The sequence below is a fragment of the Pseudomonas sp. P9_2 genome, from assembly GCF_034008255.1.
GTDB lineage: Bacteria > Pseudomonadota > Gammaproteobacteria > Pseudomonadales > Pseudomonadaceae > Aquipseudomonas > Aquipseudomonas synxantha_A.
The window spans coordinates 230,686-285,285 of the sequence record NZ_CP125376.1; the positions used below are offsets into that span (position 1 = coordinate 230,686).

Consider the following 54,600-nt stretch of genomic DNA (forward strand, 5'->3'; position numbering starts at 1 on the left):
TGGCAGCGGTGGCATTGTCGGCAACCTGTTTGTTCTCATTGATGATGTCGTTGAGCTTCATGCGGCCTGCGGTCCAGGCGGGGGTCAGTTGCTCGTTGAACAGCCTCAGTGCCTCGGCCGGGTTGTTGCTCTGATGAGCCGCCAGGACCTGGGCGAGAATGGCGTTGTAGTTCTGGTGCAGTTTTTCGAAGGCATCGAATTCGGTGCGATCCTGGGTGATATTGATCGTGCCCGCGTAACTGGCCATGTGCTGCTCAAGCCGCGCTTCGAATGACTTGTAGTCCTGCTTGTCTTCCTCGGAAATGCCCTGGTTTTCGTGGATCCCGACCAGTTCCTGGGTTTGCAGGTAGCTGTCGACCCAGGCGCTGCGGATCATCGAACTGAAAAACACGCCGGGCACGGCGTCGTCGCGCACGGAGTTTTCGCTGGCTTCGATCTTGAGCAGGCGCGAATAGGAGAGCACCACCATCAGCAGCATGATGGCGATAATTACCGCAAAGCTCGCCAAAATCCTTTGGCGCAGGGTCCAGTTCTTCACAGTAATTCCTCGCAGGGGCATTCAAATGGAGGGGAGTATAGCTGAGCGGATGCTCGGGTTTATCAACGCTTTTGAGGGGGGATCCACAGAATGCGTAAGCGGGATGGGTAGCATCTTTGGCTACAGGGATCTAACTGAAGGGGCCCGGAGCAAATGTGGGAGGGGCGGTGCGACGGTTCGACTTGCTCCCGATGGCGGCCTCAGGGTTGGTTGGGATGTTGGATCAGACCGAGTACATATCCGTTATTTGGGTAACGGCTGATATTGGTTCCGCTTTTACAGCGGGTCACTTTGGAAAAGAGCCCCAAAGTAACCAAAGGGCTCTTGCCCCACCACTCGGCACCTCGCTTAGGCTCGGTGTGCCCGTAATCCGCCAGTGATTTGGGGGGCCGCCGCCACGCGCCATCCATGGCGCGGGGCGGCTAAACCGGCATCCCTGCCGGTTTACCCCCCAAATCCCTGTCGAATTCCGGCCAGCGTGGTTTAACGGGGCGCCTGAGATCAAAAGCAGATCAAGATCAAGGGCGACTCGCTTCGCATCGTGGTTAGCGGGGCAGAGCTGCGTTGAGCCGCACTTGCTTTTCCAACTCCAGCTTTAAGCCGGGTTCAAGTTTCAGTTGGCGGGCCAGTTCATCCAGGTAGGCTTTTTCCATGAAATTTTCCTCATCCACCAGCATGACGCTGGCGATGTACATTTCGGCGGCCATTTCCGGGGTGCTGGCGGCGCGGGCGACGTCGGTGGGGTCCAGGGGCTTGTTGAGTTCGGCGTGCAGCCAGTGTTGCAGTTCCTGGTCGTTGTCCAGCTTGGTGAATTCGCCTTCGATCAACGCGCGCTCGCGCTCATCCACATGGCCGTCTGCCTTTGCGGCGGCCACCAGTGCCTTGAGAATGCCCTGGCTGTGTTGTTCAACCTGGGCCGGAGGCAGGCGGTCGATGGTTTGTGGTTCGCCTTGGGGGGCGCTGGCTTGCTGGGCTTGCCAGTTGCCGTAGGCTTTATAGGCAATCACACCCAATGCGGCCAGGCCGCCGTAGGTCAGGGCCTTGCCGCCGAATTTGCGCGCTTTTTTGTTGCCCAGCAGCAAGCCCATGGCTCCGGCCGCCAGGGCGCCGCCGCCGGCACCGCCGAGCATGCTGCCCAGCCCGCTACCGCCGAGTAAACCGCCAAGGGCGCTTTTGTCGTTGGATTTGCGTTGGCCGCCAGCCTTGTTTTGCAACATATCCTGGCCAGACTTGAGCAACTGATCGAGCAATCCGCGGGTATTCATTCGTAGCCTCCAGACACTTGGGTTCATAGGATCAATAGGCCCCCAGCGTAAGACGAAGTGCCAAAAAGCCGCGATCTAGAGTGCTTCCAGATGTAACGCGGGTATGCCAACCAGGAAACGTCTTGTTGCATATGCAAGGCCATCATCCCGCCATCAATCAATTTGCCTTGTTCATCGAACCGCTTAAGCTATCCGGCGTCTGTTTATTGTCCGTTGCGTTTGGCCGAAGGCATGTCCGAACCGTTATTTCTGATCCGCTACGTGCCAGGAACGGCGCGGGATTTGCTCACGACAGGTTGTCTCTATGCACCGCAGGAATTTGCTCAAAGCATCCATGGCCATTGCGGCTTACACCGGTTTGTCGGCCAGCGGCCTGCTGGCCGCGCAGGCTTGGGCCGGGAACCGTGCCGCCGACGGCAAGGCCGTGGCGTTCGATTTCGAAACGCTCAAGGCGCAAGCCAAGCAACTGGCCACCCGTGGCTATCAAGACACTAAGCAGGTGCTGCCGCCAACCCTGGCCACCATGACCCCGCAGAATTTCAACGCCATTGGCTACGACGGTAACCATTCGTTGTGGAAAGAGTTGAACGGCCAACTGGACGTGCAGTTCTTCCATGTCGGCATGGGTTTCAAGACGCCGGTGCGCATGCACAGTGTCGACCCCAAGACCCGCGAGGCTCGCGAAGTGCATTTCCGCCCTTCGCTGTTCAACTATGAAAAAACCACGGTGGACACCCAGCAACTGACCGGCGACCTGGGTTTTTCCGGCTTCAAGCTGTTCAAGGCGCCGGAGCTGGACCGCCATGACGTGCTGTCGTTTCTCGGCGCCAGCTACTTTCGTGCGGTGGATTCCACCGGCCAATATGGCCTGTCGGCCCGTGGCCTGGCGATTGATACCTACGCGAAAAAACGCGAGGAATTCCCCGATTTCACGCAGTTCTGGTTCGAAACTCCGGACAAGAATGCCACCCGTTTTGTGGTCTATGCCCTGCTCGACTCGCCAAGCGCCACCGGCGCCTACCGCTTCGATATCGACTGCCAGGCCAATCAGGTGGTGATGGCAATCGACGCGCACATCAATGCACGCACCGCCATCGAACAATTGGGCATCGCACCCATGACCAGCATGTTCAGTTGCGGCACCCATGAACGGCGCATGTGCGACACCATCCACCCGCAAATCCACGACTCGGACCGCCTGGCCATGTGGCGCGGCAATGGCGAGTGGATCTGCCGCCCGTTGAACAACCCGGCCAAGCTGCAATTCAACGCGTTCGCCGACACCGACCCCAAAGGCTTCGGCCTGGTGCAGACCGACCATGAGTTCGCCAGCTACCAGGACACCGTCGACTGGTACAGCAAACGCCCAAGCCTGTGGGTTGAACCTACCACCGCGTGGGGTGAAGGCTCGATCGATCTGCTGGAGATCCCCACCACCGGCGAAACCCTGGACAATATCGTCGCCTTCTGGACACCGAAAAAGCCCGTGGCCGCGGGTGATTCGCTCAACTATGGCTACAAGTTGTACTGGAGCGCACTGCCACCGGTGAGCACGCCGTTGGCGCAGGTCGACGCGACCCGGTCAGGCATGGGTGGTTTTACCGAAGGCTGGGCACCCGGCGAGCATTACCCGAAGGTGTGGGCGCGGCGTTTCGCCGTAGACTTCAAAGGCGGCGGGCTGGATCGCCTGCCAGCGGGCACCGGCATCGAGCCGGTGGTGACCTGCTCCCATGGTGAGGTGAAGGATTTCAGCGTGCTGGTGCTGGATAACATCAAGGGCTATCGCATCCTGTTCGACTGGTACCCCACCAGCGACAGTGTGGAGCCAGTGGAGCTGCGCCTGTTTATTCGCACCCAAGACCGCACCCTGAGCGAAACCTGGCTGTATCAGTACTTCCCGCCCGCACCGGAGCAGCGCAAGTACACCTGAAATTAACCGACTGATCATTCCCACGTCGCAGCGTGGGAATGATCGCAGGTGGCTTAGAACCGCGATACGCTTTTCATCGCGCCAATCAGATACCGCATCGCCACCTGATCACTCTCGGTCAGCGCCCGGTACTGGGCCAGCAACTCCATTTCATCCGAACTCAACCTTCGACCCCGCAATGACATCCGGCGGCTCAGAAAAGACGCCATCGCACCCGCTACGCCATAGGATTTGGCCATGGACCACTACTCCTGATATCAGTCAAATACTCCTGGTGCCCATTTCCAAACTCCCCGAAGCACAACGCTTTCGTGGCCAAGCAGCCTGCCTCCCTGGGCTAGGAACCAGGCTCACCCTAAGCTTAGAAACTATCTCGTCGCACGTGGGATTTTTTTAGAGTATTCACTTAAAAAAATGACCTCGGTAATAAAACCCTACAGCGCTTGCTTACGCCGTGGTCGATACAGGACGCGAGTTCTGGCAACCGCAAGAAAAAACCCACCGTATCAGGGTGGGTTCGACCTAACTGCGCGCGGGATCAATCGCGCAGATCCGACTCATGAATCGGCTGGTCCCGATGGGTTGCCCGCTGGTACTGCGCCGGCCAGATAGCCTTGCGCCCGCCCAGGTCATCGTCGGCATGCAACGGCCAGTACGGGTCACGCAGCAGTTCACGGGCCAGGAAGATGATGTCGGCCTGGCAGGTGCGCAGGATGTGCTCGGCCTGGGCCGGTTCGGTAATCATGCCAACCGTGCCGGTGGCGATGCCCGACTCCTTGCGTACCCGTTCGGCGAAGCGCGTCTGGTAGCCAGGGCCGGTGGGGATCTCGGCATTGGCGGCGGTGCCGCCGGAGGACACATCGATCAGGTCAACACCCAAGTCTTTCAGGCGGCGCGCCAATTCCACGGTTTCATCCGGGTTCCAGCCGTCCTCCACCCAATCGGTGGCCGATACCCGCACAAACAGTGGCAACTCCTGAGGCCAGGCCGCACGTACGGCCTTGGTCACCTCCAGCACCAGGCGAATGCGGTTTTCGAACGAGCCACCGTAGTGGTCCTGACGCTGGTTGCTGATGGGCGAGAGAAACTGGTGCAGCAGGTAGCCATGGGCAGCATGGATTTCCACCACTTCAAAACCTGCGGTCAAGGCACGCTTGGCGGCAGCGACAAAGTCGGCGATTACTTGCTGGATCTGCCCTTCGTCCAATTGCTTGGGCTGGGCGTGATTGGGGTCGAAGGCAATCGGCGAAGGGCCCACCGGCACCCACCCGCCCTCCTCCGGCTTGACACTGCCATGTTTGCCGATCCAGGGACGATGGGTGCTGGCCTTGCGCCCGGCATGGGCCAGTTGAATACCCGCCACCGCGCCCTGGGCCGCGATAAAGCGCGTGATACGCCGCAGCGGCTCGATCTGGGCGTCGTTCCACAGGCCCAGGTCCTGGGCGGTGATACGCCCATCAGCCGTCACGGCGGTGGCTTCGGTGAAAATCAGCCCCGCGCCCCCCACGGCTCGGCTGCCGAGATGCACCAGGTGCCAATCATTGGCCAGGCCGTCGTCGCTGGAGTATTGGCACATCGGCGAGACCGCGATGCGGTTGAGCAGGGTCAATTGGCGCAGGGTATAGGGTTCGAGCAGCTGACTCATGGCGCACCTCTTCTGGGTTCTATGGGCACTGTTCAACAGTGTTTAGAGCCTAGTCGACAACCATCGATTGCACAGGGTTCAGAAAGGAAAGCGGGAGCCGATTGCCGGCTCCCGTTATGCAGCGCCTTACATTTCGACCTGGGTGCCCAGCTCGATCACACGGTTTACCGGCAGCTTGAAGAAGCGCAGGTTACCGTTGGCGTTCTTCAACATGAAGGCGAACAAGGTTTCGCGCCAGCGCGCCATGCCCTTGATGCGCGAGGCGATCACGGTCTCGCGGCTGAGGAAATAGGTGGTGCGCATCGGGCTGAAATCCAGATCATCCAGATGACACAGCTTCAGCGCTTCGGGCACGTCCGGCTCATCGGTGAACCCGAAATGCAGGATCACGCGAAAGAAGCCTTCGCCGTAGGAGTCCACCTCGAAACGCCGTGCGGCAGGCACCCGTGGAATGTCTTCGTAGACCACCGTCAGCAGCACCACCTGCTCATGCAGCACCTGGTTGTGCAGCAGGTTATGCAACAGCGCGTGGGGCACCGCATCCGGGCGCGCGGTCAGGAACACCGCCGTGCCCTGCACGCGATGAGGCGGCTGCACGCGGATGCTGCTGATAAAAATCGGCAATGGCAGCCCACCCTCGTCGAGGCGCTCGACCAGCAATTGCTTGCCGCGCTTCCAGGTGGTCATCAACACGAACAACACGATCCCCGCCAGTACCGGGAACGCGCCGCCCTGGATCACCTTGGGCACGTTGGCGGCGAAAAACAGACCGTCCACCAGCAAGCAGCAGAGCAACACCGGCACCGCCAGCACTGGTGGCCACTTCCACAGCAACAGCATGACCGCCGACACCAGGATGGTGGTCATCAGCATGGTGCCGGTCACCGCTACGCCGTAGGCCGACGCCAGGGCACCGGAAGATTCGAAGCCCAGCACCAGCAGGATCACGCCCACCATCAACGACCAGTTCACGGCGCCGATGTAGATCTGGCCTTGCTCGGCACTCGAAGTGTGCTGGATGTGCATACGCGGGATGTAACCCAACTGGATCGCCTGGCGGGTCAACGAGAACGCACCGGAAATGACTGCCTGGGACGCGATCACGGTCGCCAGGGTGGACAAGCCCACCAGCGGGATCAGCGCCCAGCTCGGTGCCAGCAGGTAAAACGGGTTGCGCGCGGCCTCCGGATCGCCCAGCAGCATCGCGCCCTGGCCGAAATAGTTGAGCACCAGCGCCGGCAGCACCAGGATGAACCAGGCACGTGCGATAGGCTTGCGCCCGAAGTGGCCCATGTCGGCGTACAACGCTTCGGCGCCGGTCAAGGCCAGCACCACCGCGCCAAGAATTGCCACGCCGATGCCGGGGTGAACCATAAAGAAGCGCACGCCCCATGCAGGGTTCAGCGCATTCAATACTTCAGGCTGCTGCAGAATGCCGTACACCCCGAGACCGCCCAACACCAGGAACCAGGTGACCATCACCGGGCCGAACAGCTTGCCGATACGATCGGTGCCGTGTTTCTGGATCAGAAACAGCGCCACCAGCACGATCAACGCAATGGGCACCACCCATTTTTCCAGGCCGTCGAACGCCAGTTCCAGGCCTTCAATGGCCGACAATACCGAAATCGCCGGGGTGATCATGCTGTCGCCATAAAAGAGCGCCGCGCCACACAGGCCGCACACCACCAGGAAACTGCGCAATTTAGCGCGCTCCCCGGCTGCCCGCCGCGCCAACGCCGTGAGCGCCATGATGCCGCCCTCGCCCTGGTTGTCGGCACGTAGCACGAACAACATGTACTTGATCGACACCACCCAGATCAGCGACCAGAAGATCAGCGCCAGGATCCCCAACACGCCGTCATGATTGACCTGCACCCCGTAACCGCCGTTGAACACCTCTTTAAGGGTGTAGAGCGGGCTGGTCCCGATATCGCCATAAACCACCCCGACTGCCGCCACCAGCATGCCAATCGGTTTGGCGTTTGAATGCTCGGCACCTGCTGCCTGACTACTTGCCTGACCCATCAACCACTCCTGCCCTTTGACCTGAGGTCTTTTATAAACAGCACGACTAAGCTGACCCTAGCATGCGCTGTTTTACTTCTCGAAACAGACGTTTTATTGACCCAAGGGCATTACCCGTGCGCAACGGCGCGAAGCATAGCGCAGCACTCGTCGCATTTCCCTGCATAAAGCTGGTCAAGTGCGCTGCCCGCCGATAGAATTGCGCACTTTTTGATCAGAGGCGCACCAAGCGTCCATCCGTTGCCTTGTCGTGCACGACCGGCAGCGTCATTCAATACCGAGGTTAGACATGTCCACCACCATCGCAAAAGCCAACCCCAAGGTTGGCTTTGTTTCCCTGGGTTGCCCGAAGGCTCTGGTCGACTCCGAGCGCATCCTCACGCAATTGCGGATGGAAGGCTATGACGTCGTGTCCACGTACCAGGACGCCGATGTGGTGGTGGTCAACACCTGCGGCTTTATTGATTCGGCCAAGGCCGAGTCTTTGGAAGTGATCGGCGAAGCCATCAAGGAAAACGGCAAGGTCATCGTCACCGGCTGCATGGGTGTGGAAGAAGGCAATATCCGCAACGTGCACCCAAGCGTGCTGGCTGTGACCGGCCCGCAGCAGTACGAGCAGGTGGTCAACGCCGTGCATGACGTGGTGCCGCCACGCCAGGATCACAACCCGCTGATCGATCTGGTGCCGCCTCAAGGTATCAAGCTGACCCCACGCCACTACGCGTATCTGAAGATTTCCGAAGGCTGCAACCACAGCTGCAGCTTCTGCATCATCCCGTCGATGCGCGGCAAACTGGTAAGCCGCCCGGTGGGTGACGTGCTCGACGAGGCCCAGCGCCTGGTCAAATCCGGCGTCAAGGAGTTGCTGGTAATCTCCCAGGACACCAGCGCCTACGGCGTCGACGTGAAATACCGCACCGGTTTCTGGAACGGCGCGCCGGTGAAAACCCGCATGACCGAACTCTGCGAAGCCCTCAGCAGCCTGGGCGTGTGGGTGCGCCTGCACTACGTTTACCCGTACCCGCACGTGGACGAGCTGATCCCGTTGATGGCCGCCGGCAAGATCCTGCCGTACCTGGACATCCCGTTCCAGCACGCCAGCCCCAAAGTGCTCAAGGCAATGAAACGCCCGGCGTTCGAAGACAAGACCCTGGCGCGTATCAAGAACTGGCGCGAGATCTGCCCGGAGCTGATCATCCGTTCCACTTTCATCGTCGGCTTCCCCGGCGAGACCGAAGAAGACTTCCAGTACCTGCTCGACTGGCTGACCGAAGCGCAGCTGGACCGCGTCGGCTGCTTCCAGTACTCGCCGGTGGAAGGCGCTCCGGCCAACCTGCTGGACCTGGCCGTGGTGCCGGACGACGTCAAGCAAGATCGTTGGGAGCGCTTCATGGCGCACCAACAGGCGATCAGCTCTGCACGCCTGCAACTGCGCATCGGCAAGGAAATCGAAGTGCTGATCGACGAAGTTGACGAGCAAGGCGCCGTTGGCCGCTGCTTTTTCGATGCACCGGAAATCGACGGCAACGTGTTTATTGACGATGCCAGCGGCTTGAAGCCGGGCGACAAGGTCTGGTGCACCGTGACCGACGCCGACGAGTACGACTTGTGGGCTGAAAAGCGCGACTGAAGCGTGTTTGCGTAATATTTTGAAAAAGCCCCGCCTCTGACAAGATGCGGGGCTTTTTTAGGTCTATCGTTTTGCTCATCAGCGCCAATAACGCCAAGAGGCAGCGGTCATGCGACAGCATTCGGTCATCCATACGCCTAAATCCAGCGACTACCCGCGCCTGGCGCAGATCTGGGAAGCCTCGGTACGCGCCACCCACGACTTCCTGCCGGACAGCTATATCGACCTGTTGAAAAACCTGGTGCTGACCCGCTACCTGGATGCGGTGATGCTGATCTGCACCAAGGACTCGCGCCAGCGCATCACCGGGTTCGCCGGGGTGGTGGCCGGCAAGGTGGAAATGCTGTTTATCGACCCGCAACACCGTGGCCAGGGCCTGGGCCGGCAATTGCTGGGCTATGCCATCGAACACCTGAACGCCGAGGAACTGGACGTCAACGAGCAGAACCCCCAGGCGCTGGGCTTTTACCTCAAGCAGGGCTTCGAGGTGATCGGACGCACGGAGCATGATGGCCTTGGGCAGCCTTACCCGTTGCTGCATATGCGTTTGCGCCAGCTGCAACAACAGGCGCGCCAGGGCTAAATGAAATGGGCTCGGGATTAACCGGCGCCAGGCAGGTACAATAGCCGCCCCCTTTTGTTACGGCCCTTGTCATGACTGACCCCATACGCCTCTCCAAACGCCTTATCGAACTGGTCGGTTGCTCCCGTCGGGAGGCTGAGCTGTTTATCGAAGGCGGCTGGGTCTCGGTGGACGGCGAAGTGATCGACGAGCCGCAGTTCAAGGTCACAACCGAAAAAGTCGAGCTGGACCCAGAGGCCAAAGCCACCCCGCCAGAGCCGGTGACCATTCTGTTGCACGCGCCGGCAGGTATGGACGCTGAAACCGCCATGGCCACGATCAGCGCCGAAACCTTGTCTGAAGAACACCGCTTCAGCAAGCGCCCGCTCAAGGGGCATTTCCTGCGCCTGACCGCCAGCGCCGACTTGCAAGCCAAGGCCAGCGGCTTGCTGGTGTTCACCCAGGACTGGAAGATTCTGCGCAAGTTGACCGCCGATGCCGCCAAGATCGAGCAGGAATACGTAGTAGAAGTCGAAGGCGACATGGTTGCCCACGGCCTCAACCGCCTGAACCACGGCCTGACCTACAAAGGTAAGGAACTGCCCGCCGTGAAAGCCAGCTGGCAGAACGAAAACCGCCTGCGCTTTGCGATGAAAAACCCGCAACCCGGCGTGATCGCACTGTTCTGCGAAGCCGTTGGCCTGAAAGTCATCGCCATCCGCCGCATCCGCATCGGCGGTGTGTCCATTGGCAAGGTGCCAGTGGGCCAATGGCGCTACCTGTCCGGCAAAGAGAAGTTCTAAGCCGTTCCCCTTTTCCCGACACCGCCTGATTGGGCGGCGTCATCAGTTCAATAGCAGGATTGCTCACCATGATTCACAACGACGTACTGCGCAGCGTGCGCTACATGCTCGACATCAGCGACAACAAGATGGTCGAGATCATCAAGCTCGGCGGCATGGACGTGACCAAGGAAGACCTGCTGACCTACCTCAAGAAAGATGAGGAAGAAGGCTTCGTGTTCTGCCCGGATGAAGTCATGGCTCACTTCCTCGATGGCTTGGTCATCTTCAAGCGCGGCAAGGACGAAAGCCGTCCACCGCAGCCGATCGAAACGCCGGTGACCAACAACATCATCCTGAAAAAGCTGCGCGTGGCCTTCGAACTCAAGGAAGACGACATGCATGCCATCCTCAAGGCAGCGGAGTTCCCGGTGTCCAAGCCAGAGCTGAGCGCGCTGTTCCGCAAGTTCGGCCATACCAACTACCGCACCTGTGGTGATCAGTTGCTGCGTAACTTCCTCAAGGGCCTGACCTTGCGGGTCCGTGCCTAAGCCATGAGTTACCAGGTCTCGCCCGTCGGTTTCGTACGCTCCTGCTTCAAGGAGAAGTTCGCCATCCCGCGCCAACCGCAACTGGCACCGGCTGCCCGTGGCGTACTGGAGTTGGTGGCGCCGTTCGACCAGGGCGAGGCGGTGCAGGGGCTGGAACAGGTCAGCCATGTGTGGTTGCTGTTCCTGTTTCATCAGGCCCTTGAAGACAAGCCACGCCTGAAAGTGCGCCCGCCACGCCTGGGCGGCAATACGTCCATGGGCGTGTTTGCCACCCGTGCAACCCATCGACCCAACGGCATTGGCCAATCGGTGGTCAAGCTGGACAAGGTGGAACCGGGGCGACTGTGGATTTCCGGGATCGACTTGCTCGATGGCACGCCGGTGCTGGATATCAAGCCATATGTGCCCTATGCCGACATTGTCGACAGCGCTACCAACAGCATCGCCAGCAGCGCGCCGCAACTGATTGCGGTGCAGTGGCTGAAGACGGCGCTGCAACAGGCGCAAGGCCACGCTCAACGCCTCGGCGAGCCGTTGGTGGAACTGATTGAGCAGTGTTTGGCGCAGGATCCGCGGCCGGCGTATCAGGTTCCTACGTCGGAACGGGAATACGGTGCGCAATTCTGGGATGTGGATGTGCGCTGGCACTACCCGGAACCCGGGATGATTTGTGTGCTGGAAGTGGTTGCGGCGCAGTAAATCGCATAAACGAAAAAGCCCGCGCTGCCTTCACAGGCAACGCGGGCTTTTCTTTGCAAACGCATTCAACTGTAGGAGCGAGCTTGCTCGCGAAAAAACTACAAGCACCGCGTTAATTCAGGCTGCCAGCGTTATCGTTGACGTTCTTCGCGAGCAAGCTCGCTCCTACAAGTGACCCGAAGTTACTTCTCGACGAACGCACGCTCGATCAGGTAATCACCCGGCTCACGCATCCGCGGCGAAACCTTCAGGCCGAAGCTGTTCAGCACTTCGCTGGTCTCATCCAACATGCTTGGGCTGCCGCACAGCATGGCGCGGTCGTCTTCGGGGTTGATCGGTGGCAGGCCGATGTCGCTGAACAGCTTGCCACTGCGCATCAGGTCGGTCAGGCGGCCTTCGTTTTCGAACGGCTCGCGGGTCACGGTCGGGTAGTAGATCAACTTGTCACGCAGGGCCTCGCCGAAGAATTCGTTCTGCGGCAGGTGCTCGGTGATGAATTCGCGATAGGCGACTTCGTTGACGTAACGTACGCCGTGGCACAGGATCACTTTTTCGAAACGCTCATAGGTCTCCGGATCCTGGATCACGCTCATAAATGGGGCGAGGCCAGTGCCGGTGCTGAGCAGGTACAGGTGTTTGCCCGGCTTCAAATCGTCAAGCACCAGGGTGCCCGTCGGTTTTTTGCTGATGATGATCTCGTCGCCTTCCTTCAAGTGCTGCAATTGGGAAGTCAGCGGGCCATCCGGCACCTTGATGCTGAAGAATTCCAGATGCTCTTCCCAGTTCGGGCTGGCAATCGAGTAAGCGCGCATGAGCGGGCGGCCGTTGGGCTGTTGCAGGCCGATCATCACGAACTGACCGTTCTCGAAGCGCAGGCCCGGATCGCGGGTGCACTTGAAGCTGAACAGAGTGTCGTTCCAGTGATGAACACTGAGGACACGCTCGTGGTTCATGTTGCTCATGTACGGGGGACTCCTGGAAATGGGTCTGCGCCAAAGGTAAGGATGCGCAATTGCACAGCATTCTAATGGCGGCGACAATATCTGTTAACTGGATTATTAAGATAAGGGTTATCGGTTATATCGATATGCGATTTACTCTCCGTCAACTTCAAGTTTTCGTCGCCGTCGCCCAGCAGGAAAGCGTCTCTCGCGCTGCTGGCCTTCTGGCCTTATCTCAATCCGCCGCCAGCACGTCGATCACCGAGCTGGAGCGTCAATCCAGCTGCCAATTGTTCGACCGCGCCGGCAAACGCCTGAGTCTCAACGCCCTCGGTCACCAGCTATTGCCCCAGGCGGTTGCACTGCTGGACCAGGCCAAAGAGATCGAGGACCTGCTCAACGGCAAGTCCGGCTTCGGCTCCCTGGCGGTCGGCGCCACGCTGACCATCGGCAATTACCTGGCGACGCTGCTGATTGGCAGCTTTATGCAGCAGCATCCCGAAAGCCAGGTGAAACTCCATGTGCAGAACACTGCACATATCGTGCATCAGGTAGCGCACTACGAAATTGACCTGGGTCTAATTGAGGGCGACTGCAGCCACCCGGATATCGAGGTGCAGACGTGGGTAGAAGATGAGCTGGTGGTGTTCTGTGCGCCGCAGCATCATTTGGCCAAGCGTGGCGTGGCCACCATGGACGAATTGACCCACGAAGCGTGGATCCTGCGCGAACAAGGCTCGGGCACGCGCCTGACGTTTGACCAGGCCATGCGCCATCATCGCAGCGCGCTGAATATCCGTCTGGAACTGGAACACACCGAGGCGATCAAGCGGGCAGTGGAGTCGGGGTTGGGGATCGGCTGCATTTCGCGGCTGGCGCTGCGCGACGCCTTCCGCCGCGGCAGCCTGGTACCGGTGGAAACCCCGGACCTGGACCTAGCCCGGCAGTTCTACTTCATCTGGCATAAGCAGAAATACCAGACCTCGGCGATGCGCGAATTTCTCGAACTGTGCCGCGCTTTCACCGCCGGGGTGCAGCGCAGCGACGAGATCGTACTGCCGAGTATCGCCTGATCGTCAGATCAGGATCACCGCCCACACCAGAGTGATCATGGTCAGTGCCACAAATTGCGCGGCGCTGCCCATGTCCTTGGCGTTTTTCGACAGCGGGTGGCGGTCCAGGGAAATACGGTCAATGGCCGCTTCTACCGCAGAGTTGAGCAACTCGACAATCAACGCCAGCAGGCACACCGCAATCAGCAGTGCCCGCTCGACCCGGCTGACCTGCAGGAAAAAGCTCAAAGGGATCAGGATGACGTTCAACAACACCAACTGACGGAACGCCGCCTCGCCGGTGAAAGCTGCGCGCAGACCATCCAGGGAATAACCCCCTGCATTGAAGATACGTTTGATACCGGTTTGACCCTTGAAAGGCGACATAGATGTAGGCAACTGAACCAAAGAAGTGGGGAAGCTAGATCACGCAAAGTCAAAAAAGCGTGAAGTGGCTGTAACTTAATGTTGCGAGATTGACTCAAGTTGTTGCAAAAGCAACGCCGCCTGGGTCCGGGTACGCACCCCCAGCTTACGGAAAATCGCCGTGACATGGGCCTTGATGGTTGCTTCCGACACGCTCAATTCGTAGGCAATCTGCTTGTTCAGCAAACCTTCGCAGACCATGGTCAGCACCCGGAACTGCTGGGGGGTGAGACTGGCCAGGCCATCGCGGGCGGCCTTGGCTTCGTCGGACACGTTGATTTGTTCAAACGCCTGGGGCGGCCAGGACACATCGCCGTCCAATACCGCGCGCACGGCTTTCTGGATCTCTTCCATCGCGCTGGACTTGGGAATGAAGCCACTGGCGCCAAACTCCTTGGAGCGCACCACCACGTCGGCTTCTTCCTGGGCCGAGACCATCACCACGGGGATCTGCGGGTATTGCCCGCGCAGCAGCACCAGCCCGGAAAAGCCGTAGGCACCGGGCATGTTCAGGTCGAGCAGCACCAGGTCCCAGTCGGATTTTTCGGTGAGACGAGCTTCCAGTTCGGCGATGCTGGCCACTTCGACCAGGCGAACATCAGGGCCAAGCCCCAGGGTGACTGCCTGATGCAGAGCGCTGCGAAACAGCGGATGGTCATCGGCTATCAGGATTTCGTATGTGGCCATTGGTTAAATGATCCTGTTTTTTATGGCAGCCCTGATGGTTCAGGGCTCACCAATACACAAGGCGACGGCCTGGCAGCTATCGCCACAGGGCTTGCTCAACGTCAAAAGCACTTGAAACGACGTCAGGCATTCACGGTTGCGCCCCAATCGGCGCCCAGCATGACCAGCGTAGCCTGGAGGGTCAAGCACTACGCCCGCGGGCATTTTAGCGGGTTGCAGGTTTACGGTGCCATCATGCAAACGTCGTCTGGTTATACCGCCGGGATGTAGGGTGCAAGGCGAGTATGCACAACGTCCGTCGGGTCCAGCGGCATTTGGAACTTGGCAGCCAGGTAATGGGTGCTGAATACATCGAGATAGGCATCCAACACTTCGCTGGCGGCCACGTCTTCGGCCAACTCCAGACACAGTGCCGCCACCTCGGCGGTGCAGAAATGGTCATCACGCTTGGAACGCCGCAGTTTGTAGCGTGACAACTGCTCTGGCGCCAGGCTCAGTACCGGCAAGTGCTCCAAGTAGGGGCTTTTGCGAAACATCTTGCGCGCTTCGCTCCAGGTGCCGTCCAGCAAGATGAACAGCGGGCGCTTGCCCTCCTCCATGCGCACTTCACTGACCACCCGTTCTGGTGCCACGAATTCACCGGGGAAGACAATATATGGCTGCCACTGCGGATCGGCCAACAATCTGAGCAAATCGGGGTCGACTTCGGTGCGCGACCAGGCGAATGCAGTGGTGTCGTGTATGACATCAGCGATCAGCCAACCCGTGTTGCTGGGTTTCATCGGCTCAACGTCATGCATCAACAGGCACATGGCCGACTTGGCTTGTACCTGGGGCCGCCAGGCACATAAGCAGTACTCGGGAATTACCCGACAGCCGGAGCAACGCTCAGCTCGGGAACCACGATTAAGAAACGGCCTGACGGCACGCGCCAGACGCTGAGCACGCAAACGGGAAACGGCGTGGCTCATCGGGCACGCGGCGAAGAAAAGGGAATCGACACGGAAGAAACTCGTGAAAAACAGAAGTCCCGAAGTTTACCAGCGATACGCCTGGCTGTAGTGGCAAGGGCTCACCTATAATTGCGCGCCACTGAACGCACAGCGCAGTGGCTGGTCTATGCACCAGTAACCGAATCAGGAGAGTTTCATGCTGCGTTCCATGCTGCGCCTTGTTGCCCCATCCCTCGCCATAGCGTTGGTCTTGCCTATGGGCGCCCACGCGGCCTCGCTGCTGGAGGCTCAAATGAACAGGAAGCTGCAAAGCGTCGCGGCCGAAAGCAACAAGGACCTGCCCCGGGAAATTGATGAAAAGACCCTGGAAGTGGCCTACACCGTTGAAGGTATGCAGCTGATTGATCACCTCAGCGTTCAGCCTGATCGTGCCGAACAGATGCGTGCCAACCCCAAGGCTGTGTATTTCCAGCTCGGCCGCAGTGTCTGCACCAACCCGGGCTACCGCGAACTGATGGCAAAGGGTGCTGTAATGCGCTACGAAATCACCGAGAACAAGACCAACCGCCCCGTGGCTTCGGTCAAGTTCGTTGAAGCCGATTGCCCGGCTCCGACAAAGAAGAAAAAGTAACCACTGCTAAACCCTCGCGCGCGGCTGTCCAGCGGCGCGCAATCCTTCGATCCGTTTTCTGCCAACGACTGAACGCTCTGATGCGTAACCAATAAGCGGTTGCCAGCCAAGGGTTTTTCGGCCCATGATCAAGCCATCCCATACGCCCGCCCACAGCTATTTCAATGCTGTTCAGTAACACTTTCAGGGCATAAGCGGCCTGCCCTCCTGTGGCATGCAACGACACATGCAGTGTCGTGGCCCCGACGACGCTCTCGTCGACTATCCGGCCCTGTAAAGAAGGAGAAGTTGAATGCCTTATGAATCCAATGATCAGTTGCTTCGTCATTTTGAAGAAAACGGGACCGACCTCACGCAGCAGGTCGACGCGCAAATCCAGTTGATCGCCCCCAATAGCCCGAATATCCCCCTTTATCGCGACATGATCCTTACCGTTCTGCGCATGGCCCAGGACGACCGGGATCGCTGGAATGCCAAGATCACCCTGCGCGCCATTCGTGAATTGGACCATGCCTTTCGCGTACTCGAACAATTCAAGGACCGGCGCAAGGTGACGGTGTTCGGCTCGGCACGTACACCTGTGGAAAGCCTGCTGTATGCGCTGGCCCGAGAAGTGGGTGCAGCATTGGCGCGCTCCGACCTGATGGTGATCACCGGCGGTGGCGGCGGCATCATGGCGGCAGCCCACGAAGGCGCGGGCCTGGCGCACAGCCTGGGGTTCAATATCACGCTACCCTTTGAACAGCACGCCAACCCCACCATCGATGGCACTGAAAACCTGCTGTCATTCCACTTCTTCTTTACTCGCAAGCTGTTCTTCGTCAAGGAAGCCGACGCGCTGGTGTTGTGCCCAGGCGGTTTCGGCACCCTGGACGAGGCTTTGGAAGTACTGACCCTGATCCAGACTGGCAAGAGCCCGCTGGTGCCAGTCGTGCTGCTGGATGCGCCGGGCGGTGGGTTCTGGCAAGGCGCCCTGGACTTTATCCGCAGCCAGCTGGAAGCCAATCGCTATATCCTGCCCACCGACCTCAAGCTGATACGCCTGGTCTACAGCGCCGAAGAAGCAGTGGATGAAATCAACCAGTTCTATGCTAACTTCCACTCCACCCGTTGGTTGAAACGCGAGTTTGTGGTGCGCATGAACCATCCTCTCAGTGAGCGTGCTCTGGCCCATTTGCAGCAAGAGTTTGCCAGCCTGCGGCTCAGTGGCGAGTTTCAACAACTCGCCTATACAGGCGAAGACCATGACGAACCAAGGTTCAGTCACTTGACCCGCCTGGTGTTCAACTTCAATGGCCGCGACCAGGGGCGACTGCGTGAATTGGTGGATTACATCAACCTGCCGGAAAACTGGGCACAGGCCCAAGGCAAGACGCAGCAACGCGTGACATCACTGCCGGCGTAGTTTTTTGCAGGCGAAAAAAAAGGCCCACTATTTTCATAGTGGGCCTTTTCGTTTTGGGGCGTTCAGTCGTCCATATCGCGGCCGCTCAACAAGCGGCTGATCATGTCCATCGAAAACCCGCGATAGCTCAGAAAGCGCCCTTGCTTCGCACGCTCCCTGGCGTCAATCGGAAGGTGCCCCGCAAACTTGCGGCGCCAAGTGTCTTCCAACTGCGACTGCCAGTTGATACCGCACTCACGCAGGGCAAGGTCGATATCGGCACGTTGCAGACCACGCTGGCTCAGCTCTTCACGAATCCGCGCAGGGCCGTAACCGGAGCGCGCTCGATAGGACACAAAACTTTCAAGGTAACGGGCTTCCGACAACAGCCCTTCTTCTGTCAAACGGTCGAGGGCTGTTTCGATCATCTCAGGCTCTGCGCCGCGCTGACGCAATTTACGCGTCAGCTCGACTCGGCCATGCTCGCGGCGAGCGAGCAGGTCCATTGCAGTGCGCCGAACGGCGACGAGTGTATCCAGTACAACAGTCATCGTTTGCTTCAGATGTCAGTGTCGACTTCTTCCATCTCGTCAACCGGCTCGCGGTTAGCGGCAGCTTTCACGTCCGGCGCCGGGGTCAACAGCTTGTCGCGAATCTGCTTCTCAAGCGTGGCGGCGATATCCGGGTTGTCCGCCAGGAACTTGGCCGAGTTGGCCTTGCCCTGACCGATCTTGCTGCCGTTATAGGCATACCAGGCACCGGACTTCTCGACGAAACCGTGCAGTACACCCAGGTCGATCATCTCGCCGTTCAGGTAAATACCCTTACCGTAGAGGATCTGGAACTCGGCCTGACGGAATGGCGGGGCCACTTTGTTCTTCACAACCTTGACGCGAGTTTCGCTACCGACAACCTCGTCACCTTCCTTCACCGCGCCAGTACGGCGGATATCCAGACGGACCGAAGCGTAGAACTTCAGCGCGTTACCACCGGTGGTGGTTTCCGGGCTGCCGAACATCACGCCGATCTTCATGCGGATCTGGTTGATGAAGATCACCAGGCAGTTGGCGTTTTTGATGTTACCGGTGATTTTACGCAGCGCCTGGGACATCAGGCGGGCTTGCAGGCCCACGTGCATGTCACCCATTTCGCCTTCGATTTCAGCCTTGGGTACCAGGGCAGCCACGGAGTCGACCACGATCACGTCGATGGCGTTGGAGCGCACCAGCATGTCGGTGATTTCCAGGGCTTGCTCGCCGGTGTCCGGCTGGGAAACCAGCAGGTCATCGACGTTGACGCCCAGCTTGCCGGCGTACTCAGGATCCAGGGCGTGCTCGGCGTCGACGAACGCGCAGGTGGCGCCCATCTTTTGTGCCTGGGCAATCACCGACAGGGTCAGGGTGGTCTTACCGGAAGATTCAGGACCGTAGATTTCAACGATACGGCCTTTTGGCAGGCCGCCAATGCCGAGCGCGATGTCCAGACCCAGAGAGCCAGTGGAAATAGCCGGGATCGCCTGACGGTCGTGATCGCCCATACGCATTACGGCACCCTTGCCGAATTGACGTTCGATCTGACCCAGGGCCGCAGCCAAGGCTTTCTTCTTGTTGTCGTCCATTAAAGTCCTCACGTAATCAATAAGGCCTGACGGCCAACACCTGTATAAGTAGACAGTATTGTTCCACAAAGATCGGTGATCGCCTACCCCTGTTTCTCGATTTCTGCTGCAGCTCGTCGCAACAAGCCCTCCAGTGCGGCTTTTACCGTTTGTCGGCGCACCTCGTCGCGGTTGCCGGGGAAGTGCGCAAGCTCGGCTGTCACCTCGTCGCCCACTGCAAAGGCCAACCAAACGGTGCCCACCGGCTTGTCTGGCGAGCCGCCATCGGGGCCGGCCACACCGCTGACCGCCACGGCAAATCGCGCCAGGCTTTTTTCCTGCGCGCCGCGGGCCATCGCCTCCACCACTTCCTGGCTGACGGCGCCTACTTTGGAGAAGAGTTTTTCCGGCACGTTCAACTGCCGGGTCTTCTGCCGGTTGGAATAGGTGACATAGCCCGCCTCGAACCAGGCCGAACTGCCCGGGATCCGCGTGATGGCCTCGGCAATGCCGCCGCCGGTACAGGACTCGGCAGTGGTGACGTGGGCACTGAGCACCTGCAAACGGCGACCCAGTTCAGCAGCCAGTTGAGTGATTTCCTTCACGGTCGTCTCCAGGAGTGGGCGGGGGTTCGCCTACCCTACAGGAGCCTATCGGCCATGCAAGATACAGAGTGCATCAAGAGGCTAACGCGCGACGGCCTGCACATAGGCCTGGCAAGCGCGCAAGGCGATCAGGGCGCTGTCGCCGTCGTCGGTGATGCGGATAATTCGCTGAGCATGCGCCGGGTCAAGTCGGGCTCGCGGGGCTGCATGAACCATGCTGCCGGCGGCGGAGGTGGCAGGCACTGTGCAGCCAGTGGCGGCGCTGTCGAGAAGGACTGACAGCCGCACATCAGCAGTGGCCAGGCGATCGCGCAGAGCCGCTTGGTTGCGTTGGGCATCGTTCAATTCCTGAATGTGTTGGTGGTCGCTAGTCGAGAGCTGTTGTTCAAGGGCCAGGCGTTTGGTCTGTTCGGCCTGTTGCTGGCGAAGGATTGCCTGGCTTTGTTGGCTGAGCGCTTGCGCGTGGACCACCGATTGCAGCTCCAACTGCGCCCTGTATCGCCACGCCTGTACCTGCCAGACCAACGCCATGAGCAGACACACACCAATCAAGCGAAACACACCTAGGAAACGCATAGCACCGCCTTCGCCCGGGCCCACAACTGCAAACGGTCGTCCAGACCGTTGAGGCCGCCGTTGATACGCCGGGTGATGGTGGTGAACTGGTCTTTGTCGGCGAGCTCGTTGAGGCCGTTGCTTTGCCAGAACCAGGCGGCGGATTCGCAGGCCCATTGCGGCTGCTCAAGCAACTGCGGTTGTCGCAGCAGGCGATCGTCACCGAACAGCGCTTGGCTGCACGCAAGGTAATTACGGCGGCCGGTTATCTGGATCAACCCTCTGCCACGATACTTTTGTCCATCTGCGTCCGCTTCGGGAGTGTTACCCAGGCGCGCCGCCAAGACGCCGGTGTCGTATTTGCTCAGGTATTGATCACTGCCCAGCTCGCGCACGTAGTGCAGTTCACCGGACTCGTGACCGATTTGAGCGAGGAAGGCTGCGGCGCGTTGGGGAGTGCTGATTTGCCGATTCAGCATTGCCAAGTTGAGTGAGGATATGAAAACGCCCGCTAGAGAGCGGGCGCGTGGGAAGACTTGCTGAAGTTGCGTGAGCGTCATGGGATGACCTTGCCACGAGCTACCGCCCTGGCCGCCAGAATCTCTGCGGGTACGGGCGTGTTCTCTTCAAGGAACCGCAAACTGTACCAGTCGGTAGACGCCAGATAAGCGAGGGCCTCACGCGAGTCCGCCTGTGCCTGGAGGTCTTGGGGCGTCTGGTTTTGTTCAAGCTTCGACAAATCAAACATCGCTCAAGCCCTCCGCGGGTTTGGCTAAGTGAGTGGGCAGATCAATCGGCTCGACCGGAAAGGGAACCGGCCCCGCCGATACCTGGAGCCTGCCGTTCTGCCACATGTAAGCTGGCGCATCCGCGTTGACGGCCAGCTTCAAGGTCAATTCGATCTCGCCATTACGACGGCTGACGGGCCCTGCGAACAATTCATGCCCGATGGCGGACATCGGCAGGGTCATCCCGTCAGGGATCAGCGAAAGGTCAATCCTCTGGTCATTCAGGATCAATATTTCACCTTCGACAAAGGCTGTCGTGGGAGTCGCGGTGCCAAGAGGCCGAAAAGGAACATGGTGAATAATCATGCGTGCCATCTCCCGACTGCCGTCACTGTCACGATATTGTTCAGCGTCCGGTCAGACATAAAAAAGTAGGAACCACTATTGCCGTAGCACCTGGCCGACATGTCCCAGTCAATCGACGGGTAAATGTTGGGGAACACCGCCACAGGCGTATCCGCGAAAGCCGCCAGCCATGCAACGTTGCGCGTGACACCAGCGGTGTAGCCGGTGAAGCGCTGCTGACAGATTTGCAAACCGCCGGCAAAGCGGAAGTACCAATTATCAAGCGAACCACCGCGCTCGATGAGCCCCGAATTAATCGGCAGGGCACCCGAAGGGCCAGCGTTGAGTACCCCGGAAATCGCGTTGCCGTTATGAAGAATGCTGCGCCAGTTGGGCGCAGCCGCGCCTGGGTTGACACTGAACTGGCGGAAGTGAATACCGTCCCCCGATACCGCCATCGACAACTGCGCACGCCATTGCGGGTCATGGCCCCACGCCTGGGACAGCACACTGATCGCACCAAAGCCCGGCACACCGTCGGGGTGCAGGTAGTAGCTGTACAGGCCGGTATTGGCTTTGTTGGGCGAAGCGGTTTGCGCCGCCGATAGTCCCATCAATTCTCCCGGCGTCGCGCCTGGCGCAGTCCCCAGAGCGAAAACCGAGGTATTGATTTCGGCGCGCCACGGCGTCCACTGGCCATCAGCCCGTCGACCACGGGTGAAAACCGACTCATCCAGCATGGCTTTCGCGGTTTGCCAGATATAGCCACCCGAGTTGGCAATCTGCAGGATCTGCACATAAGGATTGGGGAGGTTGGCGCCCCCATTACCAAACTGAAACAACCCACTGACACGCGGCAGTTCGTTGGCATCGTCGGTGGGCTGTTTCGAAATGGGCTCGGCACCCCAGCCCGCATGACCCATCATTGACACCCGCCCTGGGGTGAAGTCGTCGCTGCCGCTCACCACGTTTTGAGTGGCTGCAGTGCCCAACTGAGCCTGGCGGGCGAACAGCTCCTGGGTCATTGCGTTGATCTTGATACTGGCGCTGCGCGGTGTGTCACCGCCGACGCCAGTGGGTGCCGCACCAATATTGATTTCCTGTCGTGCCATGTGGACTCTCCATAGTCATTTCAATAAAAAGCCCGCACAAAGGCGGGCACCGGAAACGCCAGTCAACTATTCAAAAAACTGGCACGACCACCGGAGCCGAATCAGCGATTTCACAATGCAAAGAGACGGCCCCCACCAACTCGTAGGGTTGCCCATCTTTTTGCAATTTAACGGTCATGATTTTTCGGGAGTACGTGACAACTGCCGAAACCTCTTTCTCACCCACTCCCATGCTGTAGCCCCACCCACTTCCTTCAGGCGCCAGCGGGATAAGGCCCAACGTACCGCGCACTTCATAGACACCTTGAGCCTTTCGCTTCGAGGTGACTTTCTGATTGCTGAACGGAACAACCGTACAAGTCCCCTCAGCCCCGCGTAGTTCAATGACTGCTCTCATTTTCAAATCGCCTTTATCGAGCCATCGGCCTGCTTTGCGCAGTTGGCCGTGTTCAGAGTGGTGATGACATTCAGCGCGCCCATGTTCATGCCGGCGGTAGGCGGTGCGATGTCCGCCTCCGTGATCCAGTTCGATGCAAAGGCTGCAGGCACTTCAAGGGTGCCGGTCTGAATTGAGTACATCGCAAACCGGGGCAGGTAGACCACTCCGGGAAAACCGATGTAAATGGACATCAGGCCGGTCTCTGGACGGCGGTATACGCTGACTTTCAACGATGCACCGCTTTGCACGCTGCCGATGGCCGGGGATGCCGCATTCAACAGCGCAACGCCGGAATTGAACGAGCCTTGGTAGTAGTACCAAGAAAGGTCGAGCGTAAATGGCGACGTGTAGCCGTTTATGCAGCCCACACACCGAATCAACGGTGACTCGCTCTCGGTGTAGGGCATGGTGGTGTGGATGGTCAGCGAGGAAACCAGAGAACCACTGGCCCTCCCCGCCTCCGTGGTGTTTTGCCCAAGCAGGCGCTCACCATCGGCCTGGAAGGCACGCGACTTGAGACCCAGCCGTTGCTGGGTGGAAGCCAGGCCCGGGCCGTCGGTGAGGACTTTTTGCCAGGGTTGCCAAACACCCACAACCTCCACACGAACCCACCTCGAAGCGTCGTTGACGACGAAGTACTCTTGCATGGTATAGCCGGCGCCGGCCTCATTGACGGTCAACCAACCGTTTTGGCCTGTGGGGGTATGCAAGCCGGATATTGAATAATAGGTGCCCGCTTTGCGCACACCATCAAGGTCTGCTTCCGGGAGGGGATTGTAGGCACCCACGCCGAAGTCGCCCACGCGAACGACTCGGCCTGGAGTATGGTCATCGGCGCTTGTCGTCAATATGCCGGAAGCCGCCGAGCCAAGTGCATCCATCCGGCTATATAGCTCTTGAGTCATTGCGTTGATTTTAAAGTTAGCGCTACGCGGAGTATCACCCCCTACGCCGCTGGGGCGCGTACCGAGATCAATTTCTTGTCGTGACATCCTTCACCTCCAAATTGAAAATCCATTTCAAGCTCAGCAATATCCTTATCTTGTTATCTCTCGTAGTTATATCCCGCTTACGTCTACTACGAGGTAGCTGTAGGCTTCAGCTCGATAATTAAACTCTTTCACCTGATGCTGCTTGGTATAACCAAAATAATAATAATATTTGACCTTGAAATTTATTTTACCTGGGCCGTGAGTGAAGAAGTTGGTGCTCGCATACTCGTTAATCCTAAAGTTCCCACCGCCACCTGTAAATTGCGTGGTGCGCCAACTTCGCCCACATCGGCCTCCAAACACAACCGCATATTTCTTGCCTGCTTCATAATTATGATCGCCGACCACCGCCTCAAAATTATCCGTTCCGACCAATACGTCTCTTACAATTAACTGAGGCGTCGTCGCGTCATACACCAACTCGCCATGGTCATTGAATATCTGCATGCCAAAGGCACCTCCCGCAGACACGCCCGGCCGGAAACGATATACATCCAAGTTGACGATCGTTGAACCATCCGTGACGTAACGCTGGATGTAACCGCCGCCACTGCGCGATACATTCGCCAGGCACACTGAGTGAGCTTCATTCTGGGCGCGTACAGCCACAATTTCCTCGGCATCCGGTATCCAGACATCCAAGTACTGCCCCCACGCCGGGTTACTGCTGGTGGCAGTACTCACCTGAGTTGTCTTACTCACAAAACCGTAGGTTTTAAAGTTTTGATCAAGGAGGACACTACGGTCATCGTTTAAAACTTGAAAGCCAATAGCCATCATGAAATACCGTACGTAATAAGCCCTGGATTGACAGAGGCACTCCACATCAAGGTGTTCTGCGAAATACGGCATTGGGGCCCATCAGTAACATTGATGCCGGCCTCAAGTGTGACCATATACCAAGGACGACCTTGGGCAAATGCATCGACCACCAACGAACCTGCTCCCGTGCCGCTGCTTATTCTGCCAATGACCCGGGCAAGCCGAGTATTTACATCGACCAGCACTCCGCCCTGTGCATTGAACGCTTGAAATCCTGCTGCCATAGCCTCTCTCCTGTTGATGGGTTGGTGATTAACCCCAGATCCCGAATCGAACACGCAATACCTGGTTAGCATCAAACACTTGAACCAATTGATTGCTGATGGTCATCCGGCCACCGCCCCCTACCCCGTTAAGTTCCAACCCCCCCGCCTTGTCAAGCTTCCAACCACGGACACCCGGCTGATAATCATTGGACTGAATAACCTGACCAATTTTGGCGTTCGTGATCGTGCCGTTCTGAATGAATGCACTATCGATAAACGTCTCAGTCCCCCTGACTGCGAAGGGCGTTGTCGGCTTACCCGGGGTATTTTCGTTATAAATCGCAAACTGATCCGCTGAAATCAGAAACTGACTTTGCAACCCACCTGAACCATTCTCGATGCCCAACCCAATACCGGCGAACTTATAACCACCACCCGCAGCAACTTGCATCCGCACTGACCAATTCGCCGCCAACTTCCCATTGGTATCCGCAATCGCCGAGGCATTGGTCTGGATACTCACTGACTGTTGGTTAACTTTGGTCTGTACCGTTTCAATGCTTTGGGCCAGCGTTTTATCCGCAGTGGCCAAGGTCGTCAGTCGCGTATCGATCGATGCCGAGTTGTTATTGACCTTTGCATCCAGCTGCGTAACCCGCTGGCCAAGGGCTTCATCTCGGGAGGCAGAAGCGCTGTCTACGTTGGTGATACTGGCCTGGTTCTGACTGACCCTTGCATCCAGCCGCGTAACCCGCTGGGCAAGGGCTTCATCCCGGGAAGCAGAAGCGCTGTCTACGGTGGTAATACTGGCTCGGTTCTGATTGACCCTCACCTCCAACGCATCCGTCTTCATCGCTTGGGCAATATCACCCTCGGCAATCGCCGACATCACCGACCAAGTGCCAGCCATGGAAACGTCATCGCCCGCGAATGAGGTTTGCTCGTCACCTGCCATCTTCGGGTTGACCTGGGCATACACCCCGTCGGTTTTCTGGGCAGTACTGGTGACCTTGCCGTCCACCGTCTCAATCGCCGTTTTGTTCTGCTGGATCTGCAACGCCAGTGCATTGCTGGTTTGCACCAGGGAGCCAATGTCCAGCCAATAAGCCGCGTTAGGCGGTGGGCTGTTAGCCGGTACTGCCTGGATAGCCTGGTAAAGATGACTCTCCTGGCGTACAAACTCGCCACTGGCATATGCCCTGGCCGCGTCGTACAGCAACGCATCCGTGACTTGATCAACCAGTGCTTGCAGTTCTTTACGGGTATTGTCCAATCGGTCGTTGACCGAACCCGAGCCAGATCCATCAATCAACTCGATACGGTCGAGCAAGTGCTTGCCCAGTTCCGTCTCGCTGATTTGCCCTGCGATCAGATCCAGAATCGGCGACGCATCCGAACTCGCTTGCCCGTTGACGCCCGACCCGCTTGGAAACCACGGCCCGATATTGCCCGTGCGATCCACCAACCGTGCCCAGAAAAACAACGACGTCCCCGCCGCCAGCCCCATCATGGTCAAATCGGTCTGCGGATAGGCGTAATCCCCCAGCTTGGTTGCCATCGCCAAATCAGCGGTTTTCCCGTACCAGATCTCCGTGCGCTGCAAATCCGCTGTGCTCACCCCCTGCGGAATCTGCCATTTGACCTTGATCGCAAACACCAACGACTCCGTCGTCAGCGCTGCCACGGTCGGCGGCAGTGTGGTCTTGCCGTTAAGGACGGTCTCCACGGACTCGCTATATAGGGAGCCGATATCCAGCGCGTTGATCGCCCGTACCTTGGCCACATAACGCCCGGCATAAATGCCGGACACCTCGATAGAACTGCCGCCCGTGCGGCCAGCGTAGACCCACTCACCGTCGTTCTTGCGCCAGTAAGCCTCATAGGCGATGGCATTGGCCGCCCGCTGCCACTCGATGGTCATGACATTGACCGCACTGCCTTGCTCGACGAAATGGTCATTGCTGACCGTCACGCCGGTAGGTGCTGCTTGCACGCTCGGCGGGATCACGGTGATCGGCGGGCTGTCGATTTTGGCGCCGTTGTCGATGGCGGCAAATTTGCTCGGTACGTGCTTGACCGCGCTGAGGCTGTATTTGATTTCGTCATCCGAAAAGTCTTCGGATATCGACAGTACGCGAAACTGTTGCAAAGCCAGGGTCGCCGAATCGATAGCCCAGATCGATTGGGCCGGCGGGAGTTCGTCGAGCCTGGTTTGCAGCACTACCAACTGCTCATCCGCACCTGCGGCGCTGACGGACTTGACCGCCCGGGACACCGCCTTGCCGTTGGGCATTACCAGGGTGATGGTGTCGCCGGCAGTGGCGGTGACTTCGGCATCCAGGGTCAGGCTGTCGAGTGTGGCAGCACGCAGGCGCCCGCCAATGCGGCGGCCGGCGCGGTCGTTGTCGGCCACGCGGATGATCTGGCCGGGCCGCGCCAGGGTGCCGTCCAGGCCGACCGAGAAGGTCACGCTTTCGGTTTCCAGGCGGTTGGTCAGCAACGCCCATTTGCCGATGCGCTGGGCTTGCGCCTGGGAGGTACAACCGGTGGCACTGATTTCGGTTTGCTGGATGCCATAGCGCGCGATGCCTTCGGCGTCGTCGACGTACTGCACCTTCTGGCGATAGAAATCCGTCGGGTCATTCCAACTGACCAGGGCGACGGTGTAGCGGGTCTTTTTCGCCGAGCCGCCGTAGATGAATTGGCCGCCGATGACGTTGGCGTTGGAGTAGGTGTAGACCGGGTCTTCCGGCATGTCCGCCACCGCCATCACCGAACCCGCGCCCCAATAGGACATGCCACGGAAGGTGGTCGCCAGGTCTTGCAGCACCTTCAAGGCGTCGGCCCGCACCGACAGGTACAGGTTGCAGGTGAAGCGCGGTTCGGTGCCGCCCTTGCCGTCGGACACCGGCTGGTCGCAGTACTGGCCGATGCGGTACAGCTCCCATTTGTCCACTTGGCCAGCGTTGAGCAGGTGGCCCAGGCCATAGCGTTGGTGCAACAGCAGATCGTAGTAAATCCATGCCGGATTGTCGGTCCAGGCGGATTTGAACGTGCCGTCCCACACACCACTGTATACGCGGGTTTGCGGGTCGTAGTTACTCGGCACCTTGATGATTCGCCCACGCAGTTCGAAAGAGCGCGAGGGGATCGACTGGAATTGCGCGGCATCGAATTGCAGACCGATCAACGCCGAGCCCGGGTAGCGCAGCTTGGCATCAATCACCTCGGTGGAAGACTCCACGGTGGTGGTATCGGCAATCGCGCCACTGGTGGAGTTCGGTGTGATCCGCCGCACGCGCAGGGCCCAACCCACTTTGGCAGGGGGCAAGTCAACGCGGTGGGAACGTTCGTACTTGGTGGTGGTTTTACCGCTGAACGCGGCGGCCAGCACCTCTGTAAACGCACCGCCGTCGGTAGACAGGTCAATGGCGTACTGCACGGTATAACCGTTGGTGTCGCCGTTGCTGGTGTTGGTCTGCGACAGCCGCGTGACCGCCAGGCGTATCCGCACTGCCGACAATTGCAGGTTGGAGTAGGACTTGGTCCAGGGCTGATCGCTGCGCAGCTCGATGGACACCGGGCTTTCGTTTTCCACTGCCGGGAAGCCGGGGATATGTGACTGGTCCTGGCTGCCATTGCGGGTGTCGAGGGTCACGCCACTGAAGTTGAGGCTGCCATCGGCGTTGGCCAGCGGGGTCTCGTCGAGAAACACCGAGCGCTTATCGTTTTTCAAACCGACAATCTCGCCTTCGCTGACGAGATCGAGGATACGGGCATAGGCCGTACTTTGCAGGCTGTCTGGCGCCTCCACGGAGGGACGGGGCTTGGACGCGCCGCCTTTGCTGCCAGCGAGAGTGAGGTCAGTCATGGCTTTCCTTCAGGCGAAATAAAGCCCGCACGCGGCGGGCTGGTTGAAGAGCAGGAACGTTAGAGTTGATCCTGGGTGTAGATCCCGGCGCTGATCACGGAGCTGCCGACGATCAGTTGGCCGTAAAGCAGGCCGACCGGGTTGCCCTGGGCACTGGTGTTGACCGGGCCGTTGAAGCTGTAGCTGGCGCGGTTGTTGGGGCCATCTTGCGCCGCCAGGCCCTTGGGTACGGGTGACAACATTTGCATTACCCCGCCCATTACCATGGAGGCGCCCATCATGATCAGACTCGAACCAAACGGTGCGCCGGCACCAAAGGTGCCGCCCGTGATAATCGCGCCAACGACGATCAGCACCGCACCGACAATGGTCTGCAGGGCACCTGCGCGCTTGCTGCCGATCAGCATCGGCGCCAGGCGGATGTCATCATCGCCGACAGGGGCACTGAGGCGCTCCTGGGCAATGTTTTGCTTGCCCATGAACACCGAATAGGTCAGCCCGTTGTCTTTGGATTCCATCAGGAAACGTTCAAAGCCAGGCAGGAGGATGCTCAGGGCCCGGATGGCTTCTGAAACGCTACTGACCGCCAATCGATGTACTCTGCCAAAGCGCGCACCCAGCACGCCGTACAGGCGAACCGTGCGCACCTTTTCAGTGGCGGCTTGTTGTATGGCTGGCACGCACGTTGGGGAATAGGGAGTCACCGCAATCTTCCTCATAGTTGGTCCTGTGCATAAATGCCTGCGCTGATTACCGCGCTGCCTACCGTCAACTGACCATAAAGCAGACCCACCGGGCTGCCTTGAATGCTGGTATTGACCGGCCCATTAAAGCTGTAACTCGCACGGTTTTCCGGACGGTCCATGGTGCCCAGGCCTTTGGCCATGGGTGACATCAACTGCGCGACGCCACCCATGGCCATGGAAATCCCCATGCTCGCGGCGAAGGTCCAACCGGTGGTGGATGAAGCACCGATCAAGGCAGAGGAACTGCCCGAGGCCAGACCGCCAGAGAAGTACGACGCAGCCACAATCAGCGCCACACCAATAATGGTTTGCATCGACCCTGCGCGCTTGCTGCCCATCAGCACCGGTGCGATACGGATATCCGCAGCGCCTGGAGGTGCCTTGAGGCGATCCTGGCCAATGTTGTCGCGGCCCAGGAAAATCGAATACGTCACGCCCCGGTCCTTGGACTCCATCAAGAAACGCTCGAACCCCGGCACCAGAATGCACAGCGCATGGATCGCTTCCGAAGCATTGCTCACCGCCAGCCGATGCACACGCCCGAAGCTCGCGCCCAGGCTGCCGTAGAGGCGCACCGTCCTGACTTTTTCATGATGCATGGCATCCTCCAGGCGAATGATCCGCCGATGTGGTTAGTGTTTGGCCCGCAGGCCATGTCGCCAATAGCTGACCGTCACCTCGCCCCAATAGCCACCGTAGGTATCGCGCTTGCTGTCGCGACCATACAGGTGGTGCAGGATGGAACCTGGGGCCGGGTAATGCTCGGGTTCGCTTTGCAGCACGCCGTCGGCCAGGTAGATCGCGGCATGGTTGGGCACTGGCGACCGGATCTGCATCAGCACGATATCGCCCTGTTGCAGTTGGCTGACCTGCACGAAACCGGCGGCCGGCAGGTTGTCCAGGTAGAGGTTGCCGCCCTTGTCCCACCAACCGTCTTCACGCTGATAGTCGCCAAGCTCGATGCCCAGCTCGCGCCGGTAGTAGTCGAGGATGATGCTCAGGCAGTCATGCACGCCGTGGGCGAAGGCACGACCGATCAGGGGCGCCTGGTAGCCGTTTGGCGTGCAACTGGCCCATTCACCGGTACGCACCTGTCCGTCGTCGTCGGTGCGTACTTCAACAATGTGCCAGGGCAACCCGGAGGCTTCGCACGCCACGCGGTCTGCTTCACTGGGTGTCGCCGGACAATCCGGATGGCTGTGCACCACCGCGAGAATCTCGCCCCGCTCTTCGGCGCCAGCGTAGTCCTCGGGCGCCAGACGAAAATGTTCGCTGGGCGTGCTCGCCGTATTTCGACACGGCACATACACACGCTTGCGCCCTTCACGAATCAGCAGGCCGCAGCACTCATGGGGATACGCGGCCACGGCGTGCCGGGCAATCGCCGCCAGGTTGGTCTTGTTCATGCTCAGCTCCGCAACAGTCCGGCTGCCGGGAATGAGCCGTAGGGCAGTGGGTTGTTTTCGCCGAAACGCAGCTTGCAGCTGGTCAGCCGCCCACCACATTTATCCTTGGCCGCGTCGGTGACAATCACGTCATTGGCATCCGCCACCGGGCCGCCGTTGTAGCCGCAATAGGGGCCGCGATAACCGCCGCAGCTGAGCCACCAACATACGTTGGCAACGATCTGTCGACGGGGCAGTTGCACGCCGTTGAAGTCCAGCGCGCTGGCCAGTTCGAACTTCACCGTCTCACTGCTTTCGGCAACCTTGCGCTCGACGTACCAGATGTCTGGCGGCAGTTCCTCTTCCGGGTCAGCTTCGGGCTGGCCGTCGAGGTACTTGGCCAAAGTCCGATGGCGGATCAGGCGCGCGCCTACCAGGTCTTCGAAATACAGCACCAGCGCCGTGATGAAACCGCCGACGTTGCCTACGGCCAGTGTCGGCGTCGGTTGGGTGCCCTGCCCCGACATTTCGAAGCCCTCGGCCTGGATCGGCCAGGGTGAATATTCGTGGCCCTGCCAGAAGATCGATGACTCCTGGGGGTAACCGTGAAATCGGTACAACTCGGCACCCAGGTGGGTGGCATCGAGCTCGAAAAGCTCCACCCAGGCCCCGGGCTCCAGGGTCTGGATATCTGCAGTGATGGACATATGATTCTCCGGGCAAAGAAAACCCCGCACTACGGCGGGGTGGAGGCGGCGCTAGGGGTGGAAGGCTTGCTCGAACGTTGCCGTCAGGGAGTAGAGCCCGGCGCCCATGGGCGTTGGCTGGTAACCCTTGCAGCGATACAACGCAGGCGCTGCCAGTGGTGCGGTCCAGTTGAACGCCTTGGCGCCGGCATGGCGATCAAGGAAAGCAACGATCGCTTTGATGCGCGCTTCGTCACCCACGAACGTCAGTGGCCAGGACTGGGTCTTGTTGTTGATCCCGTCCGCTGCCGTTTGCTGGTAGCCATCGCCGAATTTGGCCGTCTTAAGACGAAACTCGACGCTGCCGACGGGCTCCACCTTGGGCACCCATGTGAAAGTTTCTGTGCTCATGTTTTCTCCAGGCGTAAGCCGTTGGTGGTCAGCGGCCGTTGATGGCCGACCAGATTTGCCCGCCCGGCTTGAGGTCGCGGGCGATCTGCTCGGCGGCGCCCTGACGGGCAGAGCCGGCGTAGGCGCGGGCAACGTTCTGGGCGTTGGTGTCGGTGCCTGAGCCCTGGCCGTCGGCAACGTTGATGGTTTGCTGGATCACCACCTGGTTGCTGCTGGTGCTGCCTGACTGACCGCCGCCCAGTGCGCGCACACCGAGGGAGCCGTCGGAGCCACGGCTCAGAGGCATGATGGCTTCGGGGCCGGCTTCGCCGAAGAGGGCCATGGGGGCCAGGGTTGGGCCTGAGGCGACGGAATTGGTGAAGGTGCCGCCGTTGGCGAAGGCTTGAACACCGTAGTTCCAGGCGCTCCCTTTCGCGTTGTAATGAATACCCGCCGTGTTGAGCTGGGGGTTAAAGGTGTAGCTGTTAGCACCGACACTGGTGGTTGTCGGAGCGGGCGTGCTGCTGCCCAACCAGGCGCCCACTGCCGAACTGGCCAGCCCGAACAACGAACTCAGCGCACTGGATGCCGCGGTCTTCGCCGCCATCGTGGCCATGTCCTTGAGAACCGAGGTAGCAAAATCTGAGAAGTTGAATTTCCCCGTGGTCGCGAACGTCAGAACAGCCTGGTCCATCTTTTCGAAAGCACTGCTAAACACTGCCTTCGACTGCTCGGCCGCCGTGCCTGCCTTGGTCGAATACTCTTCGAATGCGCTGCTCGCCCCCTGGCGCCAGTCATCAAGCAACTGCGTCATTTCGGCGAAGTTGCTCTTTACCTGCCGGGTCTTTGCGTCGTCCAGAAATGCCATCGCCGCGTCGTCACCCGAAGGCGTCGGTACAGCCTCTGCGTACGGCCCACCCACTGGAAACTTCAGCCCCGCCCGCTCGGTGTAACTGGACTGCGCATCCAGCGCGCCAACAAAATCATTCTGCGCACCCTGACTCTGCTTGAGCACTTGCACCAGTTGCGCATTTTTCTGGATAAATTTTTCCGCCGCATCCGTGGCCGGGTCATAGGCCCTTTGAAAGCCCTTGAACTGACCGGACGTGACCTGTAGCGCAGCTGCAGCAGAGGCGCTGACCTTTTTACTGGCGTCCTCGATCTTCTGCTGCATCTCGCGCATGCTGTTTTCGGTAATCCGCGACGCCTTCGCCAGGGCCTGCTCCAGGCTGCCGAGGTTGAGCGTCAGATTACCCTGGGAAGCAGTTGCCATAGGTTTCTCCGGGTCATGGATAAAACCCGTCGAAACGGGTTTCAAGGAAAGTGGCGTCGTCCTTAACGCCACTCGTTCATCGCACGTTCAAGCGACACACCCCGGCGCAGCTCGTGGGGCATGAAGTCAATCATCTCGGCCGTGCCGCCGCCCAGCCGGTGGGTCTGCAGCGCCACCAACGCGCTGCCCGCCTCCAGCCGCCTACCGGCGTGCAGGGAGCCATATCGGTCGATATAGCGTCCCCAGGCCAGGGCTTCGTGGTAGGTCATGCGTTCCTTGGCTTCGGCGATCGTGCGGCCGCCCACTCCGTTCAGCACCAGTTCGTGCCAGAACTCATCGGCGGCCGTCAGCTCTTTGCGCCACCACCCTGGGTGCCATTGACCTCATTGACTGCATTGAGGATCACAAACCCCAATGACGGCTCAAGACCGAACGCATCGTCGTAACTCAGGGCTTCATCACCCTCGGCCCCCAATGACACTGAGGCGGCGAGGTAGCTGGCGTTGCGGCTCTGTGCCGACTCGCCCTGGCTGAACAGACGTTCGATCACACCGAACGACTGGCGACGGATGTGCACCGTGAATGTGTCAGTCACTTGCTTGCCGGTTTTGCTGTCCAGGTGCGTCCAGCTGATGTCTTTCTTCACCGGCTGGGCATCGACGATGCCGCCCTTGGCTTTCAGTTGTTTGAGGTTCATGGCGTCTCTCAGACTTTCTTGATCCAGGCGCTGGCGCCGGTGCGTTGGATGGTGACGGTGGTGGTCACGACTGCGTTCAGTGCGAAGTTGAACGGGAAGTCCGAGACGTAGCCGTCGAATGTGAACCAGGTGCGGGTTGCCGGCAGCTCAAAGCCATCGCCCTTGGCGTTGACGGTTGGCAGCACGTCCTTGCCGTCGGACCAGCCCACCGCCCACTTCACGCCGGTATCGCCCTTGGCCTCGGAGAGCTGGTGCAGGCGGATATGGCTGGCGTTGGTCGGGTCGGCGTTCAGGCCCAGGCTCGCCGTGCCAGGGGTACGCAAACCTTTCTTGTAGCTGCGCTCTTCGGCATTGAGGCTGGTGTCTTCAATCTGCTCGGCCGGGGCACCGCCCGGTTCGAACGAAGTGGCGTGCTCGACTTCCAGCACGGTGTAGGGCCCGGTGCCGGAGACCGGCGGGACGAGGGCAAAAATCTGGGTACCTTGGGTAAGAATCGACATCGAATGTTCTCCATGAACAATAAAAAACCCGCGAAGGCGGGCTGTGGGGTGCAACGGCTGTGTTGCTGCGTGCAAGGCAGGTCGAGACGGGATCAGGGGGCCGGTTTGCCATCCAGATAAGGCGGCGCATTCGGGTCCGGCTCTCGGCTCTTGATCAGGTCGACCAACGCCTGGTTGCTCTGGGCCAACAGTCGAATGGCCGCGTTGAGCGCCACCTGGCCATCGGTCTGGGTTTGCAGGGCGGCGATCAAGCGGTTGATCGCGGCCAATTCTTCGTCGTTCATAGGCATCTTGGTTCCTGTATCGCTTCAGGTCGGTAATGGGGAGCTTCAACGGCGCGCAGTAGTGACGATCAAGACGCCAGTCCACTGGCCATGATCGAGCTGCGATATCCCGTCGCCGGGTCGCCAACGTGGGTCACTTGAGTAATCGACCAGCGCCCCTGCATATACGAAGGCCAGGTTTCATCCAGCACCAGCAAGCCTTCGGCAGCGAGCAAAGGGTTACCGGGGCAATCGATCTGCAGCTTCAAACCTTCACGGCCCACCCGGCGCAGTTCGCCTTCGGCCACGGCGCGGGCTTCGGCTTCGTTCTGGCAGCGCTGGCGCAAGGTCTTGAACGGGGCAATCCCGACCTGGACCATGCGCTGCTTGCCAGCCCCGGAATCCCACCAGCTGACGCGGCTGCCCATGTACTTGGAGCGCGATTTTTCGTCGAGCTTGGCGGTGATAAAGGCCTGGTCTCCCGGGCGGTTGTCGTGTGTCACAGACAGCTTCACTTCGGGCAGCAACTGGCCGGTAAGGGACTTGGCCTGCCCCGCTTCGGCCAGCACGTAAAGCTCGTTAAACGGCTTGGTGACCGCGTTGTAACGCTTGGCCAGGCGGGTGATGAAGGCCATGTCGCTTTCGTTGGACTGGTCGATGTGCGCAATCGCAATGCCGTCCAGTGTCGGTGCCACTCGCGGTGAAAAACCATGGCGGCTGACCACTTGGCGAAACAATGCCCCCAAGGTAGTCGGCCCATGGCTGGCGGAGCGGCGCTGGCGATAGCCGCTTTTATCCGCCTCGCTGAAGGGCGCGGCGGTCGCCACGATCATCAGGCGCATCGGAAACAACACTGGGGTGCGTTGGGTGACAACAAACTCGCCTTTTTCCACCAAGCCGGTTTCCTGGTAACCGACGCGCAGGCCAATCTTGCCACTGAGGCTGGGCAAGCCCTCCAACCCTTCTATATTAAGGGTCAGTTCCAGGCGGTCAGTCTGGATACCCGCGGCGTCGGTGTGGCTCCAGTGCATCAGGCGTTGATTGAGCAGCGCCGCGTTGGCGCCGTAGAACTCTACGATCGGGGTAAATCCCTGTGCCATGCAGCCTCCTTAATCCCAGGCCAGAACGGGCCGTACAGCAGCCGGCCGGGCTTGCATCTCAGGCACGACCACCCATACGCCTGCCGGCAGTACCGGGCCGTATTCAGCCAGTTCAGGGTTCAAGCGCCAGAGGGTTTCTTCCGCCGCGTCATCGCAACGCCCCAGTTCGCGGTAGAGCAGCAGGTTGACCGAATCACCGGCAATACTTCGCACTCTACGCATTGACGTACTCCTCCAGCTCAAGGGTCCAGGTCATGACCATGGCAGTGCCGTCATCGATCACATTGCTTTGGGCTTCCACCACCGAATTGATCCGCCACAGGCCCCAGTTACGGCCGATACCGTCGACCAGCGGCAACGGCGCCCGCGCATTTTGCAGCGCGCGCAATTCGTCCAGGCGCTGCATGCCAACGGCGTACATGGCCGTGCCGCTGAAGGTGAGTTTTTCCAGCTTCTGGCCGCTCTGACGCGACTGCGGCTTGCTGGCAATAATCGCCAGGTCACTCCAGCCGCCGTCGCTGTTGCGGGCCAGTGTGGAATAGGCGAACCCTCGGGATAACCCAAAAATAAAGTCGCCCAGCACCATTTGTTGTCGCATCAATCACCTCCTGAAGGATCGGCCAGTGCCGCGTTGCGCCGGATGCCCAGGGAATCGGTGACCATCGGCACGCATTGAAATTGCAGGGCCTGGATCACCTGATTGACCACTTGCTGGGCGTCCGCCGGATTAACGCCGGTGATCTGGATGCTCGGTGAGAGCGTGACCTGGACGTTGTCCGTTCGCGCGCTGTTGAGCTCTTTACTCAGCGCGTTCGGCGCAGGTAGACGATCGCCTGAACCGAACAACTTGTCCCCAAGCCAGCTGCCGGCTTCGCTGCCGAGCAAGCCACCGATGGCGCCACCGACTGCGGTGCCAATGCCAGGGAAAACCAGCGTGCCGAGCGCGGCGCCGGCGGATGCTCCCGCCCAGGCGCCGCCAGCAGTGCTAAGGCCAGCACCGACGGCCTTGGCGTCGCCATTGCGTACGCCCTGGATCACATCCACGGCGGTGTCGACATACTTCAGCGGGCCAAGGCGGCGTACGGCGGACGATTCAAGCTTTGCGAGCGTCCCCGACAGTCCAGGGGCCAAACCCTTGGGCCCACCCTGTGCTGCGACTCGGTCTGCCGAAGCGGCTGCGTAAGAGGTCAATGAGTTGCCGGAAATACTGCGTGTAGTCTCGCTCACCCGTTTGCTGTCGAACGCTAGCTGCGGCTGGCCCATGATATTGACTGGCGGCGCAGCAGGGGCTGGCGTGACAGTAGGCTGCGATTTGAGATCCGTCCGCCTTCTGACCTCTGGGATTTTGACCTCGCGCGATTTTATTTGACGGGCCTTGTTACGCTTGCCGCGCGGCCTCCTGGGATTATCTTTGGGGCGTGCCTTCTCTTCTTTCCTGGCGGTCTCACCGACACTCTCTGGCAACTGTGCGGCAGCGCTATCAAGCGGGCCGCGAATCTGCGCAGGCAGTGCTCCCGTGCAGCAACAGTCCTTGCCTTTTTCAGCGCCCTTGCCGTTATCGTCCTTGAGCCACTTGGCACCCTTCGGATACCTGGCAGCCACCGCATCAATCGCCTTGCCTGAAAGACGGTCTTTGGCTTTATCCCACAAACCGGTGAACACTTCCTTGCCGACGAACTTGACGGCATCCGTGGCCAGTTCAACACTTTTTTCCCCCCAGGACGGGGTAGCAGACGCAGGCTTGTCCTGCTTGCTTTCTGCGACTCCCGCGCGGACCTCTGCCGTCTTGGTTGCCAGCGAATTGGCGCTAATGAACAGCGTGCTGGTGAGCGTTTCCAGCGATTCGCGCAACCGAATTTGCTCTTGGGCCAGAGCGTTGATGTCCACACTGACGGTGATCAGCGCCGAGGTCAGCTCCGGCAGTGGTTGCGGCTGGGGTTGGAGTTGCGGTTGCGGTTGCGGTTGCGGTTGCGGCTGCGGCTGCGGCTGCGGCTGCGGCTGCGGCTGCGGCAACAATAACGGCGCCGACTGTGGTACCGATTCAAGGCTGACAGGCGCGGCGAGGTCTGCGGAAAACGGCGCCAGCACATTGCCCAGGTCCGCATCGCCAAGCAGCCAACGCTTGTCCTCCTGGACGAGCCTGGTCCCAAATTGAGTTTCTTGCATCCCGCTTACTCCTGTTTAACGCCAAGGCGAGTGATCGCAATGTCGTAGCGGCGCAATGCTTTTCCGGCGTCCCAGTCGAGGATCTCCGCCTCATTGACCGAGTAGATCAGCGGCACCACATCGAGGATTACTTCGATGTCGCGCTGCGAAAGAAGTCCGCCGGTTGATTTAAAAAATCGTCGATACGCTCCTGCAGTTCCGTCCAGTCGGGCACGGTCAAACCGGCCAGGTCAGGGATCATCAGGCCGGTGCAATGGGCGGTGATGAATTCGGCGCGCTCTTTGTTGGTGGCGAGTTTTTTCATCACCTTGGTGGCGCGCAGGGCAGGCATTTCCAGCGGCAGTTCGGTCAGGGTTCGGCCGGCTGCATTTAGGGGCAATAGCAACTGGACGGGTTGGTCCTGGGGTGTCACTTCATCCGCATTCAGGAAGAACGACGTCGGGCGCGTCGACATCTCGTGTACGTACTGGGCAATGCTCACGTAATCAGGGCGCTTGAGCTGGTCGAGTTCTTTTTCCGACAGGCCAGTGGCGAGTTTCGCCAGTTCGAAAAACTGATCGTCCTCGTCATCACCGGCCCGGGCCAGCGCGTCTTTTTGCGCGGCGTAGAACAACGGTTTTAGCTGAACCTGCTGGATCGTCGCGCCGGTGTCGGCGGTGATCGGAGCCAGCAGGATATGCAACGGTGGCATCCAGGCCATGGGGCAATTCCTTGTAGAGCGGTATTGAAAAGCACGGGAATCCCAATCTGAGCGCGGTCTCTGTGGGAGCTGGCTTGCCTGCGATAGCATCAACTCGGTGCTCCAGACGCACCGAGTCGCCTGCATCGCGGGCAAGCCCGGCTCCCACATTGACCGTGCCCGCTTCGATTGCAGTTATCCTTACGGCATCAGCACGGCGCGGCGCGCATCGCCCAGAATGTCGACGCCGTTGAGCACGAACTTCTGGGTGCGCACGTCGATGTCGATCACCGAAACGCCATTTTCCAGACGGTTGTAGGTGCGGCAGGACAGTTCCAATGTAGTGGTAGCCTTGTCGCCCATTTTCAGCTTCGCCTCCTCCAGGGATTTGAGCTTGCCGCCGACGGTGTGGTAGGTGAAGTAGGTCTTGCCGTCCTGGTCCTGGCCGGCTTCACGCACGTTCAGCAGGATGTCGTCGCCCATGCGCACGCCCAGGGCCAGCATGATTTCCGGACCGGCACCTTGCAGCACCAGCTTGGCATTGAGCACCTTGCCGCTCTTGGCCATTTCCTCGGCGATAAAGCGACCGCCGGACATGGGCTCCATGTCGAACTCGATCTTTGGCGGGGTGAACTCTTCCACGGTTGCGGACAACGGCAGGCCTTGAAGGGTGGCCGCAATGGCCTGTCTGACTCGGTTTGTAAACATTAGAGAACATCCTCCAGGAACTGCTCGATGATTTCATCGCGGGCGTTGAGTTGATAAACCATGTGTTCGTTAGGCGCGTAGCGGCCGTAGTCGATAACGATGAACCAGGTGCCGTTCTTGTACTTCTCGACGCTGTTCAGTTCCGGGTGCAGGTACACGCTGCCGCCGGGGATGGTTTCGTCGGCCACCAGGGTTTGCAGCCAGTCGTTGATGCGCTTGACCTCCTGGTCCATGAAGGACTTGGTGAGGTTCTTGGCCATGGCTTTCTGGCCGGCCTTGACCAGCTTGCGGCTGATGGCATCTTCCAGGCCGACGTAGCTGATGAACTTGCCGGTGATGGAGCGGTTACCCAGCAATGAAAAACCGCCGAGGATGGTGCGGGCGTAGTAGCTCACGCCATGGCGGTTGAGCAGGTCGCCTTCGGTGGAGGTGTCGAGGATGTTGTACTCGACCACGCGGGAAACGTCCTCAGCGAAGGTCACCTGGTTGCCCGGGCTTTCCCACTGTTTGACCTTGGCCAGTGCGGCGATGGCCAACGAGGATGGCGACAGGAACACGTTTTTCTTCGCAGCCTTGGAGTACACCGAAGGCATGTTGTGCACCAGCAGGCAACGGTCGAAACCGAGGTCGGCACCGCCCAGCTCGCCGCTGTAGGTCACTTGATCGGCCACCGAAGCGTCCTTGCCATCCAGTACCACACGCGCCTTGATGCGCTTGCCGAAAGAGGCAAACTCACCGGCCACGGCCTTGGTGCCGGTAAAGCCTGGGGCGCCGATGATGGTCAGGTCTTCAGGCACGCTGCTCAGGGCAGCCAGGCCCAGCTTGCGGCCGGTGACCGGGTCATTGCCACCGATCACATTGTTGATCGTATCGGCCGGGGTGGCGCCTTCTTCGACGATGACCACATAGACCGGCACCTTGACCACTTTGAGGATCTGATACACCGCCTGGAACAAGGTGCCCGACTCGGTGCCCGTAGGGTCCAGCAGCGCCTGGGTGGTGAAGCTGTTGATACGAAACGGGGCGTTTTTCGGGATCGATACGTGGGCATTCGGCGCAGTGCCGACCAGGCCAATCACGTTATCGCCAAGGCCACCCATGGCCTCGGGAGATTCGGTGGCATTCACAGTGATGCCGTTGTGCTCGAAGTTCAAAACCTCAGCCATGATTATTCAGCCTTCTTGGGGGTGGAGTTGAGGACGCTGGACAGTTCCAGGCGGCCAGCGGTGCGCAAGGCGGATGCTTCGACGTCCAGCAGTTCCAGTTCTTCGCCGGCGATGGACCAATGGCCGTTACCGATGGGGAATGGGATGAGGACGGTGTAGGTTTGGCGGGTGGGCATGGGTGAAAAATCTCCGGGTGGAAAATGCAAAAGCCCCTGTTGAGGAGGGGCTTTGGAGGAGGCGAAAAAAAACCGCTTTCGCGGTTATCAGTTATTTCAGGAAATCTGGTTTGGATGGCCAGAGCACTGCATCAGGGTTTTCTCCCTGATCTGGAATATCACGCAGTTTTTGACGATACTCAGCGAACAAGAGCTTATGGGTGTCGAGCATCGGATAGTCTGGCATTGCTGCATAATCACTCGCCGACAAGTCTTGATCCCTTGCCTTACGAATCATTTCCCACTTGATAATCGGATGAAGTTCAGCAGGTATAAATAGTGGTTTCATATTCTCTCCTCAGCCTAGGGCCAACATCGTTCCCCAATCACCTGGGTTGGTTACAACGCCTGTGCATGCCCCTGCGAGCATCACCTCAACAACGCCAGTTGACGAGGTGCGCATCGGGTGCAGATGGTAATAAGTTCCAAACAACTCTGTAGGAGAAATAACACTGGAGCACCAGCGCCATTTGCCTTTTTCAACGCCATTACTCCATGCTCCAGACACGTTACCCTCCAAAAGACGTACGAAGGCACCAACGGTAAGGTAGGAGTTCTGCGGTACTGCACCAGAGCCATTCGCGAGCGCCATATCGACAGTGTAAGGGAACGCGAGCCAAGGACTAGCGTCTGACACCGACCACTTCATTTGCCACAGATGTACCAACGTGCGCCAATAGTCGCTGGCCCTGATTTCAAAATTTGGATATTGCTCACGCACATCTGCCTGCACCTGAAGCAAGAAATCCACATCAGCTTGCGGGCGTCCGGCCGCTTGAGAGGCAGTGGTGATAGTTCGCAGCTTAGTCGGCGTCACTTCAGCGTGAATCCCCCAATTTTCAATCAGTGTTCCATCGGCATTCGGGGACAAATTGAAGTTCTTGGTGACCGCCAATCTTGGGAGTCTATTTTTCAACTCCGACAATTGAGCGTCGTACGCCTGGCGGGCATCGACTATCGCCTTGTCAATTTCTCCGACTTTTCCGGTAATGACGTTAGTCAAGTTATTTGCCGCGCTTACAACGGCAGCAAGTTGCTGTTCGGTACTCAAATGAATGCTCCTAAACGCCTGGATAGCGTCATGTAAAATAAATTGAAAACGCTCTATTTTCTTTCGACTTCCATCACTCGAAATAGAACCCCTACACCGCGTGCCATATTGTCTATGCTCGCAGCTGATAAGGCCGCAATTTCATCAGTCAATAGCACATTCAAATTGTCGCTACCCACCACAATCGTCACGCTATCCGTCGGCAACGGCGAAACATCCAACGTAAACTTCTGCAGCACCCGAGCCGCCGCCGCCTTATACGTCAGCAACTTCCCCGCCACGGAATACACCGCCAGCAAAGTCCCGCTTGCGAGGTAAAAACCGAACTCGCCAATCTCATATTCGCCGTCGCCATCAAACAGCGCGGCCATCCTGAGTTGGCGCTCGCCCAGGTCTTCGTAATCGACGATGGCCACCCGTTGTCGCTCGTCACGCAAGGCCACTTCTGTGCCGTCGGGGTTGTAGCGGCCGGTGCCGGCGCCGATGTGGGTGATTTCGCCTTTGAGGCCCTGGTTCTTTGCCTGCAGCACTTCATCCAAACCTTTGGAAGTGAAGCGCACCAGGCGCGTGATTTCATCTGTCATGGCTGCGCCCTGAGGTCGTAGTCGTTAATGGTGTAGTGCTGGGCAACCCCGGCACTGTTAAGCCGAGCAACCAGCGCCCATTCCGGCAACGCGCCGTTTAGATAAAACTCGCCGTCGCTTAAAGGGGCGTCGAGCACTTGCGTGAACGCAAGCTGACCTTCGGTTTCATGCACGATGGTGATCGTCGCCTGATCGCGCTCACTCTTGGCCGCATTGATACGCCGGATCAGCCGGTTGTGATCACCGCTGGACCAACTGCGCCCGATGATCGCCTGTACGTCGAAGGTGTAAGGCACACCCAAGGGACGCTGCTGATACCAGGCGCTGATGTTGGGAGTGAAGCCCAATGACTCCACCGCATGACTCAGCGCCTTGGGCGTACCAGCCTGGCGCTGGATCTGCCAGGACAAGGCCACGGTCAGGCGCTTTTCGGCCTCGCTGGCCTCGGCATCCCATTCGCTGACGCCGCGGTCGGCGGCCAGGTACGGGAGGAATTCGCTGGGGGTTTGAAGTGGGTTCATCAGCGCTGGAAACGGCGGCGTGACGCGCTCAAGCAATGTGCCGAAGCCCAGGTCCAGGGCCTTTTCCAGCGGTGAACTGTTGGCCGGCAACAGACTCGCGTTGGGTTCACTCATAGCGTGCGCACCTCCACCTCGACACCCGTGCAATACGGGGCCTGGAACGCGGTGCTGACAATCGGCGCCAGCGGTTCCAGGATCTGCAGTTGCGCAGCACCCGCGCTATGAATGGCGTAGTCGATCCAGCTGGGGTCGACCCGCCCTTCCAGGCGATGGCAGGACTCTGCGTAGTCTTGCAGCAGCTTCTGCGCCGCCACTTGGGTCAGCCCCGAGTCCGGGCCAGCGTTGATCTTGGCCACCACGCGAATTTTGTAGGGTTGAATCTGTGCGCCTTGGACGCTGACAAGATCGGTTTCGGGCCTTACATCCGGCCGTGCGAAATGTCGACGCACACCGTCAAGCAAGTCCGCAGACGGCGTGCCGTCGCCCTCGCGGGAAAGCACAGTGACCATGACTTCACCCGGTGCGGTGCGTCGGGCGTTGCCGTCCTTGACCTGGGCTGCATAACCATCTGGATCGAAGGTGTAGGTGACCGTCACCACACCCGGCGTCGCGCTTTGCACTTTCACCGCCGGGCGCTCGCCAAGGGTGAACACTTCGCGGCGATACTGCATCCGCGAGCCCGCTGCCGGGGCGTGGGGGGCCAGGTAGTAACGCAGGCGAGCGTCGTCGTCGCTTTCCAGGGTGGGCGGCACGGGCGGGAACGCCGCCGAGTCGCCAGGGTCGAGCACTTGGCGCTCCAGGCCCATATCGGCCAGGCGCGCATCCAGGTTGCTGCCGGTGGCCCACCACGCCAGCATCTGCTTGATGCGGGCGTTGTATTTACGCTCGTGGGTTTGCAGACGCACGCAAAACGCTTCCAGGGCCAGGGTCAGCAGTTCGCTTTCGTTGTCGAGGCTGGCCCTGAGTTTGGCCGCACTTTGCGGCGCGCGGGTGGCGACGTAGTCGATGACAAACGTCTTGAACTCGGCCAGCAACGGTTCGAACTCATCCACCTTGATGATGGTCGGTTCCGCCAGTTGGTTCTGGCCGGGGATCAACATGCTCATGTCACGACCTCGAAGGATTGTTGGCGGTTTTTCCAGGTGCCGGCAAACCGCAGCAACAGGCCGGCGCCTTGGCGAGTGGCGACGATGACCTGGGGGTCAAAATCGCTGATGCCGTTATGGGTGTTGTAGAACGCCTGGGCGGCATGGCTCTGGGCGAGAATCAGCAGGTCGTCGCCGAGGTTTTGCCCGAGCAACTGCGGGATCAGCGAGCCATACAACGGACGCTTTTGCCGGGTGCCCACGGGGGTGGTCAGCGCTCGGGTGGCGCGCTGCACAAATTGCAGCCAGTCATCGACGGCTGCGCCGATGTTCCTCTCGATTCCGAGCATGGGATGTCCTTATCGGGGGCTGATGACGCGTCCTTGATGGTCCACTACCGGGCCGCTGAAGTGAGCTCCGCCAGCATCCAGCAACAGACTGGTGCCGCCAATTTGCAAGGTGATGCTCTGGGCATTCATGGTCAGGCTGGCGGCGCCGACTTTAATGTCGACCTGTTCACGGGAGCCGCTGACGGTGGTTGGGCCGTTGACCCAGTTGAAGGTATGGCTGGCGTCGTCGTAGTCGCTTTGGGTGCCGTCGTGATGGCGACGCCGGGTCAGCGTCGCAACGCTGGAGACCGGCGGAAAGCGATCACTGTGGAGGCCGAACAGCGCCACTGACTGCACGCCGCCCTCCCCGCCACCGTAGTTAAGCAACAGGCATTGCTCGCCCACCGTTGGAATGCGGGTTTCCGTTTGCGCACCGGCGCTGGGGTTGAAAAAGCGGATCGCCGGGGTCAGCAAATCACCGTGGCTGACCTTGCAGGTGTTGCTGGCCGCGTCGACCTGCTGGCAAATGCCAATCCGGCAGAAGCTTTCAGCGCGGCGGTAAAGGTCTTCGAGTTGGGTCTCCATCTCTGCCAGGCGTTCGACGATCGGTCCCAATTGCATGCGTAACAGCGCGTCGAACATGGGCTACTCCGCCAGTGGTTTGTATTGGGCTGGATCGTCGATGTTGGAGACGTCCCAGGTGCAGGCAAACAGCGGCTGGCCTGTAGGATCTTCAAGTAACGGCGGCCCCAGATAGAGGGTTTGAGTAAACGAAACTGTCCAGGTGTCGTAGTCCGCATCAAGGGTGCTGCGCACAGCCGGAGCGGCGACGATATTTGCGGGCAAATCGCACTGTGCCTGGGGCAGGTCCCAACGGTTATCCAGCACAAGATCCATGAGTTGGCTGGCCAGGTCGCAGGCATCGAACGGCAATGCCCCGGGGGCGACCATGGCCCTGAGTGAAATGCTCAGCACGTGAGCCTTGCGCCCTTCGCGAGAGCGAATGCCCGGGCCATTGCCTTCGACTGTGACCTGCACACCGGTTTTTTCAGTGTCGTCCTGGAAGTCCTGATGACTGCCGACCTTGAGGTCCGGGAAAGCTGCATGCAGCGCAGCGCCCACGGCCTGGGGCAGTTGGGATGGCTTTTCGATAAGCGTCATTTTATGTAGCGTCCTTGCAACGATTACTGCGGGTCCTGGCGGGAGCCTTGGTTGATCCCGATGCGCTTGGCCGCCCACCGCTCATAAAGGCCGATAGCCACGTCGGCACCGGCCATGGCGGTCAGGCAACCAATGGCGCCGGCGGTCCAGATCGACATCCCCGCTGCGTAGCACAGCATCAGAGCCGAAACCCCGCAGACCATGCACGCCCCGGAACGCAGGGCCAGGCGTCGAATCAGCGACCAACCGCGAGCCCCTTCCTTATCGGCCCGCCACATCTCGCCGGATACGCCGCCGATCACGGCCAGTACGATGACCAGCCAGATAGGCATTTCCGCTAACGCTTGCTGTTCATTTGTCATGTCACGCCTCCTGGCTGAGCATTTAATAATCCATATTTCATTTACAGATGCTTCGATAGGTAGGCATTCCAAAAAGCCCGGTTGCCCGGGCTTTTCAGTAATGCGGTCCTCGGACTTTCGGCGCTACTGGCGCGGTACGGTCCTTTCCTCGATGTTTTTCCGACCACGATCCCTGTCTGCCGGATAACTGCTTCTGGTGCTTTACGCTGCACACCCGGGTCAGTTGCCAACCCTCTGAACCGTCAAGGCCGGTTCATCGCTGCCTGTTTTTGAAGCGTTGAAACTAAAGAGCGTCGGCATCCTTGCCGGTGTTGCCTGGCATCCCTGCCATCGCTTCGATGGCGTCCTTGCCGATGTTGCGTGCCTTCCTTGTCTTCCTTGGCAGCATCCTTGCCGCCTCCACCAGGCCTTGTTGGCTGGCTTGAGGTGAAGAATATGCATGTATGCATATACAGTCAATGCATCAATGCATTTATTTTTGCTATGGAAATGCACGAATGCATTTGAGGCCTTGCCAGCATGGGGTTTGCCGGTTTTTTCGGGGCGAAAAAAAACCCGCTCATAGGCGGGTTTCGTCTTACGCGAGGGGGTTAGCGGGCGTACATGCCCCACCAGAAAACATGACCGAGGATGCTGATCTGCTCATCCTGTATATCCTGGAAGCTGTAGTCCTCATCCGGATGCTCATCACGATTGAAACTGCGCAGGCGAATCCCGGAAGGCAGGCGGTAGAGCTGTTTAACTCGCAGCTGGCCGTTGTGATTGATGGCATACAGATCACCATCGACGATATCGCCAATGCCGCTTTTACCGGCGTTCACGCCAACCGTGGCACCGTCGCGCAATACCGGCAACATGCTGTTGCCGCGTACCGTCACGCACTTGGCCTGGTCGAACTGCACGCCGTTGTGCCGCAGACTGCGCTTGCCGAACCGCAGGCTGGCCTTCTCGCTTTCCTCGATGACGAATCTTCCTGATCCAGCAGCCAATTCAACCTCGCGCAGAAAAGGGATCGACACCTCGTCATCATTGACGGGGGTGTCATCGTCCCACAGGCTTATGTCCTTGAGTTCCGAATGCATCGGGTCGCGCCCGTCATCGCGCAAGGCTCCAACCGCAGCGCGCCCGCGCAGTTGGTCGGTGCTCACGCGAAAATACTCGGCGATACGGGAGATGTGTTTATCCGACGGATCAACGATCTTGCCGCTGAGGATCCGGGACAGTGTGGATTGAGGCACGCCGGTGCGCCGATGAAGCTCCGTGGGGGAGATCCGGTCGCGATCCAGCAGCTCTCTTAAGACGATAGAAACATTGCGTTTTTGCATAACGCGGATAGTGACGGGAGTTTTTGAGGTTGGCAAATGCTAATTTGCATATATCTACATAAAACGGATGTATTAAGTGACGTTTCGGCCAGTAAAGGAGCTGGACTCGCGTGATAGTCTCTACCTCACCACCGAAACAGATGGGGATGTTTGATTGAAGAGACCGCATTTCCCGAAGCAGGCAGGATGACACCGGCAGAGATTGATATTTCAGAAGAAGCACTGCGCTTTGCCCGCTCAAATAAAAAATCAATTGCCAAACGGCTGACAGACAAAGCTATCTATCCATCAGAAGAGTCACCGGTGTCCGTCTTCATGGCAGGATCACCCGGAGCAGGAAAAACCGAGGCCTCAATCGCTCTCGTGAACCTGTTCGCCGACACCCCCATCCTAAAGATCGACCCCGATGAGCTTCGCAAGGAGTTTGCCGCGTATCAGGGGGCGAACTCGTGGCTGTTTCAACAAGGCGTATCTATTTTGGTCGAAAAAATCGTCGACCTCGCATTGGATCAACGACAATCCTTCCTGCTCGATGGCACCTTTTCGAATCTAGAAATAGCTAGAAGCAATGTGGAACGCTCATTGAGAAAGGGCAGATCGTACAGATCTTGTACGTGTATCAAAACCCCATGCTTGCTTGGGATTTCGGCCGATCTAGCGGCTAAGCTCGGGCCACCATCAGGAGCGCGTTGATGATATCGATCAAGCTGGGCTTGTCCAAAGGTGCAAAAAGCTCCTTTGCCGACTTTATCCGTGACGCAAAATCCGAGCAGAAAAAGCGCGTCTACAGTGAGGTTCTGACTGAAGCGACCAAGCAGCAGAATCTCGTGATGATGAAGGCAGAAGCGAAAAGAGCTTGATTGCACACCGCCTTTCGAAGCCCGGCCCTGTGCCGGGCTTTTTATTGGGTTAATTTGCGTTTTACCTAGCCGTTTGCGACCTGCGAAGGGCCGACCTCGCGTGTTAACCTTGCCGCCATCGCAAAAAATGCTGGGCCAAGCGCCCCCTTTGCCCCATCACTTTCAACGAATTTGCCTACTACCCAATGAGTAAAAACACTTCAGACCTGTCCTCCCACACCCCGATGATGCAGCAGTACTGGCGCCTGAAAAACCAGCACCCTGATCAGTTGATGTTCTATCGCATGGGCGACTTCTACGAGATCTTCTATGAAGATGCGAAGAAGGCCGCCAAGCTGCTGGACATCACCCTGACCGCGCGCGGGCAGTCGGCGGGGCAGTCGATTCCGATGTGTGGGATTCCTTATCACTCGTTGGAAGGCTACCTGGTCAAGCTGGTGAAGCTGGGCGAGTCGGTGGTGATCTGTGAGCAGATCGGCGACCCGGCTACCAGTAAAGGGCCGGTGGAACGTCAAGTGGTGCGCATTATTACGCCGGGTACGGTGAGTGATGAGGCGTTGCTGGATGAGCGTCGCGATAACCTGATCGCTGCGGTGTTGGGCGATGAGCGTCTGTTCGGCCTGTCGGTGCTGGATATCACCAGCGGCAACTTCAGCGTGCTGGAGATCAAGGGCTGGGAGAACCTGCTGGCGGAGCTGGAGCGTATCAACCCGGTGGAGTTGTTGATCCCGGATGATTGGCCCAAGGACTTGCCGGCGGAGAAACGTCGTGGGACCAAGCGGCGTGCACCGTGGGATTTCGAACGTGATTCGGCGCTGAAAAGTCTGTGCCAGCAGTTTTCGGTGCAAGACCTTAAAGGCTTTGGCTGTGAAACGCTGACCCTGGCCATCGGCGCTGCTGGCTGCCTGCTCAGTTACGCGAAGGAAACCCAGCGCACCGCCCTGCCCCACTTGCGCAGCCTGCGTCATGAACGGCTGGACGATACCGTGGTGCTCGATGGCGCCAGCCGTCGCAACCTGGAATTGGATACCAACCTGGCCGGCGGGCGCGATAACACCCTGCAATCGGTGGTCGACCGCTGCCAGACCGCGATGGGCAGTCGCTTGCTGACCCGTTGGCTGAACCGTCCGCTGCGGGACTTGACCGTGCTGCAAGCGCGTCAAACCTCTATTACCTGCCTGCTCGATGGCTATCGCTTTGAAAAGCTGCAGCCGCAACTGAAAGAAATCGGTGATATCGAGCGTATCCTGGCGCGGATCGGCCTGCGCAATGCACGACCCCGCGACCTGGCGCGCCTTCGTGATGCCTTGAGCGCCCTGCCGCAGTTGCAACTGGCAATGACTGAGTTGGATACGCCTCACTTGCAACAGCTGGCGGTGACTGCCGGCACTTACCCGGACCTCGCGGCGCTGCTGGAAAAAGCCATCATCGACAACCCGCCCGCGATCATCCGTGATGGCGGCGTGTTGAAAACCGGCTACGACAACGAGCTGGATGAACTGCAGTCCCTGAGCGAAAACGCCGGCCAGTTCCTGATCGACCTGGAAGCCCGCGAAAAAGCCCGCACCGGTCTGGCTAACCTGAAGGTCGGCTACAACCGCGTGCATGGCTACTTTATTGAGTTGCCGAGCAAGCAAGCGGAGTCGGCGCCTATCGATTATCAACGTCGCCAGACGCTCAAGGGTGCCGAGCGTTTTATCACCCCAGAGCTCAAGGAGTTCGAAGACAAGGCGCTGTCAGCCAAAAGCCGCGCCCTGGCCCGGGAAAAGATGCTTTACGAAGCCTTGCTCGAGGATTTGATCAGCCGTTTGGCGCCATTGCAGGACACTGCGGCCGCCCTGGCGGAGCTGGATGTACTGAGCAACCTCGCCGAACGAGCGCTGAACCTTGACCTGAACTGCCCACGGTTTGTCAGCGAGCCATGCATGCGCATTGTGCAAGGTCGCCACCCGGTGGTGGAGCAGGTGTTGACCACGCCGTTCGTCGCCAACGACCTGTCGCTGGACGACGATACCCGCATGTTGGTGATCACCGGTCCGAACATGGGTGGTAAATCCACCTATATGCGCCAGACCGCGTTGATCGTGTTGTTGGCCCATATCGGCAGCTTTGTGCCGGCGGCCAGTTGCGAGCTGTCCCTGGTGGACCGCATCTTCACGCGGATCGGCTCCAGTGATGACCTGGCGGGTGGCCGTTCGACCTTTATGGTGGAAATGAGCGAGACCGCCAACATCCTGCACAACGCTACCGAGCGCAGTCTGGTGCTGATGGACGAAGTGGGTCGCGGCACCAGCACCTTCGACGGCCTGTCCCTGGCTTGGGCGGCGGCCGAACGTCTGGCGCATTTGCGCGCTTATACGCTGTTTGCCACGCACTACTTCGAACTCACGGTGTTGCCGGAAAGCGAGCCACTGGTGGCCAACGTGCATCTCAATGCCACCGAGCACAATGAGCGCATCGTGTTCCTGCACCATGTTCTGCCAGGGCCGGCGAGCCAGAGCTATGGCCTGGCCGTAGCACAGTTGGCCGGCGTGCCGAATGACGTGATTACTCGCGCCCGCGAACACCTCAGCCGCCTGGAAACCACAGCCCTGCCCCATGAAACCGTGGTCGCCAGCCCTGCCAAGGCCAGCAAGAAACCCGCCGCGCCGCACCAGAGCGATATGTTCGCCAGCCTGCCCCATCCGGTGCTGGATGAGTTGGCAAAGCTTGATCTGGATGACTTGACGCCGCGTAAAGCGCTCGAAATGTTATATGCACTGAAGACTCGGATATAACGCAGACGCTTGCAAGCTGATAGAATCTCGCGCGGTTTGGGATGCTGCGGGCTTTTAGCCTGGTCCGCAGACTATCGCTCTCAAACCTCGCGAACCCCACCACAAGGGGTTTCGCTGCCGCCGCCTGAGGAGAAAATTAGAAATGACCTTCGTCGTCACCGACAACTGCATCAAGTGCAAGTACACCGACTGCGTAGAAGTGTGTCCGGTGGACTGCTTCTACGAAGGCCCGAACTTCCTGGTTATTCACCCGGATGAGTGCATCGACTGCGCCCTGTGTGAACCAGAATGCCCGGCCGTCGCGATTTTCTCCGAGGACGAAGTGCCTGCGGAGATGCAGGAGTTTATTCAGCTGAACGTCGAGTTGGCGGAAATCTGGCCGAATATCACCGAGCGCAAAGACCCGATGCCCGATGCAGCGGAGTGGGATGGCAAAAAAGGTAAGATTGCAGACCTCAAACGCTGATAGCGTCGCCGCCCCCAAAAGGCCCCTTGCGGGCCTTTTTGCGTTTCTGAGGGGAGCGTTTTACTTTTCTACAGGCGAAAAAAGGGGCGGTATGACCCGCCCACATTTTTTCCCTAGTCCCTGTATTCCTTTTCATCATCCTGATGAATCGCATCCTGCGACGTTCCTTCAAACCATCGTTCCTTGATGGCTGTGTCAATCCGTGGACACAGGGCTGATGTTAGAGGGTTCGAAGATAAGTTCAACGCGACCCGGCTCGATCGACTGGCACGCTCTGACACCTAAACACAGATAAATAAGTCTTGTTTTTCAATGAGATGAAAAAAGTCTCAAAAAAATCGAGACGTCCATGCAAGATAAAAGAACCGATCACTTACGCAAAGGTAAGCAAATGCTTACACACACAATTGCGGAAAAGGGCAATAAGCCTCATTGCCCCCACCGCTTACTGTTGAAAGGCATCAGTCGTCACTGACAGTAATGGTCGGCATCGCCGGCGCAGCAGCTTCCTGCAAGACAATTCTCGCACCGACATGACGGGCCAGTTCCTGGTAGATCATCGAGATTTGGCCTTCAGGCTCGGCCGCCACGGTAGGTTTGCCACCATCGGCCTGCTCACGAATGCCCATCGCCAGCGGCAACGAAGCGAGCAGCTCGACACCGTACTGGGTCGCGAGCTTTTCGCCCCCACCTTCACCGAACAGATGCTCGGCGTGACCACAGTTGGAGCAGATGTGCACCGCCATGTTTTCCACGACGCCGAGCACCGGGATATTGACCTTGCGGAACATCTCGACGCCTTTCCTGGCGTCCAGCAGCGCGAGGTCCTGAGGCGTGGTGACGATCACCGCACCGGCCACCGGCACTTTTTGCGCCAGGGTCAGCTGAATGTCGCCGGTGCCTGGCGGCATGTCGATCACCAGGTAATCGAGGTCGCCCCAGGCGGTCTGTGTGACCAATTGCAGCAACGCCCCGGAAACCATCGGCCCGCGCCAGACCATCGGCGTGTTGTCATCGGTAAGAAAGGCCATGGACATCACTTCCACACCGAGCGACTCGATGGGTACAAACCATTTCTGATCCTTGACCTTCGGCCGCGTGCCTTCGGCGATGCCGAACATCACGCCTTGGCTTGGGCCGTAGATATCGGCGTCGAGAATCCCCACCCGCGCGCCTTCGCGGGCCAGGGCCAGGGCCAGGTTGGCCGCGGTGGTGGACTTGCCCACGCCACCCTTGCCGGAGGCCACCGCCACCACGTTCTTGACGTTGGCCAGGCCCGGGATCTGCGCCTGGGCCTTGTGCGGGGCGATCACGCATTGGATATCGACCTTCGCCGAACCCACGCCGTCGATGCCCTCAATGGCCATTTGGAGCATCTGCGCCCAGCCGCGTTTGAACAAGCCTGCGGCATAGCCCAGTTGCATCTGTACCGACACCTGGTCGCCCTGGACCTCGATACTGCGCACACAACCGGCACTGACCGGGTCCTGGTTCAAATAAGGGTCGGTGTACTGGCGAAGAACGGCTTCCACCGCTGCGCGATTGACGGCGCTCATGGGCTACTCCCGAAAAAAGACTGACTGAAACAGGCGGCTATCCTAACCGTTCCGGCGCTTGAGCGGCACGCTTTCGAGGTTCCGGAAGATTCTGAAACAGCGTCACGGGGTGAAATAAATTTCCCGGCGCTTTATAGTGGCCGACCTCCGTTTCATCAAGTAGCCGAGCCCCATGTCCGAGCCACGCAAGATCCTCGTCACCAGCGCCCTGCCCTATGCCAATGGTTCCATCCATCTTGGCCATATGCTTGAGTACATCCAGACCGATATGTGGGTGCGCTTCCAGAAGCATCGCGGCAATCAATGCATTTATGTCTGCGCGGACGACGCCCACGGTTCGGCCATCATGTTGCGTGCCGAAAAGGAAGGCATCACCCCGGAACAACTGATCGCCAACGTGCAGGCTGAACACAGCGCCGACTTTGCCGAGTTCCTGGTGGACTTCGACAACTTCCATTCGACCCACTCCGACGAAAACCGCGAGTTGTCGAGCCAGATCTACCTGCGGTTGAAGGAAGCCGGGCACATCGACCAACGTTCGGTGACCCAGTATTTCGACCCGGAAAAGAAGATGTTCCTGGCCGACCGCTTCATCAAGGGCACCTGCCCCAAATGCGGCACCGAAGACCAGTACGGCGACAACTGCGAAAAATGCGGCGCGACCTACGCACCAACCGACCTGAAGGATCCCAAGTCGGCGATCTCCGGCGCCACTCCGGTGCTCAAGGACTCGCAGCACTTCTTCTTCAAGCTCCCGGATTTCCAGCAAATGCTGCAAACCTGGACGCGCAGCGGTACCTTGCAGGACGCCGTGGCCAACAAACTCTCCGAATGGCTCGACAGTGGCCTGCAGCAGTGGGACATCTCCCGCGACGCGCCATACTTCGGCTTCGAGATCCCGGGCGAGCCGGGCAAGTATTTCTATGTATGGCTGGACGCGCCGATCGGCTACATGGCCAGCTTCAAGAACCTGTGCGACCGCACCCCGGAGCTGGACTTCGACGCGTTCTGGGGCAAGGACTCCACTGCCGAGCTGTACCACTTCATCGGCAAGGACATCGTCAACTTCCACGCGCTGTTCTGGCCGGCGATGCTTGAAGGCTCGGGCTACCGCAAGCCGACCGGCATTGCCGTGCACGGCTACCTGACGGTGAACGGGCAGAAAATGTCCAAGTCCCGTGGCACCTTTATCAAGGCGCGCACTTACCTGGACCACCTGTCGCCGGAATACCTGCGCTACTACTACGCATCCAAGCTGGGCCGGGGTGTCGACGACCTGGACCTGAACCTGGAAGACTTCGTACAGAAGGTCAACTCGGATCTGGTGGGTAAAGTCGTCAACATCGCCAGCCGTTGCGCCGGGTTTATCCACAAGGGCAACGCCGGTGTACTGGTAGCCGAGAACGCCGCACCGGAACTGACCGACGCCTTCCTGGCCGCCGCACCAAGCATCGCCGACGCCTATGAGGCCCGCGACTTCGCCCGCGCCATGCGCGAAATCATGGGCCTGGCCGACCGTGCCAATGCCTGGATCGCCGACAAGGCCCCGTGGTCGCTGAACAAGCAGGAAGGC

Annotated in this window: 64 protein-coding genes and 1 pseudogene (2 of these 65 cut by a window edge); 14 read left to right on the forward strand and 51 right to left on the reverse strand. The window is 59.2% G+C overall.

The features are described 5' to 3' along the window. Together QMK52_RS01045 and QMK52_RS01050 are read right to left on the reverse strand one after the other, a co-directional pair. A protein-coding gene (locus QMK52_RS01045; protein ID WP_005785487.1) for a methyl-accepting chemotaxis protein crosses the window boundary here: on the reverse strand, positions 1-538 show its 5' end (the start). Its footprint begins 1,085 nt before the window's first position; 538 of the gene's 1,623 nt are visible here — the first part of the coding sequence; it begins with the start codon at positions 536-538; its stop codon lies beyond the left edge, outside the window. A 545-nt stretch (positions 539-1,083) separates the two neighbouring features. Further along, complete coding sequence (locus QMK52_RS01050; RefSeq protein ID WP_005785485.1) at positions 1,084-1,803, reverse strand: tellurite resistance TerB family protein; 720 nt, start codon at positions 1,801-1,803, stop codon at positions 1,084-1,086. A 304-nt stretch (positions 1,804-2,107) separates the two neighbouring features. Here QMK52_RS01050 and QMK52_RS01055 point away from each other — a divergent pair, with 304 nt between their 5' ends. Beyond that, complete coding sequence (locus QMK52_RS01055) at positions 2,108-3,733, forward strand: glucan biosynthesis protein D (protein WP_194440211.1); 1,626 nt, start codon at positions 2,108-2,110, stop codon at positions 3,731-3,733. A gap of 53 nt (positions 3,734-3,786) precedes the next feature. Here the strand turns inward: QMK52_RS01055 and QMK52_RS01060 are convergent, their stop codons facing one another. The 3 genes from QMK52_RS01060 to QMK52_RS01070 form a co-directional block, all read right to left on the reverse strand. Continuing rightward, positions 3,787-3,972 carry a hypothetical protein gene (locus QMK52_RS01060; protein ID WP_005785481.1) on the reverse strand — a complete coding sequence of 62 codons (186 nt, stop codon included), beginning with the start codon at positions 3,970-3,972 and terminating at the stop codon, positions 3,787-3,789. Between the two features lie 299 nt (positions 3,973-4,271). Further along, entirely contained in the window at positions 4,272-5,378 is a 1,107-nt protein-coding gene (locus QMK52_RS01065) for an NADH:flavin oxidoreductase/NADH oxidase (RefSeq protein ID WP_320403729.1), read from the reverse strand. A 126-nt stretch (positions 5,379-5,504) separates the two neighbouring features. Further along, positions 5,505-7,406: a potassium transporter Kup gene (locus QMK52_RS01070; RefSeq protein ID WP_005785476.1), complete on the reverse strand. Its 1,902-nt coding sequence runs from the start codon at positions 7,404-7,406 to the stop codon at positions 5,505-5,507. 289 nt (positions 7,407-7,695) lie between these two features. Here QMK52_RS01070 and rimO point away from each other — a divergent pair, with 289 nt between their 5' ends. The 5 genes from rimO (at position 7,696) to tsaA (ending at position 11,630) form a co-directional block, all read left to right on the forward strand. Next, entirely contained in the window at positions 7,696-9,036 is a 1,341-nt protein-coding gene (gene rimO, locus QMK52_RS01075; RefSeq protein ID WP_005785474.1) for a 30S ribosomal protein S12 methylthiotransferase RimO, read from the forward strand. A gap of 109 nt (positions 9,037-9,145) precedes the next feature. Next, on the forward strand, positions 9,146-9,619 hold the full coding sequence (locus QMK52_RS01080) for a GNAT family N-acetyltransferase (protein WP_005785473.1): 474 nt from the start codon (positions 9,146-9,148) through the stop codon (positions 9,617-9,619). Between the two features lie 71 nt (positions 9,620-9,690). After that, positions 9,691-10,401: an rRNA pseudouridine synthase gene (locus QMK52_RS01085; protein WP_005785471.1), complete on the forward strand. Its 711-nt coding sequence runs from the start codon at positions 9,691-9,693 to the stop codon at positions 10,399-10,401. Positions 10,402-10,469: 68 nt separating this feature from the next. Further along, positions 10,470-10,931 carry a DUF1456 family protein gene (locus tag QMK52_RS01090; RefSeq protein WP_005785469.1) on the forward strand — a complete coding sequence of 154 codons (462 nt, stop codon included), beginning with the start codon at positions 10,470-10,472 and terminating at the stop codon, positions 10,929-10,931. Between the two features lie 3 nt (positions 10,932-10,934). Continuing rightward, the gene (tsaA, locus tag QMK52_RS01095; RefSeq protein WP_320403730.1) at positions 10,935-11,630 is read left to right on the forward strand and encodes a tRNA (N6-threonylcarbamoyladenosine(37)-N6)-methyltransferase TrmO; all 696 of its coding nucleotides are present in this window, start codon (positions 10,935-10,937) and stop codon (positions 11,628-11,630) included. A gap of 182 nt (positions 11,631-11,812) precedes the next feature. Here the strand turns inward: tsaA and fpr are convergent, their stop codons facing one another. Continuing rightward, on the reverse strand, positions 11,813-12,592 hold the full coding sequence (fpr, locus tag QMK52_RS01100) for a ferredoxin-NADP reductase (RefSeq protein ID WP_003189055.1): 780 nt from the start codon (positions 12,590-12,592) through the stop codon (positions 11,813-11,815). Between the two features lie 125 nt (positions 12,593-12,717). Here fpr and QMK52_RS01105 point away from each other — a divergent pair, with 125 nt between their 5' ends. Continuing rightward, complete coding sequence (locus QMK52_RS01105; protein WP_003189054.1) at positions 12,718-13,644, forward strand: LysR family transcriptional regulator; 927 nt, start codon at positions 12,718-12,720, stop codon at positions 13,642-13,644. 3 nt (positions 13,645-13,647) lie between these two features. On the opposite strand, the gene QMK52_RS01110 is transcribed toward QMK52_RS01105, so the two are convergent. The 3 genes from QMK52_RS01110 to QMK52_RS01120 form a co-directional block, all read right to left on the reverse strand. Beyond that, positions 13,648-14,010: a diacylglycerol kinase gene (locus QMK52_RS01110; protein WP_003189051.1), complete on the reverse strand. Its 363-nt coding sequence runs from the start codon at positions 14,008-14,010 to the stop codon at positions 13,648-13,650. A 75-nt stretch (positions 14,011-14,085) separates the two neighbouring features. Continuing rightward, the gene (gene erdR / locus QMK52_RS01115) at positions 14,086-14,736 is read right to left on the reverse strand and encodes a response regulator transcription factor ErdR (protein WP_005785464.1); all 651 of its coding nucleotides are present in this window, start codon (positions 14,734-14,736) and stop codon (positions 14,086-14,088) included. A 251-nt stretch (positions 14,737-14,987) separates the two neighbouring features. Continuing rightward, entirely contained in the window at positions 14,988-15,707 is a 720-nt protein-coding gene (locus QMK52_RS01120) for a tRNA-uridine aminocarboxypropyltransferase (protein ID WP_005785462.1), read from the reverse strand. A 178-nt stretch (positions 15,708-15,885) separates the two neighbouring features. Between QMK52_RS01120 and QMK52_RS01125 the strand changes: the two genes are divergently transcribed. After that, positions 15,886-16,320: a PA3611 family quorum-sensing-regulated virulence factor gene (locus QMK52_RS01125; RefSeq protein WP_005785460.1), complete on the forward strand. Its 435-nt coding sequence runs from the start codon at positions 15,886-15,888 to the stop codon at positions 16,318-16,320. A gap of 292 nt (positions 16,321-16,612) precedes the next feature. Continuing rightward, positions 16,613-17,725 carry a TIGR00730 family Rossman fold protein gene (locus QMK52_RS01130; RefSeq protein WP_320403731.1) on the forward strand — a complete coding sequence of 371 codons (1,113 nt, stop codon included), beginning with the start codon at positions 16,613-16,615 and terminating at the stop codon, positions 17,723-17,725. 62 nt (positions 17,726-17,787) lie between these two features. Here the strand turns inward: QMK52_RS01130 and recX are convergent, their stop codons facing one another. From recX to QMK52_RS01335, 41 genes are all read right to left on the reverse strand, one after another. Next, positions 17,788-18,255, reverse strand: a complete 468-nt coding sequence (gene recX, locus QMK52_RS01135) for a recombination regulator RecX (protein ID WP_005785456.1) — start codon at positions 18,253-18,255, stop codon at positions 17,788-17,790. An 8-nt stretch (positions 18,256-18,263) separates the two neighbouring features. Next, the gene (recA, locus tag QMK52_RS01140) at positions 18,264-19,322 is read right to left on the reverse strand and encodes a recombinase RecA (protein WP_191949642.1); all 1,059 of its coding nucleotides are present in this window, start codon (positions 19,320-19,322) and stop codon (positions 18,264-18,266) included. An 83-nt stretch (positions 19,323-19,405) separates the two neighbouring features. Then, the gene (locus QMK52_RS01145; RefSeq protein ID WP_005785452.1) at positions 19,406-19,906 is read right to left on the reverse strand and encodes a CinA family protein; all 501 of its coding nucleotides are present in this window, start codon (positions 19,904-19,906) and stop codon (positions 19,406-19,408) included. 81 nt (positions 19,907-19,987) lie between these two features. Further along, complete coding sequence (locus tag QMK52_RS01150) at positions 19,988-20,482, reverse strand: lysis system i-spanin subunit Rz (RefSeq protein WP_005785450.1); 495 nt, start codon at positions 20,480-20,482, stop codon at positions 19,988-19,990. Then, entirely contained in the window at positions 20,470-21,021 is a 552-nt protein-coding gene (locus tag QMK52_RS01155) for a glycoside hydrolase family 19 protein (protein ID WP_005785448.1), read from the reverse strand. The genes QMK52_RS01150 and QMK52_RS01155 overlap by 13 nt, the downstream gene beginning before the upstream one ends. Then, entirely contained in the window at positions 21,018-21,209 is a 192-nt protein-coding gene (locus QMK52_RS01160; RefSeq protein WP_005785446.1) for a hypothetical protein, read from the reverse strand. Before QMK52_RS01160 ends, QMK52_RS01155 begins: the two co-directional genes overlap by 4 nt. Next, the gene (locus QMK52_RS01165) at positions 21,202-21,555 is read right to left on the reverse strand and encodes a hypothetical protein (protein ID WP_194440206.1); all 354 of its coding nucleotides are present in this window, start codon (positions 21,553-21,555) and stop codon (positions 21,202-21,204) included. Before QMK52_RS01165 ends, QMK52_RS01160 begins: the two co-directional genes overlap by 8 nt. Then, positions 21,552-22,646 carry a hypothetical protein gene (locus QMK52_RS01170; protein WP_320403732.1) on the reverse strand — a complete coding sequence of 365 codons (1,095 nt, stop codon included), beginning with the start codon at positions 22,644-22,646 and terminating at the stop codon, positions 21,552-21,554. The genes QMK52_RS01165 and QMK52_RS01170 overlap by 4 nt, the downstream gene beginning before the upstream one ends. Before the next feature lie 70 nt (positions 22,647-22,716). After that, positions 22,717-23,043, reverse strand: coding sequence for a hypothetical protein (locus QMK52_RS01175; protein WP_032803292.1), 327 nt, complete (start codon positions 23,041-23,043; stop codon positions 22,717-22,719). Positions 23,044-23,045: 2 nt separating this feature from the next. Further along, positions 23,046-24,077 carry a pyocin knob domain-containing protein gene (locus QMK52_RS01180; protein ID WP_157264119.1) on the reverse strand — a complete coding sequence of 344 codons (1,032 nt, stop codon included), beginning with the start codon at positions 24,075-24,077 and terminating at the stop codon, positions 23,046-23,048. 66 nt (positions 24,078-24,143) lie between these two features. Further along, a complete protein-coding gene (locus tag QMK52_RS01185; protein ID WP_248134383.1) occupies positions 24,144-24,857 on the reverse strand; it encodes a hypothetical protein in 714 nt (237 codons plus the stop codon). After that, positions 24,854-25,123 (reverse strand): hypothetical protein, encoded by a 270-nt coding sequence (locus QMK52_RS01190; protein ID WP_146097855.1) that lies wholly within the window; start codon positions 25,121-25,123, stop codon positions 24,854-24,856. Before QMK52_RS01190 ends, QMK52_RS01185 begins: the two co-directional genes overlap by 4 nt. A 28-nt stretch (positions 25,124-25,151) precedes the next feature. Further along, positions 25,152-28,976, reverse strand: a complete 3,825-nt coding sequence (locus QMK52_RS01195) for a phage tail protein (RefSeq protein ID WP_320403733.1) — start codon at positions 28,974-28,976, stop codon at positions 25,152-25,154. Between the two features lie 59 nt (positions 28,977-29,035). Then, the gene (locus QMK52_RS01200) at positions 29,036-29,695 is read right to left on the reverse strand and encodes a tail assembly protein (RefSeq protein ID WP_320403734.1); all 660 of its coding nucleotides are present in this window, start codon (positions 29,693-29,695) and stop codon (positions 29,036-29,038) included. Beyond that, positions 29,692-30,321, reverse strand: a complete 630-nt coding sequence (locus QMK52_RS01205; RefSeq protein WP_005785432.1) for a tail assembly protein — start codon at positions 30,319-30,321, stop codon at positions 29,692-29,694. The genes QMK52_RS01200 and QMK52_RS01205 overlap by 4 nt, the downstream gene beginning before the upstream one ends. Before the next feature lie 33 nt (positions 30,322-30,354). After that, a complete protein-coding gene (locus QMK52_RS01210) occupies positions 30,355-31,128 on the reverse strand; it encodes a C40 family peptidase (RefSeq protein WP_005785430.1) in 774 nt (257 codons plus the stop codon). 2 nt (positions 31,129-31,130) lie between these two features. Continuing rightward, positions 31,131-31,814, reverse strand: coding sequence for a phage minor tail protein L (locus QMK52_RS01215; protein WP_005785428.1), 684 nt, complete (start codon positions 31,812-31,814; stop codon positions 31,131-31,133). A gap of 51 nt (positions 31,815-31,865) precedes the next feature. Next, positions 31,866-32,204, reverse strand: a complete 339-nt coding sequence (locus QMK52_RS01220) for a phage tail protein (protein WP_005785426.1) — start codon at positions 32,202-32,204, stop codon at positions 31,866-31,868. Positions 32,205-32,232: 28 nt separating this feature from the next. After that, positions 32,233-33,456, reverse strand: coding sequence for a phage tail tape measure C-terminal domain-containing protein (locus QMK52_RS01225; RefSeq protein ID WP_005785423.1), 1,224 nt, complete (start codon positions 33,454-33,456; stop codon positions 32,233-32,235). Positions 33,457-33,518: 62 nt separating this feature from the next. After that, positions 33,519-33,773, reverse strand: coding sequence for a hypothetical protein (locus tag QMK52_RS01230; protein WP_032803291.1), 255 nt, complete (start codon positions 33,771-33,773; stop codon positions 33,519-33,521). Positions 33,774-33,802: 29 nt separating this feature from the next. After that, positions 33,803-34,153, reverse strand: a complete 351-nt coding sequence (locus QMK52_RS01235) for a phage tail assembly chaperone family protein, TAC (protein WP_005785418.1) — start codon at positions 34,151-34,153, stop codon at positions 33,803-33,805. A gap of 8 nt (positions 34,154-34,161) precedes the next feature. Next, positions 34,162-34,653, reverse strand: a complete 492-nt coding sequence (locus QMK52_RS01240; RefSeq protein ID WP_005785416.1) for a phage tail tube protein — start codon at positions 34,651-34,653, stop codon at positions 34,162-34,164. A 92-nt stretch (positions 34,654-34,745) separates the two neighbouring features. Next, positions 34,746-34,943, reverse strand: a complete 198-nt coding sequence (locus QMK52_RS01245; RefSeq protein WP_228391189.1) for a hypothetical protein — start codon at positions 34,941-34,943, stop codon at positions 34,746-34,748. A 62-nt stretch (positions 34,944-35,005) separates the two neighbouring features. Continuing rightward, on the reverse strand, positions 35,006-36,016 hold the full coding sequence (locus tag QMK52_RS01250) for a contractile injection system protein, VgrG/Pvc8 family (protein WP_005785411.1): 1,011 nt from the start codon (positions 36,014-36,016) through the stop codon (positions 35,006-35,008). A 9-nt stretch (positions 36,017-36,025) separates the two neighbouring features. Continuing rightward, positions 36,026-36,238 carry a tail protein X gene (locus QMK52_RS01255; RefSeq protein WP_005785409.1) on the reverse strand — a complete coding sequence of 71 codons (213 nt, stop codon included), beginning with the start codon at positions 36,236-36,238 and terminating at the stop codon, positions 36,026-36,028. Then, complete coding sequence (locus QMK52_RS01260) at positions 36,231-36,614, reverse strand: phage tail protein (protein WP_005785407.1); 384 nt, start codon at positions 36,612-36,614, stop codon at positions 36,231-36,233. Before QMK52_RS01260 ends, QMK52_RS01255 begins: the two co-directional genes overlap by 8 nt. Further along, a complete protein-coding gene (locus QMK52_RS01265) occupies positions 36,614-38,182 on the reverse strand; it encodes a tail tape measure protein (RefSeq protein WP_320403735.1) in 1,569 nt (522 codons plus the stop codon). Before QMK52_RS01265 ends, QMK52_RS01260 begins: the two co-directional genes overlap by 1 nt. A 127-nt stretch (positions 38,183-38,309) precedes the next feature. Next, complete coding sequence (locus tag QMK52_RS01270) at positions 38,310-38,882, reverse strand: phage tail assembly protein (RefSeq protein WP_005785403.1); 573 nt, start codon at positions 38,880-38,882, stop codon at positions 38,310-38,312. Positions 38,883-39,062: 180 nt separating this feature from the next. After that, positions 39,063-39,569, reverse strand: a complete 507-nt coding sequence (locus QMK52_RS01275; protein ID WP_005785401.1) for a phage major tail tube protein — start codon at positions 39,567-39,569, stop codon at positions 39,063-39,065. After that, positions 39,569-40,735, reverse strand: coding sequence for a hypothetical protein (locus tag QMK52_RS01280; RefSeq protein WP_005785399.1), 1,167 nt, complete (start codon positions 40,733-40,735; stop codon positions 39,569-39,571). Before QMK52_RS01280 ends, QMK52_RS01275 begins: the two co-directional genes overlap by 1 nt. A gap of 2 nt (positions 40,736-40,737) precedes the next feature. After that, entirely contained in the window at positions 40,738-40,911 is a 174-nt protein-coding gene (locus QMK52_RS01285) for a hypothetical protein (protein WP_005785398.1), read from the reverse strand. A 91-nt stretch (positions 40,912-41,002) separates the two neighbouring features. Further along, positions 41,003-41,239, reverse strand: a complete 237-nt coding sequence (locus QMK52_RS01290; protein ID WP_005785396.1) for a tail fiber assembly protein — start codon at positions 41,237-41,239, stop codon at positions 41,003-41,005. A gap of 9 nt (positions 41,240-41,248) precedes the next feature. Then, entirely contained in the window at positions 41,249-42,001 is a 753-nt protein-coding gene (locus tag QMK52_RS01295) for a hypothetical protein (RefSeq protein WP_005785395.1), read from the reverse strand. A 53-nt stretch (positions 42,002-42,054) separates the two neighbouring features. Then, positions 42,055-42,585: a tail fiber protein gene (locus tag QMK52_RS01300; RefSeq protein ID WP_005785393.1), complete on the reverse strand. Its 531-nt coding sequence runs from the start codon at positions 42,583-42,585 to the stop codon at positions 42,055-42,057. Then, positions 42,582-43,220, reverse strand: coding sequence for a phage tail protein I (locus tag QMK52_RS01305; RefSeq protein WP_005785392.1), 639 nt, complete (start codon positions 43,218-43,220; stop codon positions 42,582-42,584). Before QMK52_RS01305 ends, QMK52_RS01300 begins: the two co-directional genes overlap by 4 nt. After that, the gene (locus tag QMK52_RS01310) at positions 43,217-44,212 is read right to left on the reverse strand and encodes a baseplate J/gp47 family protein (protein ID WP_005785390.1); all 996 of its coding nucleotides are present in this window, start codon (positions 44,210-44,212) and stop codon (positions 43,217-43,219) included. Before QMK52_RS01310 ends, QMK52_RS01305 begins: the two co-directional genes overlap by 4 nt. Beyond that, positions 44,209-44,541: a phage baseplate protein gene (locus QMK52_RS01315; protein WP_320403736.1), complete on the reverse strand. Its 333-nt coding sequence runs from the start codon at positions 44,539-44,541 to the stop codon at positions 44,209-44,211. Before QMK52_RS01315 ends, QMK52_RS01310 begins: the two co-directional genes overlap by 4 nt. A gap of 9 nt (positions 44,542-44,550) precedes the next feature. Continuing rightward, positions 44,551-45,162: a phage baseplate assembly protein V gene (locus QMK52_RS01320; RefSeq protein WP_320403737.1), complete on the reverse strand. Its 612-nt coding sequence runs from the start codon at positions 45,160-45,162 to the stop codon at positions 44,551-44,553. A gap of 3 nt (positions 45,163-45,165) precedes the next feature. Beyond that, positions 45,166-45,681, reverse strand: a complete 516-nt coding sequence (locus tag QMK52_RS01325; protein WP_005785385.1) for a hypothetical protein — start codon at positions 45,679-45,681, stop codon at positions 45,166-45,168. 23 nt (positions 45,682-45,704) lie between these two features. Beyond that, positions 45,705-46,043 carry a phage holin family protein gene (locus tag QMK52_RS01330; protein ID WP_005785384.1) on the reverse strand — a complete coding sequence of 113 codons (339 nt, stop codon included), beginning with the start codon at positions 46,041-46,043 and terminating at the stop codon, positions 45,705-45,707. 590 nt (positions 46,044-46,633) lie between these two features. Beyond that, a complete protein-coding gene (locus tag QMK52_RS01335) occupies positions 46,634-47,368 on the reverse strand; it encodes a helix-turn-helix transcriptional regulator (RefSeq protein WP_005785382.1) in 735 nt (244 codons plus the stop codon). Between the two features lie 186 nt (positions 47,369-47,554). Here QMK52_RS01335 and QMK52_RS01340 point away from each other — a divergent pair. The 4 genes and pseudogenes from QMK52_RS01340 to fdxA all read left to right on the forward strand — a co-directional run. Beyond that, positions 47,555-48,015 (forward strand): annotated as a pseudogene (locus QMK52_RS01340) (zeta toxin family protein); the annotation flags it as partial. 45 nt (positions 48,016-48,060) lie between these two features. After that, positions 48,061-48,228, forward strand: a complete 168-nt coding sequence (locus QMK52_RS01345) for a hypothetical protein (protein ID WP_005785379.1) — start codon at positions 48,061-48,063, stop codon at positions 48,226-48,228. 185 nt (positions 48,229-48,413) lie between these two features. Next, positions 48,414-51,005, forward strand: a complete 2,592-nt coding sequence (gene mutS, locus QMK52_RS01350; RefSeq protein WP_194440197.1) for a DNA mismatch repair protein MutS — start codon at positions 48,414-48,416, stop codon at positions 51,003-51,005. A gap of 142 nt (positions 51,006-51,147) precedes the next feature. Next, on the forward strand, positions 51,148-51,471 hold the full coding sequence (gene fdxA / locus QMK52_RS01355) for a ferredoxin FdxA (RefSeq protein WP_005785286.1): 324 nt from the start codon (positions 51,148-51,150) through the stop codon (positions 51,469-51,471). Between the two features lie 461 nt (positions 51,472-51,932). Here fdxA and apbC read toward each other — a convergent pair whose 3' ends face one another. Next, positions 51,933-53,027 (reverse strand): iron-sulfur cluster carrier protein ApbC, encoded by a 1,095-nt coding sequence (gene apbC, locus QMK52_RS01360; RefSeq protein WP_005785285.1) that lies wholly within the window; start codon positions 53,025-53,027, stop codon positions 51,933-51,935. A gap of 172 nt (positions 53,028-53,199) precedes the next feature. Here apbC and metG point away from each other — a divergent pair, with 172 nt between their 5' ends. After that, on the forward strand, positions 53,200-54,600 hold the 5' portion of the coding sequence (gene metG / locus QMK52_RS01365; RefSeq protein ID WP_005785283.1) for a methionine--tRNA ligase. 651 nt of this gene lie beyond the right edge of the window; 1,401 of the gene's 2,052 nt are visible here — the first part of the coding sequence; its start codon is at positions 53,200-53,202; its stop codon lies beyond the right edge, outside the window.

Bases quoted from the DNA above. Each gene is read 5' to 3' on its own strand.
- QMK52_RS01050 (WP_005785485.1), bottom strand. From the start codon at position 1,803: ATGAATACCCGCGGATTGCTCGATCAGTTGCTCAAGTCTGGCCAGGAT.
- QMK52_RS01055 (WP_194440211.1), top strand. From the start codon at position 2,108: ATGCACCGCAGGAATTTGCTCAAAGCATCCATGGCCATTGCGGCTTAC.
- QMK52_RS01060 (WP_005785481.1), bottom strand. From the start codon at position 3,972: ATGGCCAAATCCTATGGCGTAGCGGGTGCGATGGCGTCTTTTCTGAGC.
- QMK52_RS01065 (WP_320403729.1), bottom strand. From the start codon at position 5,378: ATGAGTCAGCTGCTCGAACCCTATACCCTGCGCCAATTGACCCTGCTC.
- QMK52_RS01070 (WP_005785476.1), bottom strand. From the start codon at position 7,406: ATGGGTCAGGCAAGTAGTCAGGCAGCAGGTGCCGAGCATTCAAACGCC.
- rimO (WP_005785474.1), top strand. From the start codon at position 7,696: ATGTCCACCACCATCGCAAAAGCCAACCCCAAGGTTGGCTTTGTTTCC.
- QMK52_RS01080 (WP_005785473.1), top strand. From the start codon at position 9,146: ATGCGACAGCATTCGGTCATCCATACGCCTAAATCCAGCGACTACCCG.
- QMK52_RS01085 (WP_005785471.1), top strand. From the start codon at position 9,691: ATGACTGACCCCATACGCCTCTCCAAACGCCTTATCGAACTGGTCGGT.
- QMK52_RS01090 (WP_005785469.1), top strand. From the start codon at position 10,470: ATGATTCACAACGACGTACTGCGCAGCGTGCGCTACATGCTCGACATC.
- tsaA (WP_320403730.1), top strand. From the start codon at position 10,935: ATGAGTTACCAGGTCTCGCCCGTCGGTTTCGTACGCTCCTGCTTCAAG.
- fpr (WP_003189055.1), bottom strand. From the start codon at position 12,592: ATGAGCAACATGAACCACGAGCGTGTCCTCAGTGTTCATCACTGGAAC.
- QMK52_RS01105 (WP_003189054.1), top strand. From the start codon at position 12,718: ATGCGATTTACTCTCCGTCAACTTCAAGTTTTCGTCGCCGTCGCCCAG.
- QMK52_RS01110 (WP_003189051.1), bottom strand. From the start codon at position 14,010: ATGTCGCCTTTCAAGGGTCAAACCGGTATCAAACGTATCTTCAATGCA.
- erdR (WP_005785464.1), bottom strand. From the start codon at position 14,736: ATGGCCACATACGAAATCCTGATAGCCGATGACCATCCGCTGTTTCGC.
- QMK52_RS01120 (WP_005785462.1), bottom strand. From the start codon at position 15,707: ATGAGCCACGCCGTTTCCCGTTTGCGTGCTCAGCGTCTGGCGCGTGCC.
- QMK52_RS01125 (WP_005785460.1), top strand. From the start codon at position 15,886: ATGCTGCGTTCCATGCTGCGCCTTGTTGCCCCATCCCTCGCCATAGCG.
- QMK52_RS01130 (WP_320403731.1), top strand. From the start codon at position 16,613: ATGCCTTATGAATCCAATGATCAGTTGCTTCGTCATTTTGAAGAAAAC.
- recX (WP_005785456.1), bottom strand. From the start codon at position 18,255: ATGACTGTTGTACTGGATACACTCGTCGCCGTTCGGCGCACTGCAATG.
- recA (WP_191949642.1), bottom strand. From the start codon at position 19,322: ATGGACGACAACAAGAAGAAAGCCTTGGCTGCGGCCCTGGGTCAGATC.
- QMK52_RS01150 (WP_005785450.1), bottom strand. From the start codon at position 20,482: ATGCGTTTCCTAGGTGTGTTTCGCTTGATTGGTGTGTGTCTGCTCATG.
- QMK52_RS01155 (WP_005785448.1), bottom strand. From the start codon at position 21,021: ATGACGCTCACGCAACTTCAGCAAGTCTTCCCACGCGCCCGCTCTCTA.
- QMK52_RS01160 (WP_005785446.1), bottom strand. From the start codon at position 21,209: ATGTTTGATTTGTCGAAGCTTGAACAAAACCAGACGCCCCAAGACCTC.
- QMK52_RS01165 (WP_194440206.1), bottom strand. From the start codon at position 21,555: ATGATTATTCACCATGTTCCTTTTCGGCCTCTTGGCACCGCGACTCCC.
- QMK52_RS01170 (WP_320403732.1), bottom strand. From the start codon at position 22,646: ATGGCACGACAGGAAATCAATATTGGTGCGGCACCCACTGGCGTCGGC.
- QMK52_RS01175 (WP_032803292.1), bottom strand. From the start codon at position 23,043: ATGAGAGCAGTCATTGAACTACGCGGGGCTGAGGGGACTTGTACGGTT.
- QMK52_RS01180 (WP_157264119.1), bottom strand. From the start codon at position 24,077: ATGTCACGACAAGAAATTGATCTCGGTACGCGCCCCAGCGGCGTAGGG.
- QMK52_RS01185 (WP_248134383.1), bottom strand. From the start codon at position 24,857: ATGATGGCTATTGGCTTTCAAGTTTTAAACGATGACCGTAGTGTCCTC.
- QMK52_RS01190 (WP_146097855.1), bottom strand. From the start codon at position 25,123: ATGGCAGCAGGATTTCAAGCGTTCAATGCACAGGGCGGAGTGCTGGTC.
- QMK52_RS01195 (WP_320403733.1), bottom strand. From the start codon at position 28,976: ATGACTGACCTCACTCTCGCTGGCAGCAAAGGCGGCGCGTCCAAGCCC.
- QMK52_RS01200 (WP_320403734.1), bottom strand. From the start codon at position 29,695: ATGAGGAAGATTGCGGTGACTCCCTATTCCCCAACGTGCGTGCCAGCC.
- QMK52_RS01205 (WP_005785432.1), bottom strand. From the start codon at position 30,321: ATGCATCATGAAAAAGTCAGGACGGTGCGCCTCTACGGCAGCCTGGGC.
- QMK52_RS01210 (WP_005785430.1), bottom strand. From the start codon at position 31,128: ATGAACAAGACCAACCTGGCGGCGATTGCCCGGCACGCCGTGGCCGCG.
- QMK52_RS01215 (WP_005785428.1), bottom strand. From the start codon at position 31,814: ATGTCCATCACTGCAGATATCCAGACCCTGGAGCCCGGGGCCTGGGTG.
- QMK52_RS01220 (WP_005785426.1), bottom strand. From the start codon at position 32,204: ATGAGCACAGAAACTTTCACATGGGTGCCCAAGGTGGAGCCCGTCGGC.
- QMK52_RS01225 (WP_005785423.1), bottom strand. From the start codon at position 33,456: ATGGCAACTGCTTCCCAGGGTAATCTGACGCTCAACCTCGGCAGCCTG.
- QMK52_RS01235 (WP_005785418.1), bottom strand. From the start codon at position 34,153: ATGAACCTCAAACAACTGAAAGCCAAGGGCGGCATCGTCGATGCCCAG.
- QMK52_RS01240 (WP_005785416.1), bottom strand. From the start codon at position 34,653: ATGTCGATTCTTACCCAAGGTACCCAGATTTTTGCCCTCGTCCCGCCG.
- QMK52_RS01245 (WP_228391189.1), bottom strand. From the start codon at position 34,943: ATGCCTATGAACGACGAAGAATTGGCCGCGATCAACCGCTTGATCGCC.
- QMK52_RS01250 (WP_005785411.1), bottom strand. From the start codon at position 36,016: ATGGCACAGGGATTTACCCCGATCGTAGAGTTCTACGGCGCCAACGCG.
- QMK52_RS01255 (WP_005785409.1), bottom strand. From the start codon at position 36,238: ATGCGTAGAGTGCGAAGTATTGCCGGTGATTCGGTCAACCTGCTGCTC.
- QMK52_RS01260 (WP_005785407.1), bottom strand. From the start codon at position 36,614: ATGCGACAACAAATGGTGCTGGGCGACTTTATTTTTGGGTTATCCCGA.
- QMK52_RS01265 (WP_320403735.1), bottom strand. From the start codon at position 38,182: ATGCAAGAAACTCAATTTGGGACCAGGCTCGTCCAGGAGGACAAGCGT.
- QMK52_RS01270 (WP_005785403.1), bottom strand. From the start codon at position 38,882: ATGGCCTGGATGCCACCGTTGCATATCCTGCTGGCTCCGATCACCGCC.
- QMK52_RS01275 (WP_005785401.1), bottom strand. From the start codon at position 39,569: ATGTTTACAAACCGAGTCAGACAGGCCATTGCGGCCACCCTTCAAGGC.
- QMK52_RS01280 (WP_005785399.1), bottom strand. From the start codon at position 40,735: ATGGCTGAGGTTTTGAACTTCGAGCACAACGGCATCACTGTGAATGCC.
- QMK52_RS01285 (WP_005785398.1), bottom strand. From the start codon at position 40,911: ATGCCCACCCGCCAAACCTACACCGTCCTCATCCCATTCCCCATCGGT.
- QMK52_RS01290 (WP_005785396.1), bottom strand. From the start codon at position 41,239: ATGAAACCACTATTTATACCTGCTGAACTTCATCCGATTATCAAGTGG.
- QMK52_RS01300 (WP_005785393.1), bottom strand. From the start codon at position 42,585: ATGACAGATGAAATCACGCGCCTGGTGCGCTTCACTTCCAAAGGTTTG.
- QMK52_RS01305 (WP_005785392.1), bottom strand. From the start codon at position 43,220: ATGAGTGAACCCAACGCGAGTCTGTTGCCGGCCAACAGTTCACCGCTG.
- QMK52_RS01310 (WP_005785390.1), bottom strand. From the start codon at position 44,212: ATGAGCATGTTGATCCCCGGCCAGAACCAACTGGCGGAACCGACCATC.
- QMK52_RS01315 (WP_320403736.1), bottom strand. From the start codon at position 44,541: ATGCTCGGAATCGAGAGGAACATCGGCGCAGCCGTCGATGACTGGCTG.
- QMK52_RS01320 (WP_320403737.1), bottom strand. From the start codon at position 45,162: ATGTTCGACGCGCTGTTACGCATGCAATTGGGACCGATCGTCGAACGC.
- QMK52_RS01325 (WP_005785385.1), bottom strand. From the start codon at position 45,681: ATGACGCTTATCGAAAAGCCATCCCAACTGCCCCAGGCCGTGGGCGCT.
- QMK52_RS01330 (WP_005785384.1), bottom strand. From the start codon at position 46,043: ATGACAAATGAACAGCAAGCGTTAGCGGAAATGCCTATCTGGCTGGTC.
- QMK52_RS01335 (WP_005785382.1), bottom strand. From the start codon at position 47,368: ATGCAAAAACGCAATGTTTCTATCGTCTTAAGAGAGCTGCTGGATCGC.
- QMK52_RS01345 (WP_005785379.1), top strand. From the start codon at position 48,061: ATGATATCGATCAAGCTGGGCTTGTCCAAAGGTGCAAAAAGCTCCTTT.
- mutS (WP_194440197.1), top strand. From the start codon at position 48,414: ATGAGTAAAAACACTTCAGACCTGTCCTCCCACACCCCGATGATGCAG.
- fdxA (WP_005785286.1), top strand. From the start codon at position 51,148: ATGACCTTCGTCGTCACCGACAACTGCATCAAGTGCAAGTACACCGAC.
- apbC (WP_005785285.1), bottom strand. From the start codon at position 53,027: ATGAGCGCCGTCAATCGCGCAGCGGTGGAAGCCGTTCTTCGCCAGTAC.